We start from the raw sequence: 56,934 nt of genomic DNA, 5'->3' as shown, positions 1-56,934 counted from the left end.
ACGGATTTTGTGGGAACCGATGGTCAGAACGGCGGTCGTTTTGACACCGCCGATGATCTGGCCGCCCATATTCGCAAGCTGTGGCCCGACGCCCCTGGCCGCCCCTACGTGGTGTGTACCGGGGGAGAGCCCCTGTTGCAGCTGGACCGGGATCTGATTGCGGCCTTTCACCGTTCGGGCTTTGAGGTTGGCGTGGAAACCAATGGCACCCTGCCGGCGCCGGAGGGTATTGACTGGCTGTGTGTCAGTCCGAAGGCGGATGCCCCGGTGGTGATTGAACGCTGTGACGAGCTGAAGCTGGTTTTCCCCCAGCCCAAGGCCATGCCTGAAAGATTTATGAACATCCTGGCGAGCCATTATTTCCTGTCGCCGATGGCCTCTCCGTCGGCACCGGAAGGCGGAGCTGATTCGCTAAAGCAGAGCAATACCCGCAAGGCCACCGAGTATTGCCTGGCTCACCCGCAGTGGCGGCTGACGCTGCAAATGCACAAAATCATCGGTATCGACTGATCCCGGTCAGGTCTTCCGGTTCAGGCTGTCGCCCGCATGGACGACGGAGCCTGAGCCTTGACCGGCTGCAGCGCCTGAGCGCGGTAGTGACTCGGGCTGGTGCCGGTCCAGCGTTTGAATGCCCGGGTGAAGTTGGCGGCATCGGCATAGCCCAGCACATCCGCAATCTGGCTCAGATTCATGCCGGTGTTCTTCAACAAATCCCCTGCTCGCTCCAGGCGGACATGGTCCACCAGATTCTGGAAACTGGCGTTCTCCTCCTGCAGGCGCCGTTTCAGCGTGCGCTCGGATACGAACAGGGTGGCCGCCACCCTTGCCAGCTTGGGAGGAAACGGGTGGCTGGTCTCGATCACCCGCCGTACCCGGCAGGCAAAACCGGCGTCCTCGGTCAGTTGTTTCAGGGCTTCCTCACATTGCGCCCGCGAGGAGGCTGCCAGTTGGGCGTCGCTGAAACGCACCGGCATGCTCAGCTGTGCGCGGGGAATGACCAGGGCATCTTCCCGGGATTCGTAGCGTACCGGCACCGGAATATGCTGGCGGAAGCGCTGGAAGTAGCCGGGCTCCGCACCCCTGCGAAGGATGGCAGAGCCGGGAACGGCAGTGCCGGTCAGCTGAGCGCCCATGGACACACAGCCGAACAGCATGGCATCCATGATAAACCCGTGCAGAGGGCCCAGATCAACGCCACAGGACACGTTGAACAGTACGTTGTTGCCTTCCTGGCGACGGGACACCGTCAGATGGGGAGCTCTCAGGGTCAGATAGCGGGTCATCAATTCCAGGGCTTCGTCCAGTGAGCGGCTGCTCATGACGGCGGTACCCAGAGCGCCATGGAGCGGCAGCTTGAGCTCCCGGGCCAGCATGATGCCAAGGCCGGGTTCGCCGCTTTCGATGATGGCGCGGGTCACGAATTCACTGGCCTGGGCCTGGCTGACACGCAGGTCCGTTGATTTCAGGCGGGCCGGGTCGAGACCGACACGTAGTAGCAGGGCCCGCTCATCAACACCAATGGTGTTCAACAGCTCCGCTAGCAGGTGCAGGTATATGGCCGGCATGCCCAGATCCTGAACGGTCGATACTGAGGCGCGCATGGTTTTTCCTCGTTTTATGCTGTTTTTGTTATGTAAGGGAATGACATCCAGCCACGATTATGACCGTTACCCTGGCCCAGCCCCATGACTTCGCTGACGGGTCAAGAGGCCATACAGGCCAATCACTGCTGGTGGCGATCAATGAATGTGGCCAGGGTCGCAGCCGAACGTCCGGGGTTTTCCAGCATGGGAAGGTGACCAACACCGGGGAAGACATGAATGTCGGCTTCTGGCGTCGCGCTGCGGAACCAGTCCACGCAGCAGGTCGGGGTAATGACGTCGCGGTCACCCCACTGAACCTGCAACGGTGGCGTGTCTTTGCCCAGGTAGCGGGCCGGCGCCAGCGCGTCCGCCAGCATGTCGTTGAAAATATGCCGCAGGGCATCGCCCCGTTGCAGCAGATCCGGGCCCAGCAGACCGGTCATGGCAATGCCCATCATCGTGGGTTTGCCATTGCCGACGCTGTTGAACATGCGGTAGACGCCGGTCCAGTCCCTGGGTATCAGGATTTCGTCCCGGTCGGATTCGAACGGCGCGTCAATATCGACACCGGCGTGTTCCGGAATACCTGCGCTGTTCAGCAGGGTCACTGTGCGGGGCGCCGGCTCCATGCGGTGCGCCAGGATGGCGGCAATCGCCCCGCCCATGGAGCTGCCGGCAATATGAATGTTGCTGGTGGGGAAGGTGGCCAGCCAGTCCCTCAGTCTCAGGGCCTGGGCCTCGTAACGGTAACTGGCATCATTGCGGTACTCGCTTTCACCGAGCCCGGGAAGGTCGGGGGCCAGGATGTGCCAGTCCCGGGGCAGCTTCTGCAGCCAGAATGCCCAGTTCTCCTTCATCGCCGCGAAACCGTGGATCAGCAAGACCGTGGGTTTGTCGGCCGAGGGGGTTCCGCGCTCCAGATACACCATACGGTGACCGTCAACCATGGTTTCCCTGCGTTTGGCCTGAAGCATCCAGCGCTGGCCGGTGCGGGCCAGGGGCCAAAGATTCGGGGTAGGTACTTTCATTGTGTTGTTCCGATGCCAGGGTATGGAACCAGTGTACCGTTATGGCAAGGATGGACGATGGCCTTGCCGCCCGCGAGTGGCGGCAGCCGAGCAATTGCGGAACGGGTGTTCAGAGAGCGAGATCGGTGATGACCGGGTTGTGATCAGAGGATCGCCAGGGAAAGTCCTCCGGGGTTTGAGCGGCATTCCGGTAGCCCAGCGCCCTGGGCTCATCGGCATTGGCAGTCCAGCTCCAGGCGCCGGTCACCCTCGGCGCCAGCGCCGGTGAGGCCAGTGCGTAATCCAGGCTGCCATGACGCCCCCGATAGCGATAGGTGTGGTGCGGGCAGCCCGTGGCCGTACAGGGGTGAAAGTGGTGAACCATGCTGGTGTAGCCCGCCTGGTAGAGCACCTGCAGTGGTTCCTCCCGGGTGTAGCTGTTCAGGTCACCGGTGATCAGGGTGCCTGCCAGGCCCTGGGGTTGCGGCAGTTCGCTTGCCCAGCGCACCAGGGCACGGGCGGCGGTGGTGCGGCGGTGATTGTAACAACCCTGGCCATCACCCTGATCCCGGTTGCTGTCGCTGGCGCCGCGACAGGCTTTGGATTTCAGGTGCGGAACGATAATGCGGACACTGCGGCCATGTTCCAGTGGCCGGAACACCTGGGCCAGGGGGCGCCGCCCCAGTCGGTTGAAGGGACCGGTGACCAGTCGTTTCGCTGGCCCCACCGGTGCCACGCGATCGGCCCGGTACAGTAAGCCGGTCTGAATGGCATCGTTACCGGCGTCTTCATCCGATATGACATAACGCCAGTGGTCGCCCATTGCCTGCGCCAGCGTCGCCAGGGCGCTGTGTTTCCCGTGGCCATCATTCTCGAGCTCCGTGACAGCGATGACGTCGGGGTCGGGTAGCGTCAGGGCGGCGACCAGTCTGCGAGACTGTTTTGCAAACTGAGAGGATGTCTCCGCACCGCGTGGTGTGGGGAAGCCGCTGCCCTGACCGTCGCCGTTGAAGTAGTTCTCCAGGTTCAGAGCCACCAGGCGCAAACTGGTTTGCGGCGCTCGTTCAGGGGCTTCCGGACGACGATTGTCCTTGTGAAAGCGGGGGGCGGTGATGGGTTGGAGGCGCCAGGCGTCAAAGCGAAAATCGAGCACGCCATCCAGGGCGCTCACGGTATCGCCCGCACGCACGGTGTTGTTGGCTGATAGCGACGGAGTCGGCCAAGGTGTTGGATCGGGGTTGCGTACACCTTGATTGTCGTCCAGCAACAGCCGGTGCTTTTGCTGGTGCTGCCGTAGTTCGATGGCCTCCGGGCCGGGATCGAGAATGTCGGTCGGTATGCTTTGAGGCGCACTTGCCAGGGTCAATTCGCCGTAGCGGGCCAGTTGGTAGTTATCGATGACGGTGAGGGAGCCGGCCACGGCCACCCGCATGTTTTCCAGGTGTTCCGGCGGGTGATTACCGGGCCAGGGCAGCCGGACGGTGACCGGCTCCGGTAACCTGGCTTTGCCACAATCCAGCACCTGCCGGATATCGGTAAGCTCCGTCAATCCATGGAATTCCTTGACCTTGCCACTCACCCGCACACGGCGGCCTGCTTTGGCGGTTGTGCGGTTGGTGTAGACAAACAGGCCTTCGGAAGTGGCCGGGTTGTTATCCGTCTCCCCATCGGCCTGTTGCAGGTAAAAGCCGCGAAAGCCACCCCGGTGGCGGGAATCCAGGGTGATGATTCCCTCGACGGTGACCTTTTTGCCCGCCAGCGGGGAGCTTTCCTGATGGCCCTGGACCTGAGAGATAGCGGTTGCGGGAGAACCACAGCCAGCGGCGATGGCTCCGGCAGGAAGCCAGAGCATCAGGGCTGTGAATGCTGTGATAAGGCGATTGGTGGCGTGTAATGTCACCGGCCGATTCTAGCAAAGCCCCGCCACCGCTTTCACGGCTTTTTGCTGGGTGGTGCTTCCCAGGCTTACCTGCTCGGGATTGGCAAGTTCCAGTTGTTGCACCAGTGGGTCCGGATGCGGGGTGTCCAACGCCACGCCCAGGCGGGACAGCACATAGGGAGCCAGTGCCGCGCGGGTGTCCAGCTCAAGGCGATGGTTGGTCATGCCGTAGTCTGCGGCGATGATCTCCCGGCGCTCCTTGCTCAGCCGGCTGTCGGGAGTGAGCACCAGCGTCAGCTCGCGATTCCATTCATCGTCCTGGTGGGCGGTGTGGCGTGATTTCATCCGAGAGGCTTCCGGCTCGCCCCGGAAACGACTCAGGGCGAAATCGCTGAACGCCCCGGTGGTTTCGCACCAGGCTCGGAGGTGCCAGTTGTGGCCAACGCAGACCAGAGTATGGGGCTCCAGGAGACGCTGGGTGATGGCCGGTTGAGCGAGTGAGGCGTAACCGGCTTTCAACTGGCGCCCGTGACGGGTGGCGGTTACCACCGCACGCATGACGTCCGGTTGCACCACCCGGTGGGGGCCTTGCACAACGGTGCTGTCCGGAAGGCTGATGTTCAGGGTTTCAAAGGTGTCACTGAGATGCTCCTGGCGAGCCAGCAGATCCAGATATTCACTGGCCTGGCCACGGGTGACCACCGGGCGGAAGTCGGTCGCGGGCACATAGCCCTTCAGGTGCCGGTCGTAAACCAGGTTGTCGGGTGCCAGTTCCCGCAGATAGGTATTGATATCCTTGGAGGCCTGCTGCCGTCCGATGCCAAAGCTGTGGCAGATGTGGTTGGTCGTCAGCCGTCCTTCCCACAGGGCAATAATCTCAATCAGGCGGTAGCGAAGCAGCAGATCCCACCGGATGGGCCAGTCCGTTTTTTTCATAACAGGCGCTCACGGGTTTAGTGAATAGCTAGGGAGCCTCGGAATAACTCCTGAATAATGGTACCCGCTCCTTGCTGGCAGTTCTGTTACGTCACCTTAATGTAAAACAATGTCAAAGTCAGGCATGCCGCGGGCCCCAGCGAGTTGTTGTCGGAGTTTCCGCGCTGTGAGGCGGGCTTCGGGAAGTGCGTAGTGGTCACGCCGGGCTGCGCCTGCTCTAATTCGCCACCGGCAAAAACCGGCCCTTGCTGCTATGTTTTGTCACAATCCACCAGTGCAAGCCTGTAACGTCCGGAGCCTGTCAGATGACCCGAATGGTCACTTCCCTCTCTGCCCTGATTCTCAGCATCATTCTGCTGGTCAGCGGCAACGCGTTTCTGATGACGTTGCTGGGTATCCGCCTGAGCATTGAATCCATCGCACCGGACATTATCGGTTGGGTGCTGGTGTGTTATTCCATCGGGTTTGTCCTGGGCACTCTCTATGTCCAGAAGGTCATTGCCCGTGTCGGCCATATTCGGGCTTTTGCGGTATTCGCCGCTGTGGCTGCCGTCACATCACTGATGTACCCCATGGCCATTTCCATGATTTTCTGGGCGGTCCTGCGGGTATTGTCGGGGTTCAGCATGGCGGGCGTACTGGTGGTGATCGAGAGTTGGTTCAGCAGCCGTGCCACCAATGCCAACCGGGGGGCCCTGTTTGCGGTTTACCAGTTTGTTTTCTACCTGTCTGCCGCCGGTGGCCAGTTGGTGGTGAACATCGGTGATCCGGCGAACTTCATGCCGTTCTCGCTGGCAGCAATGTTGCTCGTGCTGGCGCTGGTTCCCTTGTCCCTGACGACAATGGAGGCTCCGGTCATTGAGCAGGCCGAGCGAATGTCGTTTTTCAAGCTTGGGCGGGAATCGTTCAGTGGTGTTGCCGGAGCCCTGATCTGCGGTGTGTTGATCGGCTCGTTCTACGCCCTCGGTCCGGTATACGCCACCATGGTGGGGCTGGATGTCGCCCGGACATCCACCTTCATGGCCAGCGCGATCATTGCGGCGATGCTGCTGGCGTGGCCCCTTGGTCGTGTGTGTGACCGCTTTGACCGGCGGCGGGTGATGTGCTGGGTGGCGTTGACTGCGGCCACAGCAGCGGGTCTGGTTGCTGTACTGGGTGCGGGCACAATATGGATACTGACGATACTGGTAGGCCTGTTTACCGGATTGTCGGCCATGGTTTACCCGATTGCGGTTGCGATCACCAATGACCGGATGGACAGTCATCGCATTGTGGCCGCCAGTGCGACTCTGTTGCTCAGCTATGGCATCGGCAGCGTGATCGGGCCGATCGTTATGGCGGAGTTGATCAGCGTGTTGGGGCCGAGGGGATTGTTCCTCGGGAATGCCGGCTTCCTGGTGTTGCTGGCGGTGGTGACCAGCTACCGTATTACCCATACCGACGATGTGGCGGTGGTGGACCAGGAACATTTCGTCCCGGCCATGCCGGAAACCTCTGCGGTCCTGACGGAAATCGATCCCCGCAACGAGGACTTCCACGAATCCCCGGAAAGCATGGAAATGCAGGAAGAAGAGCAACTTCGCCAGACCGGATGAATCTGCAATAGCCTGTCCAGGCGGGCTTTTTCCGCCCGCCTTTCGGTTTTCCCCAATATTGTTTCTGTATTAATATCTGTTTTCATTTCAATGGTTAGCTTACTATTGTTAGCTTTATGTGATTATTCAGTCCCTAATCGGAGTTCCCGACCATGAGAGATCAGTTTCCCTTTGCCGTTGCCCGGGTCACCCGCCGCTGGCGCAAACTGTTGGACGAGCGCCTGAAGGATCTGGGTGTGACGCAGGCACGCTGGACCACTATGGTCTATCTCAGGGAAGGGGGCGAAGGCCTGACCCAGCGTGAACTCGCCAGCCTGATGGCCATCGAGAATCCCACCCTTGTCCGTCTGCTGGACAGTCTGGAGCAGCAGGGCCTCATTGAACGCCGCCCGTGCCCCAATGACCGCCGCGCCCGACGTCTGCACCTGACGGATAACGGTCGTGCCTTTATGGAGGATCTGACCGAGCGTGCCTCCAAGCTGCGGGAGGAAATGCTGGACGGGATTTCCGACAAGGAAATCGACTGTGCCATCAAAGTTTTTCACAAGATTCTGGAAAACGCCGAAAAGCAGAAATAAAACGCACGAACCCGGCCTGGAGGAGCATTCGCTCTGAGTGATAATACGGTGGAGGGGCTGAAGGCCCGATACGGTGAACGCTGGCGCTGGCTGGCTGTTTTCACAGTGATGCTGGGTACCATGGCAACGGTGCTGAGTGCCACGGTGGTCAACGTGGCACTGCACGATATTATGCTGGAGTTCGGGATTCGTCAGGGCCAGGTTCACTGGCTGGCGACCGGTTTTATCGCCGCCATGACCACCACCATGCTGACCTCCAGTTGGCTGCTGGACCATTTCGGTCTCCGCAAGACTCTGGCAACAGCCATGGCCTTGTTCAGTCTGATTTCTCTGGCGGGTGGGTTTGCGTCATCCCCGGAACAATTGATCGCCGCCCGCATCGGTCAGGGTGCCATGGCCGGATTGATGCAACCCATGGGTATGTACCTGGTGTTCCGGATTTTCCCCCGGGAGCGTCGTGGTCAGGCGATGGGGATCTATGGCATGGGCGTCATCCTGGCGCCCGCACTGGGACCGGTTCTGGGCGGCTTTCTGGTCGATCAGCTGGACTGGCGCTATGTGATGTTTGCACCTGCGCCGGTCACCTTGCTGGGCGTATTCATGGCCTGGCGTTTTCTGCCGCTGCCGGTGTCGCGGCCAGCTCCCTATCGCTTTGACCTGCCCGGTCTGTTATTGCTGGGGTCCACCATCGCGGTGTCTCTGGACGCGCTGAATCGGCTGCAAAATGCTGCCGACAGTCGCTACTGGCTGGTGTTGGAAGGCCTGGTCGCGGTGACTACCCTGTTACTTTTCGTGTGGCGGGAGCGCAGAACCAGCCACCCATTGCTGAATCTCCGCCTGTTGCGCCAGCCGGTATTTCTCTATGCCAATCTTGGAGCCCTCGCCCTTGGCTTGGCGTTGTTTGGCTCCACGTATCTGGTGCCCCTGTTTGTCCAAACCGCCCTGAACTTCTCTGCCACCGAGGCGGGGCTGTTGATGCTGCCTGCGGGTATCGCCCTGGGCATGACCTTTCCCTTGGCGGGGCGGCTGGCTGACAAGCACAGCTCCCGCGCCCTGGTCGTTTTCGGCATGGTGCTGTTTGCAGCATCTGCGGCGTTGTTCGCGTTGTCCGATCTGGAGCTCGCGTTTGGCTGGCTGGCGTTGTGGACCATCCTCGGCCGGGTTGGCCTGGGGTTCATGTTGCCCGCATTGTCGACCGGCGCCCTGAATCCGCTTGAGCCCCAGGACCTGGGGGCGGGCTCCAGCACCATTAATTTTACCCGGCAGCTTGGCGGCGCCTACGGCGTCAACATCGTTGCCCTGACCATTGAGTTCGGGGACCACGCCGGGGGTATTCCCACCATCGACGCCTTTCATTCGGCATGGTGGCTGGTGGCGCTGTTCGTGGCGGTGGCAGCCATACCGGTATGGCGGATGCGAGCGTAATTGAACTGGAAATTGGCATCGGGTAGTATGCAGCTTCCTTCAGGGGAGTAGCCTCCGCCCGCTGTGAGCTCAGCGGACCGGATGGTAGTCAACATACTTGGGGCCCAATCCCCATGGCTATCGTGTCCCGCCCTAACCAGATAGTGGAATAGTGGCGAGATTGGCAAGACCTGAGGCAGACACCTCCAAAGGGCGGAAGGTGGCTGTCTCATGTCTGAAATTCCGCCCTGGGGCATTTCATGGACGCTTTTCTCTCTTCTACCCTCGCCGTTGCCATTGCTGAAATAGGTGACAAGACCCAGCTGCTTTCACTGTTCCTGGTAGCGCGTTACGCCCAGCGCTGGCCCATTATTCTTGGTATTTTTGTCGCAACGGTTCTGAATCATGCGCTTTCGGCCATGCTGGGGGCCTGGGTTGCCAAATGGATACCGGAAACCTGGCTGCCCTGGATCCTGGCCGTGAGCTTTGTCGCCATCGCACTGTGGTTGCTGATTCCTGACAAGGATGACAGCGACGACTCGAAGTTTCTGGGCATGGGCGCGTTCATGGCGACTACCGTGATGTTCTTTATCGCCGAGATCGGCGACAAGACCCAGGTGGCAACCGTGGTGCTGGCGGCACGATACACAGAGACCGTCTGGGTTATTATCGGTACAACCGTCGGGATGCTGTTGGCCAACATTCCGGTTATTATGGCGGGTAAGTGGTTAATGGACCGTTTGCCGTTGGCAACGGCCCGTATTGGTGCCAGTGTTCTTTTCGTTGTCCTGGCGATTGCAACGGTCTGGGCGGCCCTGGCTACGGCCTGAGTGCCCGCTCAAGGGGTTTTCTTTGTGGTGTGGAAAAGCTATGTGGTGTAAACGAATTCTGGCGTTGATGACGGTCGGCTTTGTTCTGTCCTGGACTGGCGCCTATGGCGCGGAACAGGACAAGACCCGGGTCATCGATGCTGCTGAAGCGCCGGATCGCAAACCGCGAGTGCCGGCGTTTGCCATCGACGGGGATCTCGCCGGGTCGCTGTCCGTGTTTACTACGAAGTATGAGGATACCTTCGCCGCCATTGGTAATGACCTGAGTCTGGGCTATCTGGAACTGGTGAAAGCCAACCCCGGTGTTGACCCCTGGCTGCCGGGGGATGGCACACGCATCACCCTGCCCCGTCAGTATGTCCTGCCCGATGTTGAGCGCAAGGGCATCGTCATCAACCTGGCGGAGTATCGTCTGTATTACTTCACCGACAAGGGTGTCCAGGTATACCCGGTCGGCGTGGGCACCGATGACAACCCGTCGCCGCTGACGGATGCCGAAGTCACCATGCCGCTGGAGTCGCCGGCCTGGTACCCGCCGGCCAGCATTCGTGCCGAATACGAGGCCTCGGGTGACTACCTGCCAAGAATGATCCCCCCTGGTCCCGGTAATCCGCTGGGCAGTCATGCCCTTATGCTCAGTGAGGAGGGCTACCTGATCCACGGCACCAACAAGCAGTTCGGGGTCGGTATGCAGGTCAGTCACGGTTGTTTCCGCATGTACAACGAGGACATTTCACGCTTTGTTTACCAGGTCAGCAAGGGCACGCCGGTACGGGTGATCAAGCAGCCGGTAAAGATTGGTCTGTCTGGCGGGGAAGTCTGGCTGGAAGTGCATCGTCCCCATGAGGAATACAGCGACCAGGACCGGGAGTGGTTGTGGCAGGAGGTGACGGAAGCGCTGGACAGCTTCCTTCAGCGCAGACCCGGCGTTGAAATCCAGCGTCGCGCCATAGAGCTCGCCGTCGATCAGGCGGATGGCCTTCCCACCATGGTGGGAGAACGGGTCCAGGTCCGCCAGCTGGCATCGGACGACAGTAACGCGGAAAAACCGGCTGATGTCGACCGCAACGAAACGGGGCCACAGCTCTGGTTCTGAGGCCGGTCCCTCTATCCATTCAAGAATAACAAGGACACCCCATGACGCGTACGATTCTGATCACCGGCGCCAGCTCCGGCCTTGGCGAAGGCATGGCCAGGGAATTTGCCGCTCGTGGAGACAATCTGGCGCTGTGTGCCCGTCGCACGGAACGGCTTGAAGCATTACGGGACGAGCTGCGGCGACAGTACCCGGCTATTCGTATCAGCCTCCAGGCACTGGATGTGAACGATCACGAACAGGTATTCGAGGTATTCCGGGGTTTCCAGTCGGAGTTTGGCACTCTGGACCGCATCATCGTCAACGCCGGTATTGGTAAGGGCCAACCCCTGGGGACCGGGCGCTTCCACGCCAACAAACAAACCGCCGAAACCAACTTCGTGTCGGCCCTGGCCCAGATCGAGGCCGCCATGGAGATATTCCGCGAGCAGACCCGGGGCCACCTGGTTGCCGTATCGTCGGTGACGGCAGTGCGCGGGATGCCAAAGAATGTCACGACCTATGCGGCCACCAAGGCCGGTCTGGCGGCCCTGATGGAAGGCTTGCGGGTGGAGCTGGTGAAACAAAAGTCTCCAATTCGGGTCACAACCTTGTATCCGGGCTATATTCGTACTGAGATTAATGAGAAAGTGAAAAACACGCCCTTCATCGTGGATGCGGAAACTGGCTGCAAGGCCATGGTTAAAGCGATCGAATCGGAGAAACCCGAGTGTTTCGTGCCTGGATGGCCATGGACACCACTGGGCTTCCTGATGAAGCGGCTGCCGGTATCGGTGTTGGCCAGAATGTTCTGATCCACTGTTTTGATCCGGGGAGGAGTACTGAAGATGAGCCGTCCCATGAGATCACCTTCTTCCAAGGGCCTGACCTGGTCACTGTTCGTATTGTTGCTGGGGAGCATGCTGGCACTGGGTTCCCTGGCCTATTCCGTGTACGCGCAGGAAAAAGCCTCTAATACCGCACTGGTACTGACTGTCGAGGGCGCCATTGGCCCGGCGACCATGGATTACGTGGTGCGTGGCATACAGCGTGCGGAATCGGAGGGCGCGGGGCTGGTCGTCATCCGGATGGACACTCCGGGGGGCTTGATGGAGTCCATGCGCGGAATCATCAAGGACATTCTCGCCTCATCCGTGCCGGTTGCCACCTACGTCTCCCCCGAGGGAGCCCGCGCGGCCAGTGCCGGCACCTACATCCTTTATGGCAGTCACATTGCCGCCATGGCGCCGGCCACCAACCTGGGCTCCGCAACCCCGGTGCAGATGGGTGGGGTTCCGGGCATGGATGATCCACCGGCCGAAGAGCCTGACGAGCAAGCCGAGGATGGCAAGGACGCCGAAACGGATAGTGATTCCGAAAAAGAAGCCAGTGAAAGCGACAGCAAACGCCGTGGCGGAACGGCGATGGAACGCAAGGTGCTGGAAGACGCTGTCAGTTATATCCGTGGTCTGGCGGAGCGTCACGGTCGCAATGCCGACTGGGCGGAAGAGGCCGTACGTGAAGCGGTTAACCTGGGCGCCACAGAAGCCCTGGAAAAGAACGTGGTGGACGTGGTCGCCAGTACCCTGCCCGACCTGCTGAGGCAGATAGACGGCCGCACCGTCAGGACGGCAGGCGGAGAGGTCACCCTGGCAACGGCCAACCTCGAACTGGTGCACGCAGCACCAGACTGGCGCACCCGCTTATTGTCGGTCATCACCAATCCCAACGTCGCTTATTTCCTGATGATCATCGGGTTCTACGGCATCATTTTCGAACTCTCCAACCCGGGTGCCATTTTCCCGGGTGTTATCGGAGCCATTTGTCTGATTCTGGCCCTGTTCGCCTTCCAGGTGCTATCAGTGAACTACGCTGGCCTGGCGTTGATCCTGCTGGGTCTGGCGTTCATCGTCGGGGAGGCCTTTATGCCCAGCTTTGGCATATTGGGTATAGGCGGGATTGTCGCCTTTATAACCGGCTCGGTGATTCTTATGGATGGCAGTCACCGGGATATTTCGCTGCCGATGGTGGGTGGAACCGCAGCGGTTGCCGCAGGCTTCATCCTTTGGACAGCGACGCGATTCATCGGTTTGCGCAAACGGCATCCGGTGAGCGGTCCGGAACAGATTTCCCATGAACGGGCCCGGGCCCTGGATGATTTCGAGTCCAGGGATGGCAGCTACCATGGGCATGTGCGTATGAGTGGTGAACGCTGGAACGCCACCAGCAGCTCCCCGGTCAAGACCGGTGATGAGCTGAATGTGACGGCAATAGAAGGGCTGACGGTGGTTGTGGAGCCGGGAGACACGATGACAAACCCAACGAAGGAGACGTTATGATGTTCGGTGATCTGATTCCCTATCTTGCACCCACGGTGGTGCTGCTTCTGATTATTGGGTCGGCGATCAAGATACTGCCTGAGTACGAGCGTGGCGTGGTCTTTTTCCTTGGCCGCTTCCAGGGCGTGAAGGGGCCGGGTCTGATCATTGTCATCCCCGGCATCCAACAGATTGTGAGGGTGGACCTGCGTGTGATCACCCTGGACGTACCGAGTCAGGATGTTATCTCCAAGGACAATGTCACCGTGCGGGTAAACGCCGTCCTGTATTTCCGCGTGGTGGATCCCGAACGTTCGATTATCCGGGTGGAGGATTACGCGGCGGCGACCAGCCAGCTGGCGCAGACAACACTGCGTTCGGTGCTGGGTAAACATGATCTGGACGAGATGCTGTCGGAGCGTGACAAGCTCAACGTTGATATTCAGGAGATCATCGATGCGCAGACCGAGGAGTGGGGCATCAAGGTGTCTAACGTGGAAATCAAGCATGTGGATCTGAATGAGAACATGATCCGTGCTATTGCGCGTCAGGCGGAAGCGGAGCGTGAGCGGCGAGCCAAGGTGATTCATGCCGAAGGCGAATTGCAGGCCTCAAAGAAGTTGGTGGAAGCGGCCGAGGTAATGTCCACCAATTCTGGCGCCATGCAGCTTCGCTATTTGCAGACCCTGGCGGATATGAGCAACAACAATTCGTCCACTATTGTGTTCCCGCTGCCCATGGATATGTTGAAGTCCTTCATGGAGAAACAGAAGCAGGGGCTTAACAAACCGAAGGATTCGGATTCCGGGGAATAATCACCAGATGACAGGCATGAAAAAGGCCGGACTATTCCGGCCTTTTTCATGACGTATCAGCCTTACTTCTGGCTGGCACGCTCGAGCATACGCTTGGCACGCTCGTTTGCTTCGTCAGCAGCCCGCTGGGCGGCTTGCGCAGCAGCCAGTGCTTCGTCTGCAGTCTGCTGGGCAGAACGTGCAGCGCTGGAAGCGCTATTGGCAGTGTTCAGGGCATTTTCAGCAGTCTGTTCAGCGGAGCTCGCGTTAGCATTTGCTTCGTCGATAGCTCCCTGGTCAGTGGTGGCACAACCTGCAGTCAGTGCGGTGGCCAGTGCAAACCCTGCGATCGTCAGTTTACGCATATCTTTTCCCCTTTATTGGTCGTTTTATTTCCTGTGATCCAGAAGCCATTAGATGACGTCCTGTCAAACCGGGCCCGATAGGCTTTGACTACCGGAGTCGTCAAACAGTGTAAAACACTCTGCGGGAAAATGTTAACTAAGGATACGTAAAAGTTCTGGCCTTATGACAACAACTTAATAAAAAAGAAAGCTGGTTGCCGTCATGCCAGGCGCTTCGGAGGTGTCAGGGCAGAATGCGGATGGGGGTGCCGTCAGCCACCAGGTTCCAGATTTCGTCCATTTCCTCGTTGGTCACGGCGATGCAGCCGTTGGTCCAGTCCAGGCCGGTGTAGGCAAACGCCATATCCCCGGCTTCGTTTGGCAGACCGTGGATCATGATGCTGCCGCCGGGATCCAGGCCCCAGGCCTGCGCGAGTTCCTGGTCCCGGTCATTGGGGTAGGAGATATGAATCGACTTGTAGAAATCGCTGTTGGCGTTGCGCCAGTCCAGTTGATAGTCCCCTTCGGGAGTGCGTTTGTCCCCCTCATACAGCTTGTGCCCCTCGGGACTCTCTCCCAGGGAAATCCGATAACTGCGGACCACTTCCTCGTCATCCATGAGGTATAACCTGCGTTCACTTTTGCGGACCAGTACTTTGTCGATCCCCCGGGGGTGATCGAGAGAAGGTTTTTCATCGGGTATCCGGGATTCCGCACGGGCCAGCAACTCGGTTGCCGAGGCAGACGATAGCGGCGCCAGGAGACTGGCGACAAACATGAACAAAAATAGAGGCATCCGGACAGTCATGGCCATAAGTTACTAATGATTAATATTGGTCTGGCACAGTTTATAGCATAGCCGACCGCAAGCATGTTAATGGGTTTTGTTAACTTTTTTGGTTATCTATTAACCGGACCGCCTGTTTTGTGAGCTGTCCATCTTCAGGCCGACCTTGGTGACGCGGTCGGCCTCGGTTGCCCGGGCCACCAGGGTGACCGGTCCCAGAATCACCTTGTCACCGACTACCGGGTGGCCCTTGGTGCGGCGTGCGAAGCATTCAGCCAGAGACAGCTCGGGGGGCAGTTCGTCAAACTCGATACCGTACACCTGTTCCACATCCCCCAACAACGCGTCGCCATTGAGGACAAAGTCACCGAAGAATGCGCGTTCGGCGAGATGTTTCGGCGCCTGACGACCACTGAGCGCCTTGCCCAGCTCGGACAGGTCGGATGGTGTGGCGAACATGGCGATGACATCACCGGTGGAGACTTCCATTTCGGGGCTGGGCTGGTAACAGATGCGTTTGCGAAACACGCCGGCAATGGCGGTGTTGGACGGCAAGCGCAGCTGGCCAAGGGGGCGGGGCGTTTTCCAGTTATCGCCCCGCAACGGGAACAACATCAGTTCATGGTCACCGGTCGCGGGCACATCGAGGGGCAGACGCCGGTAAGGATCTTCGCCGGCCGGGACTTCCAGACCGAGTTTGCGGGCCAGGGGCGCCATGGTGGTGCCCTGCACGATCAGCGACACCAGGACGATGAAGAAGGCAGCGTGAAACAGCAGTTGGGCATCGGGCAGGCCGGCGATAATCGGAAACAGCGCCAGTACAATCGGCACCGCCCCGCGCAGGCCGACCCAGCTGATAAAGCCCAGTTCCCGGCGATTGAAACCAAATGGCCATAGGGTGATCAGCACCGTCAGCGGACGAATCAGGAAAATAAGCGCCAGGGCCAGGATCAGGCCAGCGCCGGCCAGGCTCCACAGGTCGGATGGGGTCACCAGCAACCCGAGGATCAGGAACAGGCTGATCTGCGACAGCCAGGCGAGACCGTCATGGACCTGCAGGATCATGGGCATCATGCGTACCGGGCGGTTGCCGATCACCACGCCGGTGAGGTAGATGGCGAGGAAGCCGCTGCCGCCAATGGCATTGGTGCCGGAAAACACGGCAATGCCGGCCGCAGCCACCAGCAACGGATACAGCGACGGTGTGAGGCGGATGCGGTTGGCCAGTTGAACCACTACGTGGCCACCAAGAATGCCGGCAATACCGCCTATCCCGAACTGCTTGGCCAGCATCTGCAGGCCGCCCCAGTTGGCGCCCTGACTGTTATCCGCGATCATGGTGACCAGCATCAAGGTCAGGAAAATGGCCATCGGATCGTTGCTGCCGGACTCGATTTCCAGGGTGGCGCTGACCCGTTCATTGAGGTGCAGCCCGCGGCCCTGAAGCAGTGAAAACACTGCTGCTGCGTCGGTGGACGAGATGATGGCGCCGATCAGCAGCGCGGTCATCCAGTGCAGATCGAACACCCACCACGCCACCAGGCCTGAGCCTGCGGCGGTCAGGAAAACCCCGAACGTGGCCAGCATCAGTGCCGGCCGCAGACCAACCCGGAAAGTCTCCGCGCGGGTGCGCATACCACCGTCCAGCAGGATAACCCCGAGCGCCAGGTTGGCGATCACAAAGGCAAGCTCGAAATTGTCGAAATCGATGCCACCCGGACCGTCTTCCCCCATCATCATCCCGACAATCAGGAATATCAGCAGTACAGGCATACCGACCCGGCTTGAAAGCGGGCTCAGTACAATGCTGATGACCAGCATCAGGGCGCCAATCAGGGTGAACGTGGGGTCCATCGAATCTCCGTCAGTTACTGTGTGAGCATAGCAGGAGCGCTCCGGGGGCGGCGAAGGAAAATTGCCGGCCCGGGGCTTGCTGAGCCGTGGCAAGTCCGCTTATATTGCCGTAACGAGAGGCGTCTTGCGGGTGTAGTTCAATGGTAGAACGGCAGCTTCCCAAGCTGCATACGAGGGTTCGATTCCCTTCACCCGCTCCATTCCACGCTTTCCGCACTCACTTATCCTTCCATATTCGGTTTCTCTTGTAAAAACAAATAATTATAAGCTTTTGGCTTTATTGTAAGCTGTTGTCGTCCATTTTGTAACAAACCGTTTTGTGTGCCAGTCGGGCACCCGGCTGTGTTTGTGCAATCCGGAGGCTGTTGCTAGGTTTTACAGGAGGTGTTGGAAAAAACAGCCGTTGTCTGCCAGTTGAGAGGGAAGCACATGTTGGAAAACGTGGCGAATGGCATTGCCGAATACTGGGCCACGGGGTTTTTCATCGTAGCGGTGGCCGGTCTTTGCGCCTTTATGGTGGGTGTGTCGAGTGTTCTTGGCGGGCGCAGCCGCGGCATAAGCAAATCCATTCCGTTTGAGTCCGGTATTGTCGGTGCCGGCAGCGCGCGCCAGCGTTTTTCCGTCAAGTTCTATCTGGTTGCCATGCTGTTTGTGATCTTCGACATTGAGGCGGTATTCCTGTTTGCCTGGGCGATTGTTATCCGTGATGTCGGCTGGACCGGGTTCTGGGGTGCTGCCGTGTTCATCTTTATCTTGCTGGCCGGTCTCGTCTATGACAGCCGCACCGGTGCCCTGGACTGGGCCCCGCAAGCCGGGCCGGCAGACAAAACCGGCGATTAGCCACATATCCGCTGAAGCTCCTGGCCTTTTGGGTGCCAGGTCGTGAGGGCGGTGTGAACATCAATGGAGGTATCCATGGCCTATACCCTGACCCGGGCTGAGGATCCGACGGGAGGCGACACCCGTTACCCGGTTGATCGTCGGGAAAAAACCGAGGATCCGGTGAAACAGCAACTCGAGCGCAATGTGTTTACCGGCAAGCTCAGTGAGGTGCTCAACTCAGCGGTGAACTGGGGCCGGAAAAACTCTTTATGGCCCTACAACTTTGGGTTGTCCTGTTGCTACGTGGAGATGACCACCGCGTTTACTTCGCCCCACGATATTGCCCGGTTCGGCTCGGAGGTGATCCGGGCGTCGCCCAGGCAGGCGGACTTCATGGTGATTGCCGGCACCTGTTTCATCAAGATGGCTCCGGTTATCCAGCAGCTTTACGACCAGATGCTGGAGCCGAAATGGGTGATTTCCATGGGCTCATGCGCCAACTCCGGCGGTATGTATGACATCTACTCGGTGGTTCAGGGGGTGGACAAATTCCTGCCGGTGGATGTCTACGTGCCCGGATGCCCGCCACGCCCGGAGGCGTTTTTGCAGGGTCTCCAGCTGCTGCAGGACGCCATCCAGGAAGAACGGCGACCGCTTTCCTGGGTGGTGGGTGACCAGGGTGTATACCGGGCCGAGATGCCGTCGCAGCGGGAGAAATGGCGGGACCAGCGTATCCAGGCCACGGAATTGAGGAGCCCCGACAAGCTATAAAGCCGCTTGCCGTCGTTTACAACTGATGATCAGGAGTCAAGCCACGAGCATGAGCAATAGCGCAGAAAATGCCGACGGTGAGATAGTCGAAGCCCTGCAGCGGGACTTTGGCGAGGGTGTGCTGCACTGCCAGCAGACCCGCACCGGCATGCCTGTGCTCTGGGTTTTGCGGGCGGCCCTGACCGATATACTGGGCTATCTGAAGAGCCTGGATGCTCCCTTCGATCTGCTGTACGACCTGTCGGCGACCGACGAACGCCTGCGCGGCCACCGCCAGGGCCTGCCGGATTCGGATTTCACGGTGTTCTATCAGTTGATGTCGATAGCCCGGAACCGCGACATCATGCTCAAGGTGGCCCTGAACGAGGAGGACCTGAGTCTGCCCACCGCCACCGGGGTGTTTCCGTCCGCCAACTGGTACGAGCGGGAAGTGTGGGACATGTTCGGTATCAACTTTGCCGGCCATCCGCACCTTGAGCGCATCCTGATGCCGCCGACCTGGACCGGCCACCCGCTGCGCAAGGATTACCCCGCCCGGGCCACGGAGTTTGATCCCTACACATTGACGGTGGAAGGCCAGCAGACCGAGCAGGAAGCGCTCCAGTTCGTGCCCGAGGCCTGGGGCATGGCGCGGGAGAGGGACGGGGCCGAGTTCATGTTCCTGAACCTCGGGCCCAACCACCCGTCCGCCCACGGCGCCTTTCGCATCGTGCTGCAACTGGACGGCGAGGAAATCGTCGACTGCGTGCCGGACATCGGCTATCACCACCGGGGCGCGGAGAAAATGGCCGAGCGCCAGTCCTGGCACAGCTTCATTCCCTACACCGACCGAATCGATTACACCGGGGGAGTGATGAACAACCTGCCTTACGTGCTGGCGGTGGAAAAGCTGGCCGGCATCGAGGTACCGGACCGGGTGAAAACCATCCGGGTGATGATGGCGGAAATGTTCCGTATTACCAGCCATCTGCTGTTCCTCGGTACCTACCTGCAGGACCTCGGAGCCATGACGCCGGTGTTCTTCACTTTCAGCGACCGCCAGCGGGGCTACAAGGTGATCGAGGGCATCACCGGTTTTCGCATGCACCCGGCCTGGTATCGCATCGGCGGGGTGATGCAGGATTTGCCCCAGGGCTGGGAACAACTGGTCCAGGAGTTTCTGGACTGGATGCCGGCGCGCCTGCGGGAGTACGAGCGGGCCATGATGGAGAACGCCCTGGTCCGGGAAAGGACGCGGAACATAGCTGCTTTTGACACGGCCGAGGCCTTGGCCTGGGGGGTCACCGGCCCGAACCTTCGGGCCACAGGATGCAACTTCGATCTGCGCAAACAACGGCCCTATTCCGGTTACGACAACTTCGAGTTCGAGGTGCCGTTGGGGCACCGGGGCGACGTCTTTGACCGGGGGCAGCTGCGTATCGAAGAAATGCGACAGAGCTTGCGGATTATCCAGCAATGCGTGGACCACATGCCGTCGGGCGACTTCAAGGCGGACCATCCGCTCACCACACCGCCGCCCCGTGAGCGCATGCTGGAACATATTGAAACCCTGATCACCCACTTCCTGCAGGTGTCCTGGGGGCCAGTGCTCAAACCCCAGGAATCGATGCAGATGGTGGAGGCCACCAAGGGCATCAACAGTTACTACCTGACCAGTGATGGCAACACCATCAGTTACCGGACCCGGATACGAACGCCCAGTTTCCCGCACCTTCAGCAGATTCCCAGTGTGATGCGTGGCGGCTTCGTGCCGGACCTGATCGCCCACCTGGGTAGTATTGATTTCGTAATGGCCGACGTGGACCGCTGATGATGGAACCGACTCCGACCCCACAGACCATCACTACTGACGGCTTCCGGCTGCACCCGGAGGATGAGGCTGCCATGCGCGCCGAGGCCAGTCACTACGAGCAGCCCCAGGCGGCCTGCATTGAGGCGCTGAAGATAGTCCAGCGTCGCCATGGCTGGGTGCCGGATGACGCGATCCCGGCCATTGCCCGGGTATTGGGTGTGGGACCGGCCAGCGTTGAGGGCGTGGCCACCTTTTACAGCCTGATATTCCGGCAGCCGGTGGGACGCCATGTGATCCTGGTTTGCGACAGCAGTTCCTGTTTCCTGACCGGGGCTGACCAGCTCCGGCAGGGCCTGAGCGGCAGGCTCGGCATCGAATTGGGTGAAACCACGGCCGATGGCCGCTTCACCCTGCTTCCGGTGTGCTGTCTGGGTGCCTGCGATGGCGGGCCTGCCCTGATGATTGATGATGACGTCTACGGCCCGGTAAGTGCCGACGACCTTCCGGGTCTATTGGAGGGCTATCCGTGAACAGTCAGCGCCAGTCTCCGGTCTATCGCAGCCGCTTGCTCCAGCCTGCCTCGGAGCGCACGCCGGACAGCCACCCGCTGACCTGGCGGCTTCGGGACGACGGCCAGATGGTGGACCTGAAAGACTATGAATCGAAGCAAGGCTACGAGACCGTTCGGCTGGTACTGGATGCCGGGGATCCCCAGGCGGTCATTGCAGCCATAAAAGAGGCCAATGTCCGGGGCCGCGGTGGTGCCGGCTTTTCCGCCGGCCTGAAATGGAGCCTCACCATGCAGGGTGCCGGCATGCCCCGGGGGTATATCGTCTGCAATGCCGATGAGATGGAGCCGGGCACCTTCAAGGACCGCCTGCTCATGGAGCAGCAGCCGCATTTGTTGATTGAGGGCATGATTCTGGCGGCCTTCGCCAACAACGCCCGTTATGGCTACATCTTTCTGCGCGGGGAGTACGTGGAATCAGCCCGGGTTCTGACGGTGGCCCTGGCTGAGGCTCGTGAGGCCGGCTGGCTCGGTCCGGACATCGCCGGCAGTGGCTTTGATTTTGACATTGCCCTGCACACCGGTGCCGGGCGCTACATCTGCGGAGAGGAAACCGCCCTGCTCAACTCGCTGGAAGGCCATCGGGCCAATCCCAGGGCCAAGCCTCCGTTCCCCGGCCAGTCTGGCGCCTGGGGCAAACCAACGGTGGTTAACAATGTGGAAACCCTCTGCAACGTACCTGCGGTCATGTTGCGGGGTGCCGACTGGTACCAGGGGCTATCGGGGGATCGCACCGAGGATGGTGGCACCAAACTGTACGGCGCCTCGGGGCTGGTGTACCGGCCCGGTCTTTGGGAGTTGCCCATCGGCACCACCGGTCGGGAGATCCTGGAACTGGCCGGGGGGCTGCGGGACGACCGAAAACTCAAGGCCTGGCTGCCAGGCGGTGCCAGCACCGGGTTCCTGTTGCCGGAGCATCTGGACCTGCCGCTGGATTTCGGCACCGTGGGCAAGGAAGGCAGTCGCCTCGGTACCGGCCTGATCACCGTGGTGACCGAGGATCAGAGCATGGTGTCGCTGATGCGCAATCTGGAGGAGTTCTTTGCCCGGGAATCCTGTGGCTGGTGCACGCCCTGCCGCGAAGGCCTGCCGTGGGCGGTGAAGTTGTTGCTGGCTCTGGAGCGGGGCGAAGGCGAGGTCGGCGATGTGGAACTGCTGGACAAGCTGGCGGCGGACTGCGGCCCGGGGCTGACCTTTTGTGCTCACGCCCCGGGTGCGGCCATGCCCCTGCAGACCGCGCTCCGGCATTTCCGGCACGAATTCGAGCAGGGCGTTCGCTACCCGAAGGGCAAGGCCCATGCGGATCCAATACCGGTGGGGGAAGTATGAATCGATCGTTGATGGGCAACAGGGAGTAAACGGGCGCCATGGCAACCATTCACGTGGACGGCCAGAGCTACGAGGTTAACGGGGCAGACAACCTGCTCCAGGCCTGCCTGTCCCTGGGCCTCGACATTCCCTATTTCTGCTGGCACCCGGCCATGGGCAGTGTCGGCGCCTGCCGCCAGTGCGCCGTGCGCCAGTACAGGGACAGCGAGGACGACAAGGGCATGCTGGTGATGTCCTGTATGACCCAGGCGGCGGACGGCACCCGCATTGATATTGAGGATGGGGAAGCCCGGGCTTTCCGGGCCAGCGTGGTGGAATGGCTGATGATCAACCACCCCCACGACTGCCCGGTCTGCGAGGAAGGCGGCCACTGCCACCTGCAGGACATGACCGTGATGACCGGCCACGATCGCCGCCGATACCGGTTCCGAAAACGCACCCGTCGTAACCAGTATCTGGGGCCGTTCATCGCCCACGAGATGAACCGGTGTATCACCTGTTACCGCTGTGTGCGCTTTTACAACGACTACGCCGGCGCCACCGACCTGGGCGCGTTCGGAGCCAAGGACAACATCTATTTCGGTCGCTATGAAGAGGGCACTCTGGAAAGCCGGTTTGCCGGTAACCTGACAGAAGTCTGTCCCACCGGCGTGTTCACCGACCAGAGTCATTCCGACCATTACGCCCGCAAGTGGGACCTGCAATTCGCCCCGGGTATCTGTCACCAGTGCGCGGTGGGGTGCAACATCAGCCCGGGCGAACGCTATGGCGATATCCGGCGAATTGAAAACCGCTACCACGGTGAGGTGAACGGGTTTTTCCTGTGTGATCTCGGCCGCTTCGGCTACGGCTATGTGAACCGGCAGGACCGGCCCCGCATGCCGGAGTTCTGTTCCTCGCCGGGGCAGGAGCGGGAAACACTGGGGGTGGATTCGGCCCTGGCCCGGATTACGGAGGCCTTGCGCCACGCCGGTCGGATTATTGGTATTGGCTCGCCCCGGGCCAGCCTGGAAAGCAATCACCAGCTTCGGGAACTGGTCGGTGAGGCAAACTTTTCCACAGGCATCAGTACGGGTGAGCAGATCTGCCTCGGTCTGATGGAGGAACTGGGCCGAAGTTGCGGACTGCCTGCGCCCACATTGCGGGAGGTTGAAGGGCATGATGCCGTGCTCCTGCTCGGGGAAGACCCCATGGAGAGCGCGGCGCGGCTCGGCCTTGCCATCCGCCAGGCAATCACCGCGCCACAGGTGGAACACGCGGCAAAGCTGGGAATCCCCCAATGGAATGCCGAAGCCATGAAAACCCTGGCCCAAAACCATCGCCAGCCGTTGTTCATTGCCTATCCGGCCGAAACCGAGCTGGATCCCCTTGCCCGGAAACGGCTGGCGCTCGCGCCCGACGACATCGCCCGGCTCGGATTTGCGGTGGCCCACGTCATCGATCCGACGGCACCGGATGTTCCTGACCTGGAGCAGGCGCTGCGGTTGCGGGCCTCAGAGATTGCCAGCGCGCTGATGGCCGCTGAACGGCCGCTGGTGGTCAGCGGCGGTGCCCTGGGTTCTCCGGCCATTATCCGGGCCGCCGGCAACATTGCCCGGGCGCTCGCCCGGCGGACCAGGCAGGGCGGGCTGTTATTCGTTCGCCGGGAAGTGAACAGCACGGGCCTGTCCCTGTTGGGCGGACAGCCCCTGGAATGGGCGCTTGATCAGCTGGCAGACGGAAACGCCGATGCCGCAGTCATCCTGGAGAACGACCTTTATCAGCGCCTGCCGGAAGCCCGGGTCGACGCTGCCCTGGCCAACGTCCAGACGCTGGTGGTGCTGGACCATCAGCGCACCCGGACGCTGAACCGGGCAAGCTTCTCGCTGCCAGCGGCGAGCTTTGCCGAAGGTGATGGCACCCTGGTCAGCCTGGAAGGACGGGCTCAGCGCTTCTTCCAGGTGTTCGAGCCAGGCTATCTCCGCCCGGAAGCCCGGATTCACGAGAGCTGGCGCTGGCTGCACGGCCTCTCGGCCAAGTTGAACGGCGATACTCCGGGGGAGATTACCCTGGACCAGGTGACGTCTGCTTGCAGCCGGGCCTGTCCGGACCTGGCGATGATTACCGCTGCTGCTCCCGATGCCAGTTTCCGGATCGAGGGGCTACGGCTGGCCCGGGAGCCGCACCGTTACAGTGGCCGGACCTCCATGAGGGCAAACCGGAGTGTCAGTGAGCCCCGGGTGTCCCAGGATCCGGACACCGCACTTGCCTTTTCCATGGAGGGCTATAGCGGTTTCCGGCATCCGCATCAGCAGGTGCCGTTTGCCTGGGCGCCGGGCTGGAACTCGCCCCAGGCATGGAATAAGTTCACCGATGAAGTAGGCGGCCACCTGCGCGGGGGCGACCCGGGCATCCGGTTACTCGGCCCCCGGCCTGGCCACTATCACTACGAGTGTGACATTCCGGCTGCCTTTCAGCCGTCCGGCACGGATTGCCAGGCCATCGTTCTGCCCCGCCTGTTCGGCGGCGAGGAAACCTCTGCCCGGGCGGAACCCATTCGTCAGCGGATGGAGCCACCGGTGCTACTACTTTCGCAAGCCGATGCCAAAGCACTGGGTGTCGAGCTGGGCGGACTGGTCACGGTCACCGGCAAGCATGCTTGTGTGACGCTGCCGGCCGGTATGCCGGCGGACTGGCCCCGGGGGCTGGTTGGCCTGCCGGGGGGCAGCGTTCCGGCGGGCATCGGCGGTGGTCCGGTCACGCTGACCGCCGGCCCGGGTTCCATGCCGACAACCGGTGAGGAGGTGCGCCCGTGAGCTGGCTGACGCCGGAATGGCAGGTAATTCTCTGGGCCATGTTCCAGGCTTTGGTGATTCTCCTCGGTGCGGTTCTGCTGGGTGCCACCCTGACCATTGTTGAACGACGCCTGCTGGGGCTCTGGCAGGACCGGTACGGGCCCAACCGGGTCGGTCCGTTTGGCAGCTTTCAGCTGGTGGCCGACATGATCAAGATTTTCTTCAAGGAGGACTGGATTCCACCGTTTGCGGACCGGCCGCTGTTCGTGCTGGCACCTATGATTGCCTTTGCCTCCCTGCTGCTGTCGTTCATCGTTATACCGATAACGCCCGGATGGGGCATTGCGGACCTGCATATCGGGTTGCTGTTTTTCCTGGCAATGGCGGGAATCAACGTTTACGCGGTGCTGCTGGGGGGCTGGGCCAGTGGCAACAAGTACGCGTTGCTGGGCGCTTTGCGCTCGTCAGCCCAGACGATTTCCTACGAGGTGTTCATGGGCCTGTCGCTGATGGGGGTGGTGGCCCTGGCCGGTTCCTTCAACATGCGCGAGATTGTCGCTGCCCAGGAAGGGCTCTGGTTCGTCATTCCCCAGTTCTTTGGCTTCTGCACCTTCCTGATTGCCGGCATTGCCGTGACTCACCGCCACCCCTTTGACCAGCCCGAAGCCGAGCAGGAGCTGGCGGACGGGTATCACATTGAATACTCCGGCATGAAGTTCGGCCTGTTCTTTATCGGCGAGTATGTGGGCATGGTGCTGGTGTCTGCCCTCATCGTGACCCTGTTCTTTGGCGGCTGGCACGGCCCCTGGCTACCCCCGGTGCTCTGGTTTGCGATCAAAACCGGCTTCTTCCTGGTGCTGTTCATCCTGTTGCGGGCCTCACTGCCGCGGCCCCGCTATGACCGGGTGATGAGCTTTGGCTGGAAGGTTTGCCTGCCCCTGACCCTGATCAATCTGCTGGCAACCGGCGCGGTGGTGCTGCTGGTTGCACCCGAAGGCTGAGGAGGATTCCGTCATGGAGAAAGAAAAGGTCCCGTTCATCAAATCCGTGTTGTGGCTCGTACCGGCGACCTGGACCCAGCTGCGGACCCTGGGAATGGTGTTCATGCACAGCTTCCGCAAGCGGGAGACCGTGAACTATCCGGAAGAGGCGGTCTATCTGCCGCCCCGCTACCGGGGCCGGATCGTGCTGACCCGCGATCCCGACGGAGAGGAACGCTGCGTTGCCTGCAACCTGTGCGCGGTGGCCTGCCCGGTGGACTGCATTTCCCTGCAGAAGGGGGAGCAGGAGGACGGCCGCTGGTACCCGGAATTCTTCCGGATCAATTTCTCCCGCTGCATTTTCTGCGGCATGTGTGAGGAAGCCTGTCCCACCTCGGCGATCCAGCTGACCCCGGACTTCGAGATGGGCGAGTACGACCGGCAGGAACTGGTTTACGAGAAAGAAGACCTGCTGATCAACGGGCCGGGCAAGGATCACGATTACCACTTCTACAAGGTGGCGGGCATGGCCATCGGAGGCAAGGACAAGGGCCAGGCCCTGAATGAGGAGGAACCGGTGGACGTACGGTCTCTGTTGCCATAACCCGGGAGGCGAGAATCCATGGAACTGGCATTTTATCTGAGTGGGCTGGTGGCGGTACTGGCCACCGTGGGTGTGATTACCGGCAAGAACCCGGTGCATGCGGTGGTGTACCTGATTGTGTCGCTGATTGCCGTGGCGCTGGTGTTTTTTGCTCTGGGCGCGCCGTTTGCCGGCGCCCTGGAAATCATTGTCTATGCCGGCGCCATCATGGTCCTGTTCGTGTTTGTGGTGATGATGCTCAACCTGGGCCCGGACGAAGACAGCGACAGCGCGGGCTGGCGCCACCCGCGCCACTGGCTTGGCCCCTCAATACTGGCAGCCATCCTCCTGGCTGTGCTGGTGACCCTGCTGATACGGGGTGACATGGCACAGGTCATTGAGGGCGACCTGCTGACCGCACGGTCGGTGGCCCTGACCCTGTTCGGGCCCTGGCTCATGGTGGTTGAGCTGTCGGGGCTGCTGCTACTGGGGGCTCTGATTGTAGCCTCTCATGTCGGGCGTCGTTCGAATCCATTACGGAACAGGAGTGGTCACTGATGTCGGGCATCCCGGTGGAGCACGGCCTGATCCTGGCTGCCATTCTTTTTGTGCTGGGCCTGGCGGGGCTGATGCTGAGACGGAACATGCTGTTCGTACTGATGAGCCTGGAGGTCATGCTGAATGCGGCGGCCCTTGCCTTTGTCGTGGGTGCCACGGCCTGGAACCAGCCCGATGGCCAGGCCATGTTTCTGCTGGTGATTACCCTGGCGGCTGCTGAAGCAGCGGTGGGGCTGGCACTGATGATTCAGCTCTACCACCGGGTGCGATCCCTGAACCTGGATCTGGCCAGCAGGATGCGAGGATGATGGCGTTAGCCGTTACTCTGTCGTTTACGTTTCCCCTGATCGGTACCCTGTTGCTGGCGTTTTCCGGTGGTCGTCTGGGGCCCCGTCTGACCACCGTGATCGGTGTCGCCAGTATCGGACTGGCGGCGCTGGCAACGGCCTGGGCGATTGCCCTCCACGCAGGCGGCGACGACACTCTGCGCTTTACGCTCTGGACCTGGATCGAGGCGGGGGCGTTCAGGCCTACCATCGGTCTGGCGGTGGATGGCCTGGCCCTGGTGATGATGGCGGTCATTACCGGCGTCGGTTTTTTCATCCACCTGTTCGCCGCCTGGTACATGGCGGGGGATGCCGGGGTCACCCGCTTCTATGCCTGGATGAACCTGTTCGTCTTCAGCATGCTGATCCTGGTGCTGGGGGATAACCTGTTGCTGCTGTTCCTGGGCTGGGAAGGTGTGGGGCTATGCAGTTACCTGCTCATCGGCTACTACTATCAGGACCAAGCCAACGGCCGAGCTGCGTTCAAGGCGTTTGTGGTGACCCGGATCGGGGATGTGTTTCTGGCTCTGGGCCTGTTCCTGATCTTCCGGGATCTGGGCACCCTGAATATTCAGCAGGTGATGGTCCGGGCCTCCGAGGTCTGGTCGGCAGGAGATCCCACTGTCAGCCTGGTTGCGCTGCTGGTGCTCGGCGGGGCCCTGGGCAAATCGGCCCAGGTGCCGCTGCATACCTGGTTGCCGGACGCCATGGCGGGCCCGACCCCGGTTTCTGCGCTGATCCACGCGGCCACCATGGTGACCGCCGGGGTCTACCTGATTGCACGGCTGAATGGCATTTTCCTGCTGGCACCGGATGTGCTCTGGCTGGTCGGTGTGATCGGCGCTGTTTCGCTGCTGCTGGCCGCGTTTGCCGCTCTCGCCCAGACCGACATCAAGCGGATTCTGGCCTATTCCACCATGAGCCAGATCGGCTACATGTTTCTGGCGCTCGGGGTCGGGGCGTTTGACGCGGCCATTTTCCATCTGGTCACCCACGCCTTCTTCAAGGCGCTGTTGTTTCTGTCGGCCGGTGCCGTGATCACCAGTTGCCACCACGAGCAAGACATGGCCAGACTGGGCGGCCTGCGAAAGCGCCTGCCGGTCGCCTATGGTGGCTTTCTGGTGGGCGGCGCGGCCCTGGTGGCCCTGCCTCTGGTGACGGCTGGCTTCTACAGCAAGGATGAAATTCTTTGGCAGGCGCTGGCTTCCGGCCAGCAGGGGCTTTTGCTGGCGGGCCTTCTGGGCGCGTTTCTGACCTGTATTTACACGGTACGGTTGATTATTGGTACCTTCCATGGCGACTGTGGCAGCGACAACGCCCGTAACGCCGAACCGGGGACCAACCCGTTGACCCACCACCTGCCTCTACTGGTGCTGGCGCTGCTGTCCACTGTCCTGGGCGCCTGGCTTTATCCGCATCTCAGCGGCCTGTTCCCGGCGCCGCCCGGAGCCAGCGCCGAGGCCAGTCACACCCTGCTCCAGATACTGGCTATCAGCACCGTGATTGCGGGTCTGGCAACGGCGGGCTGGCTGTTTCTGGCCCAGCCCCAGTGGCTGCGGCGCCAGGCCGGTCAGGGGCTGGGCGCCCTGTTGTGGTCGCTGTGGCACCGGGCCTGGGGATTTGATGCCCTGTATGACCGGCTTCTGGTCAGGCCCTGGCAGCATCTGGTTCGGATGCTGAGGTACGACCTGGTGAACATGACACTCAACCTGCTGGCATTGTTGGCCAAACTCCTCAATGGTGGGCTGGTGCGGGCCCAGAACGGCCGGGTCCGGAGCTACGCGACAGCGATGATTCTGGGTGCCACGGTGATTCTGCTGGCGCTGGTACTGCTCCCGGGGGTTGTCGCATGATCCTGGTCTGGCTGATTCTGATTCCTTTTCTGGGCGGCCTCTTGTGCTGGCAGGCGGATCGCTGGGGCGAGCAGGCGCCACGGTGGATTGCCCTGGCGACCATGCTGTTTGTGCTGGTGATCAGCCTCTGGCTGTGGGTTACAGGGGACTTTGCTTTCCCCCAGGGGGCCCAGAACCAGTGGCTGCTGGAATGGCGAACGCCCTGGATTCCCCGCTTCGGCGTTGAGGTGCACCTCGCCATAGACGGCCTGTCGCTGATCCTGGTGGCCCTCACCGGTTTCCTCGGCGCGCTGGCCGTGCTGTGTTCCTGGCACGAGATCACCCATCGCATCGGTTTCTTTCACCTGAACCTGTTGTGGATCCTGGGCGGTGTCGTGGGGGTTTTCCTGGCGCTGGACCTGTTTCTGTTTTTCCTGTTCTGGGAAATGATGCTGGTGCCTATGTATTTCCTGATCGCGCTCTGGGGCCACAGCGGCTCGCCGGGGCATACCCGCATTCGTGCTGCCACCCGTTTCTTCATATACACCCAGGCCAGCGGGCTGTTGATGCTGGTGGCGATTCTGTCGCTGGTGTTTATCCACTTCAGTAACAGCGGCGAGTGGACGTTCAACTATAACGTTCTGCGCCAGGCGGACGTGCCCGAGGCGATGGCGCCCTGGCTGATGCTGGGCTTTTTTGTCGCATTTGCCGTCAAACTGCCGGTGGTACCCTTCCATGGCTGGCTGCCAGACGCCCATGCCCAGGCCCCGACCGCCGGCAGTGTCGATCTGGCGGGCATCCTGCTGAAAACCGCGGCTTACGGCATGCTTCGCTTTGGCCTGCCGTTGTTCCCGGAAGAATCCCGGGCCTTTGCGCCGGTGGCCATGACACTGGGCCTGATCGGTATCATCTATGGCGCGGTGCTGGCGTGCGGCCAGCAGGACATCAAGCGGCTGATTGCCTACACCAGTATTTCCCACATGGGTTTTGTGCTGATTGCCATCTACTCCGGCTCGGAACTGGCGATTCAGGGTGCGGTGGTGCTGATGGTCGCGCACGCCTTCTCATCGGCCGGTCTGTTTATCTTGAGCGGGCAGATATATGAACGCATCCATACCCGCGATATGCGCACCATGGGTGGCCTCTGGGGTCGGATGCCGGTCTTGCCGGGCTTTACCCTGTGCTTCGTCGCGGCCTCCCTGGGCATGCCGGTAACGGCCAACTTCGTGGGCGAATTCATGATCCTGTTCGGTACCTTTCCAACCGCCCCGGTGGTTGTGGTGATTGCCAGTGCCGGGCTGGTGCTTGCGGCTATCTATTCCCTGATCCTGATGCAGCGGGTGCATTTCGGCCCCGTGTACCGGCAGGGCGCGCTGGCGGGGCCGGATTGGCGGGAGTACTTCATGATGCTGACCCTGCTGGCGCTGATGATTCTGGTCGGGCTCTATCCCCAGCCCTTACTGGACGCCACCGCCGGTCTGTCCGGCGCCACTGCTGAGCTGTTTGCCGGAGAAAGCCTGGCCAAGGTTTCCGGGGAGGCGCGCTGATGCTGACGACCGCGCACCTTGTCACGGTACTGCCCCTGATCATTGTCGCTTCGACGGCGGTGATCGTCATGCTCGGGGTTGCCTGGCAGCGGAATCACGCGGTTACCGCCCTGGTCTCGGCGGCGGGCCTGGTTTTTGGCCTGTTGGCGCTGCCCCTGACGTTTCCGGCGACAAGCTCCCCGCCTCTGATGCAGGTGGATGGGTTGGCGGTCATGGCTGGCACGTTGATCCTGGTTTCCGCGCTGGTGACGGTGATCCTGAGCCATCATTACCTGACCGGCTACATCGGGCCGAAGGATGAGTTTTATCTGCTGCTGTTGTGCGCCACTGCCGGTGCCCTGGCGCTGGTGGCCAGCAACCACCTGGCGATGCTGTTTATCAGCCTGGAGCTTCTGTCCATGCCCTTGTACGGCATGCTGGCTTACAGCTTTCGCGCCGAGCGCTCTTTGGAGGCGGGTATCAAGTATCTGCTGTTGTCGGCTGCGGCAACGGCGTTCCTGCTGTTTGGTATGGCGCTGATCTATGCCCGCACAGGTTACCTGGATCTGGAGGGTGTGGCCGGAGCGCTGGTGCAGGCACCGGATGCCTGGATGCTCGCCGGCGCTGCACTGATGGTGGTGGGGCTGGGTTTCAAGCTGTCCGTGGTGCCCTTCCACCTGTGGACACCCGACGTTTATCAGGGTGGCCCGGCGCCCGCCACCATCTTCCTGGCCACCGTCAGCAAGCTGGCTGTGTTCGTCGTGCTGTTAAGGATAGTGCTGGCGGCACCGTTCTTCAGCAGTGAGTGGCTGCAGACCCTGTTTACGGTACTGGCCCTGCTGACCATGTTGGGGGGTAATCTTCTGGCCCTGTTCCAGGCCAATCTCAAGCGGCTGTTGGGCTATTCGTCCATCGCCCATTTCGGTTATCTGCTGGTGGCGATTGTCGCCAGCAATACCCTGGCCATGGAAACCACGGGGGTGTACCTGATCACCTATCTGGTCACCACCCTGGCGGCTTTCGGCGTGGTCACCCTGGTTTCAAGTCCGTTTGGCGGCGAAGATGCTGACGGATTACCGGTATATCGGGGTCTGTTCTGGCGCCGGCCTTACCTGGCGGCGGTGATGACGGTCAGTTTCCTGTCACTGGCGGGCATTCCGTTAACCGCGGGCTTTATCGGGAAGTTCTACGTGATTGCCCTGGGCGTTGCCGACAGCCGCTGGTGGCTGGTGGGCGGGGTTGTCGCAGGCAGTGCCATCGGCCTGTACTACTACCTGCGGGTGATGGTGACCCTGTACCTGCCGGAACCCGGTATGCGTCGCCGGGATGTCACCAACGATTGGGGCAGTCGCATTGGCGGCCTGACCCTGATGGCCCTGGCCGTGGTGATTCTCGTGCTTGGTATCTACCCCGCCCCGATGATTGACTGGGTTCAGCGGCTGAGCACCGGTTAGTGCAGTTTGAGCCGCGGCTGCATGGCGCGGCTGATCTTGTCCATCAGCCAGATAACGCCGGTCCTCAGGAATCCGTGCAGGGCGACCTGATGCATGCGGTACAGGGAAACGTAAAACAGGCGTGCGACCTTGCCCTCGATGTACATGCCACGACCGGACAGGTTACCCATCAGGTTGCCAACGGTGGTGTAGTGGCTGAAATTGATCAGTGAACCGTGATCATTGTAGACAAAGGGAATGGCCTCTTTGCTTTCCAGGCGATTACAGAGCGTCTTGAACAATACATCCGCTTGCTGATGGGCGGCCTGGGCCCTGGGGGGGACCGGCCTGTCGGAATCCGGTTGGGGGCAGGCGGCACAGTCGCCCAGGGCAAAAATACTGCTGTCACGGGTGGTTTGCAGGGTCTGCTCCACCACCAGCTGGTTGCCCCGGTTCACTTCGAGCCCGTCGAGCTCCGCGAGGAAGCCAGGCGCCTTGATGCCAGCGGCCCAGATGGTCATTTCCGAAGGCAGCTCGGTGCCGTCCTTCATCACAATGCTCTGCTTACGCACTTCGCTCACCGGTTGTCCGGTCATGACCTTGACACTTTGCCGCCCCAGTTCACGGGTCGCGGCGGCGGACAGGCGTTCGGGCAGTGCCGGCAGGATACGGTCCGCCGCTTCGATGACAGAAATCGATACATCCGATGCCTGCAGGCGGTTCATGCCAAATACCGGTAACTCCCGCGAGGCCAGGCGCAGTTCCGCCGCCAGTTCCACGCCGGTGGCTCCGGCACCGATGATGGTAATCGGCAGTTCGTGAGTCTGGCCCTGATTGGCGTCGTGGTTCTTGCGCAGGAAAGCATTGAGCAACAGGTTATGGAAACGGCGTGCCTGTGTCAGGCTGTCCAGGAACAGGCAGTGCTCCTGGGCGCCGGGGGTGCCGAAATCGTTGGCGGTACTGCCGACAGCCATCACCAACGTGTCATAGCTGATGCGACGCTCCGGAACCACTTCCACGCCTTCTTCATCATGAAACGGCGCGATCACCAGCTGTTTGGCGTCACGATCCAGTCCGCTCATGCAGCCAAGCTGGAACTCGTAATGGTGCTTTTGAGCGTGGGCGCGGTAGTTGATCTCGTTGGCACTGGCATCGAGTGATCCGGAGGCCACTTCATGGAGCAGGGGTTTCCAGACATGGGTCAGTCCGGCATCCACCAGGGTAATGCGCGCCCTGCGTTTTTTGCCAAGCTTGTTACCCAGGCTGGTGACGAGCTCAAGACCGCCGGCGCCACCGCCGACCACGACAATGTGATGAAGATTATCCATAACAGTCAGACCTTTAAGTGAAGAGAGCCAAGCGCTCTCAGGCCCAAAACGCTTGGCTGTCCTCACTGGGATTCTGTGAAAGGTAGGGTGCTAACGCAGCCGGATTAATACTAACGCGGAGAGGCCAGCAGGTACAATTGGACCTATGTCCCCCATCCCCTTACGTCACGTCTCCGGGGCTTGCTCAGTGGTGAGTACGGTATCCATCAAGGATGGCGGCCATGTCGTCCCCCAGGGCCTGTAACTGTGCCGCCGTCAGGCCCCTTTCGGCCATCGCACGCAGTGCCATGATCTGGGCCTGGAGCAACCTGGCCAGGCGACTGCAATCCGCGGTTGAGACCAACTCTCCCCGGCCTTTCGCCTGCTCCAGGGCGGCTTTCAGGGAATGTTCAATGGCAGAAAGAATGCGGTTGGCCTGGGCGGCCAGCGCACTGTGGGTGTTGCTGGACTCCAGCAGGGTTTTTACGATCATGCAGGCCCGTGAGGGCGCCTCTGTATCGGGGCCGCAGCTGGCGGCAATAGCGCGCAGGTAATCCTGAAGGCCGTCCACGATGGAATCGTACGGCTCAAGGTGCGCTGCCATTTCCCGACCGCCCTGTTCTGCGTAGGAGGCCAGCGCTTCCGAAAACAGCCCGTCCTTGCTGCCGAAGGTGGCGTAAATGCTGCCGGGGCGCATATCCAGGGCGTGCTCAATCTGTTTCATGGAGCTGCCGTGATAGCCCTTCTCCCAGAACAGGCCGACGGCCTTTTCCAGGGCAGTTTTTCTGTCATAGCGTGCATGTCTGGCCATAGCTGCAATCCGCGGGCATCTGTACTTGAATAGTCATTCAATGATAACCGGATTGGTGATTCAGTAACAAACTGGCAGGTTCAGCCCGCATCCGTGGCCAGTATATTGGCCTGCCTTTCGCGCTTCTTGTTCTGTACCCGCTTGTCCACGCATTGCTCCGCGTCCCGCAGAATAACCACACATTCCAGGCACTGGATACATTCATCGTAATCCACCCGACCATCCTTGCGGATGGCGTTAACGCCGCACTCGTTCTTGCAGTGCTGGCAGGGGTTGCCGCACAGCTCGACCCGATCCAGCCAGTTGAACAGCCGGAACCGGCCCAGCACCGCCAGACCGGCGCCCAGTGGGCACAGGTACCGACAATAGAACTTGTGGATGAACATGCCGATCACCAGCAGCCCCACCGCATACACCACAAACGGCCAGTAGCGGACAAAGAACAGGGTGATGCTGGTCTTGAAGGGCTCCACTTCCGCCAGTTGTTCCGCCAGGGTCAGTGAATGGAAGGCAGTGCCGACCAGCCCCAGGAGAATAGGGTACTTGATCAGAATCAGTCGGCGGTGCCAGTGCTCAGGCACCCTGACCTGTCTGAATTTCAGTTTCCCGCCCAGCCAGGCGGCCATTTCCTGCAGAGCTCCGAACGGACAAAGCCAGCCGCAGAACAGGCCCCGCCCCCAGATAAACAGGGTGATGAAGGTGTAGGTCCAGAGGATGAAAATCACCGGGTCCAGCAGGAATACGTCCAGTGAGAAGTCGTCCTGGACAGCCAGGAACAGCGTGTAGATATTCACCACCGAGAGCTGGCCCTGGGCATAAAAACCGATAAAGGACAGCGTGAAAAACAAGAAGCCCCAACGGAACCGGTGCACCAGCCGTGGGTGGCGGCTGAGGGACTTCTGTCTGGCGAAAAACACCGTGAGTACAGCAAGACCGGCCACCAGAAGTGAGATCTGCCACCAGCGTTCCTTCCACAGACCGATCCACACCGGTTCCCGTGAGTCTTCCGGAGACGCGGCAATGTCGACAGTCTCGAACATGTCGCCATTGAACCGGACGGGAATGTCCAGGGTCGTGCGATCGATCATCAAGTGATTGCGTGCCAGCTCGACATTGAGCTTCAGTTCGGCTTCCGCGCCCGGGTTGAAGCCTGTGCTGCCACCCACCCGGAACAGGTTGCTGGCGTCGAAGGACGGCATTCCGACGGCCTGAAACTCCAGGTTCCTGTCCAGAAGGTCGAGGTCCCGGATTTCTATGGCGAGGTTATTCTGGATCAGGCCCAGGCGGTCCGGTGGGCTTCCGGGTACGAAGTCTTCCGCAACGTGCAGGAACTTCCCCCGCGACAGGATGGCGAGAATCTGGACGCCGTCTTCCAACCTGGCCATCAATTGTCTGTAGCCATCGTCGCCCAGCAGGTTGCGACCGACAATGGGCGCGTTGATGTAACCAAAATACAGCTCGCTGAAGGGTTCCCCCTCTGGCCGCTCCAGATCCCCGGAGTAGTCCGACAGGGGACGACCGACCCGGTTTTCAATGGTGGCTGCGTTCACCCGCCAATGGCCGATGTAGCCCCGGTCAATCAGTTGCTGCCAGGACAGCGGCTCATAGACGTCCGGCTTTGCCCGTGTCGGAGTTGCCTGGGCGAAACCCTCCAGTTTTTTGCGTGCGACCTGCAATGCCGAAGACAGGACAGTATCGTTGAGAATCAGCACAGACACCGTAGCCTTGCTGACCCCGTCAAAGTGCACTACGTTGCCGCTGGTATCCCGACCCGAGCGGCGGGAATTGGAGGTGCTGACGATGATCTGCTCCCGCAGTGAACGGCCCTTATATTGCTCGGTGAACTCGAACAGTGGTTCCTCACCCAGGCCGTGGAGAAACACCGGCTCATGGTGATGCAATACCCGGACACCGGTGAACCGGCCCCGGGTGTCCAGCCCGATCAGCAGTCTGATCGGCTTGCCGGCAAAACCCTGCAAGCGGGTAAAGTCGGTGGACTCATAGGCATAGCCCAGCAGTTCCTGGAGCTGGTACACCGGGTATACGGGAAAGTCCGGCAACTGGTCCCGGATAACGGTTGCTGGGGGGAACAGCTCCTGGATCAGTGCCTCCCTGTCCCCGGAAAGCTCCGCATGGGCCGTGGTCATCAGGGACAGACAGACAACAAGGAACACGATGCGCCCGGCCATGGGGTACTCCTGCGGTTCTTGTTGTTTAAACTTCCATGCTAGAGTTTTCGGCGGTCGGCTCAATGCGACCTCGGAGCCACCTGACTGCTACTTTGTGAGGAGATTGGATGAAAATCGCGGTTTATTGCGGGTCCAGGACCGGAAATGACCCTGTATATGCCAACAAGGTCCGGGAGCTGGGCACTTTTTTCGGACGTAACGGCGCCGATGTGGTTTTTGGTGGCGGCCACGTCGGGCTGATGGGGATCGTCGCCGACTCGGTGCTGGAGTCCGGCGGCAAGGTCTATGGCGTGATTCCGGAGCATCTGCGTGACCGGGAGCTGGCCCACAGCGGCTTGACGGAACTGCATGTGGTCAGGGACATGCATGAGCGCAAGGCGAAAATGGCGGAGCTGGCGGATGGCTTTGTCGCCCTACCTGGCGGTATCGGCACCCTCGAGGAAATATTCGAGGCCTGGACCTGGGGGCAGCTGGGTTTTCACCACAAGCCTTGCGCGCTCTACAATGTGAATGGCTTCTACGATCCGTTGCTGTCCATGGCCGCTACCATGGAGCGGGCGGGGTTCCTGAAGCAGGATTACATCGACATGCTCATTACCGCAGATGATCCGGCCACCCTGCTGGACCAGATGAGACATTATCAACCGCCCCGGGAAAAATGGTCCTGACCCAGATCCGGTTACAGCCGGCTGACCCGGGTCATCAGCTTACGCCAATTGATGGGCAGGCGTTTTTCCAGCTCCGCCAGCAGCGGGTCCTTTGAGTGGAGGGCGTCGAAGGGGCGCTTGCTGGCGTAGATGACCGTGTTGTTGCTTTTGCTTCTGAACATCAGCAACACCGCAAAGTGTTTTTTCAGCTGGCGAAAATAGGGTCCTTCCGGATCCGGGGTGCGGTGGTAATTCAGTGCCAGCCAGCCGCTGTCGGTCAGGGCCCGGCTGCATTCATCCACAAAATGACGCTGGGCCTGGGCCGGGCTCATGCGGTCGGCGTTGTAGAGGTCCGCCAGGATCATATCGGTACCGGCGTCCGGCAGGGCGTCCAGGGCATTGCGTGCATCGGCAATGGTGATGGTCAGGCGATCGCTGTCGGGTAAACTGAAAAATTCCCGGGCCACGTCCACAACCGCCGGTCTCAGCTCGACGGCGTGAATCCGGCAATCCGGGTACAAGTGATGGAACGCATTCACCATGACCCCGCCACCGAGTCCCAGCACCGTGACATGCCGGGGTCTGGCAAACGCCGCCGGCAGCATCATGGCGCGGTTGTATTCGTGTACCGGGAGGTGGGGCTGGCGGCGATCAATCTTGCTTTGCTCAAACACCGAGTCAAAGGTCAGGACTCGGTGTTTGCGGTAGTCGATCACCAGGATGCCGCCCAGGGCATCCCGAGTATGGTGAATGATCTCGCCTTGGTGGAACATGCAGTATGACTGTCGCTCGGGCTGGTGTGACTGGCCGGGATTCCGGTTCTGTGTTCGCACTGGTGAGGTCTGTTAATCTGGACAGACGTACAACACCACTGTTAAAACCTTTTTATCACAGTACGGACGTATTCGGGACACAGTCACTGAGATAAAGGTCAACCATCAACAGGAGGCAACACCGTGAAACTAGAGGTTCGAGGCATAGAGGAAGGTCAGCCAATCCCTGAAAAATTCGCGTTTGGCGTCTACAGCCAGGAAGACCACATGAGTTTCGGCCCCAACCGGAATCCGGAAATCAGCTGGGAAGACGCACCGGAAGGTACCCGGAGCTTCGTGATCATGATGTTTGATCCTGACGTGCCGAGTGTGGCGGATGATGTGAACCAGGAGGGCAAGACGGTTTCAAAGGACATCCCGCGGGTGGACTTTTTCCACTGGTTGCTGGTGGACGTTCCCGCCGCCACAAACCGGATTCCCGAGGGTGAGGACAGCGATGGCGTCATTCCCAAGGGCAAGGCACCCGGCCCGGGCCCGATCGGTATCCGGGGGGTGAACAACTACACCCAGTTCCTGGCCGGAAACCCCGATATGGCTGGCACCTATGCCGGTTATGATGGACCCTGCCCGCCCTGGAACGATGAGATCCTTCACCATTACCACTACGAAGTCCATGCACTGGATATTGAGAGCCTGGGCCTGGATGGTGAATTCGATGGCAGCGATGTGCGTGAAGCCATGGCAGGCCATGTGCTGGCCAGCGCCAGGGTGACCGGGACCTACACCCTGAATCCGGATCTGCGTTAATCTGACCCGGGCTGGCGGCGTGCTCCGGATTGTGGGGCACGCTGTCCTCGGGCGTCTTGAAAACGTCGTCTCGCTGTCATGTTCCTGTCACCCACCTTTGTGACAGTAGCCCTATCCAGCATGGCTGAAGGGTGGGAGACGAAATGTGGAACTACCGGAGCGTGTTCATTTCCGATGTGCACCTGGGGACGGCGGATTGTCAGGCGGACTATCTGCTGGATTTCCTCAACAACGTCCGTTGCGAGACCCTCTATCTGGTCGGGGACATTGTTGACCTGATTGCCATGCAGCGGCGTGTACATTTTCCCGAGTCCCATCAGGCAATTATCCACAAACTTCTGGAGCTGGCCGCGACCGGTACCCGGGTGGTGTATGTGCCGGGCAATCACGATGAATTTGTCCGTCGCTTCTGTGGCCAGACCATTTCCGGTATCGACATCCGCTACAAAGCGGTCCACAACACAACCGATGGCCGGCGATTCCTGGTCTGCCACGGTGACCAGTTTGATCAGGTGGTGCGCTGCAGCCCGCTGATGCTATTGGTGGGGGACCGTGCCCACGGACTCCTGCTGCGGCTCAACCGCTGGTTTAACGCCTGGCGCCGGCTCAACGGCAAGCCCTACTGGTCGCTGGCGGCCTGGGTCAAAAGCCGTATCGGCAAGGCACGCACCTTCATCCGCCGTTTCGAACTGGCCGCCCTGACCGCTGCCGAGCGGGGCCACTATGACGGCTTTATCTGTGGTCACATTCACTCCGCCGGTTTCCTCAGAAGTGCCGAAGGCCTGTATTGCAACGACGGGGATTGGGTGGAGCACTGTACCGCGCTGGTGGAGCAGGCCGATGGCCAGCTGCAGCTGCTGCACTGGTCGGAGAATCCGTCCATCATCGCGACCGAACCGAACACCCCGGCTCCGGAAATGAGCGGCGACCAGCGCCCGGTGATTGATGTGCTGCCGGCGGCGTTCGTGGAGCAGGTGAACCGGGTGATGAACTAATCTGCTCGTTGCATTTCATAATGCGAATCGTTAGCATTTGCGTCTCATTAACCTGAGGTAATAATGCTTATGAATACTCCGGAGTCACGAGTCCTGCTTCTGGCCCTGACGATGGCTGTTCCCGGGACGGGGCTGGCGCAATCGCAGGCCGATAACTCCGCGGATGACAAGGCCGTCAGTCTGCCTGATCTGGTCATCACCGCGACCCGCAATAAAAGCACCGTTGGGGAAACGCCCCACAAAACCACCATCATCACCCGGGAACAGATTGAGCAGCAGCTGGCGATTTCCAATGATCCCGGAGAGGTTCTTGGCAACCTGATTCCCTCCTATTCACCGGGCCGGCAAAAACTCTCCAACGCCGGCGAGACCTTCCGGGGCAGATCACCGCTGTTTCTGGTAGACGGTGTACCCCAGAGCAATCCGCTGCGGGACAGTGCTCGCGACAGCTACACCATCGATCTGGAGTTGGTGGAGCGCATCGAGGTCATTCACGGGGCAAGTGCCGAGCACGGCCTCGGCGCTACTGGCGGTATCATCAACTTCGTGACCAAAAAGCCCGAGAGTGGTGCGATTAACCAATCGGTTTCCGCCAGTGTGACCACGGACGACGATGTGAAGTCCGATGGCCAGGGCTACAAGGTCGGTTATCGGGTCAGCGGTCAGCAGGACCGTTGGGACTATCTTGTCGGTGGCAGCTTCCAGGAACGCGGTGTGTTCTACGACGGCAAGGATCGTCTGGTGGGCGTGGCCTACCCGGGGGAAATCCAGAACTCCGAAAGTTATGACGTCCTCGCCAAGCTGGGTTACTGGCTGGATGATGACCAGAATATTGAGTTTTTCATCAACCGTTTCGAACTGGAAGGTAATGGCGACTATGAGCCGGTGCCCGGCGACCGTGCCAATGGTGTGCCCACCACGGCCCGCAAGGGCAATCCCGACGGAGATCCCGGTTATAACGAGGTAACCACGGCTCGTCTCTCATACTCCCACGGCAACTGGCTGGGCAATGAAGTTGACGCTCAGCTGTACAGCCAGACATTCCGGGCACAGTTTGCCACTACCCCGTTCTTTCCGTATCAGGACGCGGAGGGCAATGCCCGGTTTGACCAGACCCGTAACGAGTCCGACAAGCTTGGCGGTAAGTTCACCCTCACCCGGCGTGGTTTGCTGGATAACCGCCTGAACCTGACTGCGGGGCTGGACGTTCTCCAGGACGAAACCCAGCAGGATCTGGTGCACACCGGTCGCACCTACGTACCGGAATCCCGCTTCCGTAATTACGCTGTATTCCTGCAGGGTGATCTCGCGGTTACCGAGGATCTGACCCTGCATAGCGGTGTTCGTCATGAACAGGCTGAACTCAAGGTGGACACCTATAACACCATCGACCGCAGCAATGTTACCCAGGACAATGTCACGGTTCAGGGGGGTAACCCGGACTTTGAGGAAACCCTGTTCAATGCCGGTGTGGTCTATCAGTTGACCGACTGGGCCCAGGTGTTTGCCAATTACTCCGAAGGCTTTGGCATGCCGGATGTGGGACGGGTGCTCAGGGGGATCAGTGACCCGGGCCAGGACGTCGACAACCTGTTGCAGCTTCAGCCTATTGTGACCGACAACCGCGAGATCGGTACCCGATTCGACTGGGACCGTTATCACCTGGAAGTGAGCTACTATGAGTCGGACTCGGATTTCGGTGAGCGACTGACCGAGGAAAATGGCGTCTGGGTCGGCAACCGGGAAAAGACCGAGATCAAGGGTGTGGAAGTCACCGCCGACGCGGATCTGACCGCAGCGCACAACCTGGCATTTTCCTACTCCTACGCATCCGGCAAGTCCGACACCGATGGTGATGGCGACGTCGATACCAAGTTGAGCGGTATCAGTATCGCGCCGGAAACCCTGCGTCTGAGCTGGTCAGCGGCCTGGACCCAGGCATTTTCCAGCCACCTGCAGTTCAGCCAGTTCCTGGATCGCAATGTGGAAGGCGACGAGCTGGACTTCGACGGCTATGGCCTGCTGGATGGCACCGTGGCCTATAAAACCGGGGCGGGGAAAGTGTCCCTGGGCATTGAGAACCTGCTGGATAAAGACTACTTCACTTACTATTCCCAGGCCGCCCGGGTCAGTGACGAGTATTACTTCCAGGGGCGTGGCCGCACCATCACGCTGGGTTACCAGCTGGACTTCTGAAGACCTGCCACTCTCAATCCTGAAACGAACCCCGGGGTATCTGCTCCGGGGGTCGTTTCACATTCCCTGCATTGTCCTCAAGACCCACCGCGCCTGAGTCGATAGAGCAGATAAACGAAAAACGGCGCGCCGATACCGGCGACAAAAATACCAGCGGGCAGGTCCCTTGGTATAAAGGCAACCCGCCCGATCCAGTCCGCATAGAGAAGAATCAGCGCCCCGATCAGCGCCGCAACCGGTAACAGCCCCGTGTACCCGCTGGTGATCAGGCGACGTGCCATATGGGGGGCGATCAGGCCGATAAATCCGACGGCGCCGGCATAGGCGACGGCGGAACCCGCCATGACGACTGCCAGCACCAGGAACATCAGCCGATGACCCTGCAAGGCGCTGCCCAGTCCCTGGGCCGTGTCATCCCCCATGGATTGGGCATCCAGGTGTCTCAGCCGGACCAGTGCCAGCGGCCAGCACAGCACCAGCCACGGCGCCAGCGCCGTGACGTCATGCCATTGCGAGGCGTAGAGGCTGCCGGTCAGCCAGATGTAGGCGTCCATGGCAGTTGAGTCGGGGCTGAGCACCAGTAACAGGGTGGTGACGGCGGTCAGGGCTGCCGCAAGGCCGACACCGACCAGAACCAGCCTTGAGGGGCTGACACCTTTTTGCCAGGCCAGTAGGGTGATGCACAGGGCCACCGCGAATGCCCCGCCCATGGCGACGGGCGCCAGCAGCAGTGAGGTGCCGGTTACGCCACCGAGCCAGAGAAACAGGACAGCGGCCGCCGAAGCGCCACTGGTAATTCCGATGACGTCCGGGGAGGCGAGCGGGTTTCTCACCAGGCCCTGGAGAATCAGGCCGGCGGACCCAAGGGCGCCCCCCACCAGAATGGCCATGACAATCCTGGGTAAGCGGATCTCCAGAACGATCAGCCCGAGGTCGGACGTGCCGGGGGATACCAGTGCCTCCAGAACCTCGGCAAGGGACGCGGGATGGCTGCCCGAACTCAGCGCGAGGAGACTGCTGACGGCGAGCAGGGCCGCCAAAGCCAGGGTGACACCCAGTACCCGGACGTTCAGCTTTACCGACCAGCGGTCACCGGGTGTGCGGAGAACAACGGAACGGGTCATGATGACTTTCTCACCTGTCGTGCAAGGTGGAGGAATAACGGCGTGCCCAACAAGGCGGTCATCACCCCCACCGGGATTTCCTGTGGCGGAATTACCAGTCGCGCAACGGTATCCGCAGTGAGCAGCAGTGCGGCTCCGAGCAAGGCGGACGTTGGCAGTACCCAGCGATGGTCGGTTCCGAAAAGCCCCCGCGCCATGTGGGGCACTATCAGGCCAACAAACCCGATCAACCCAGCCATGGCTACCGAGGTTCCCGCCAGTACAATCACCACCAGACCGGTCAGCAACCGCACCTGGCCCACTCTCAGACCCAGGCCGCGAATGACCTCATCGTCCAGTCCCAGCAGGTTCAGCTGGGGGGACAGCAGCAGCGCAATAACCAGCGCGATGGCGAATACCGGCAGCAAGGGCAGCACCGCATCCAGTTCGCGCCCGGACACCGATCCGGCCAACCAGAACAGGATGCTCTCAAAACGGTCCTGGTTGAGAATCAGCAGGCCCTGAGCGAAGGATACAAACAGGGCCGTGACGGCGACACCGGCCAGAACCGTCCGCACCGGGGAAATGCCACTGGGCGCTTCCTGGCCCAGGAAATACACCAGCAGGGCGGCGATGGCGGCGCCGACAAAGGCGGCCCATACCAGTTCGGACGGGGACACCAGCGAGAACAGCGTAGCGCCGACCACGACGAAAAACATGGCCCCCGCATTAATGCCAAGAATACCGGGTGACGCCAGCGGGTTGCGGGTGAGCGTCTGCATCAGGGCACCGGCGATGGCCAGGCCGGCGCCGACAATCAGCGCAGTTACAGTGCGTGAGAATCGCTCGGTCCGAATGACCAGGTGCTCCAGTGAGCCGGGGTCATAATCCAGGAAGCTCCGCAGCAGCATGTCGAAGGACACCTGAATGTGCCCGAACAGCAGGCTCGACATGGCGGCCAGCAACAACAGGACCAGGCAGGCTAGCGTGCCGGAAGCCCTTGCGATCAGGGACGTCAGCATTGGGCACACTCCCTGTCGGCTGGCTGCTCAAGGCCATAGTGTTCGTACAGTTCATCCAGCATCCGGTTGGCGGCGATAATACCGGCGCCCATGTTCCAGGTCACGGGATCAACCCGGTAGACCTCGCCACGCTGGGCCGCGCGCAGGTTTTGCCACAGCGGGTGGCTGGTCCAGGCCTCATAGGTGCGCTGCACGGAGGGATCGTCGTCCATGAAGATAAACACCGCCTCGGCATCCATGGCCGGAATGCTTTCCTGACTGGTGAGTTTTATGCCCCAGCTCTCCTTGCGGTGATCCGGCGGCGCGACGAATCCCAGCTCATCAAGAACCGTGCGGGCGAAGCCGCCATAGTAGATGCGCGCGTGATCGGCGCGGAAGCTGAGGATCGCCACTTCCTGGGGCCAGCGGTCACCGAGTTTGCGACGGATCCGGGTCTGGAAGTCCTCTACCCGACTTTGCCAGTGATCCAGCAGTTGCTGCCCGCGCGTGGTCCGCCCGGTAGCGTTCGCCATCAGTTTTAACAACGCCTTGAAGTTGTAGAGGTCACGGGGAACGACGGTGGGCGCAATGCGGGTCAGCAGTGGGTAAATGGTCCGATGCCGGTTGCGGGCACCGATAATCAGATCCGGTGACAGCCAGGCGATACGCTCCAGATCCGGCTGGGTTTCGAGCCCTAGGAAGCGGACGTCTGGCAGGTCTTCCCGCAGATAGCGATACATGGGTTTTTCAGTCCAGGATTCCACCACCCCCACCGGTTCAATACCCAGTGCGACGGCGGTATCGGTAGCACCCTGGTAAAGGGAAACAATGCGCCCGGGCTTGCCCTCAATGATTGTCTTGCCAAGGGCGTGTTCCACGATGGTGACAGGGCCCGTAGCGCTTGCCGGGACTGGCCAGAGCCATCCCGTAGCGATCAGGAGCAGGCCGGCGTAACGGAGCATGATAAATCCGGTTGGTTAACGGTCAGCGATGGTTGACCGATTTGATAATGAGAATAGGAGATAATATCATTTGCGTATCCCGGAAAGCGACGCCAATATGCCCTTTGATCGACATTCTTCCAGCTCAACCCCTGCTGATTCGCACCGCTTATGTGGTGAGGCGTTGTCCGTTGGTTACAACGGCAGCCAGGTACTGACGGATGTGGATTTCACCCTTCAGGATGGCAGCGTCACCGTATTGCTTGGCCCCAACGGCAGTGGCAAGTCAACATTACTGAAAACCCTGGCGAGAACGCTTGAGCCCAATGCGGGCAAGGTTCTGCTGGACGGCGGGGATATTCACCGGCAATCTACCCGGTTGGTGGCGCAACGACTTGGCATCCTGCCGCAGAGCCCGTCCGCACCGGACGGATTGACGGTGCGGGAACTGGTCGGCCTGGGGCGCTTTCCCTACCAGAGCCTGATGCGCCAGTGGTCCCGGCGTGACGAAGCCGCGGTGGAAGAAGCCATGGCGGTTGCCGATGTTGCCCAGTTTGCCGATCGTCCGGTGGATGCCCTCAGTGGCGGGCAACGTCAACGTTGCTGGATCGCCATGGTGCTTGCCCAGGACACGGATCTGTTGTTGCTGGATGAGCCCACTACGTTTCTCGACCTGAAAGTTCAGGTCGACCTGCTGGAATTGCTGGTCTCACTGGCACACCATCGGGACCGGACACTGCTGGTGGTCCTGCACGACCTGAACCTGGCGGCGGCTTACGCAGACCGGCTGGTGATGATGAAAGCAGGCAAAATATTGCACAGTGGTGCTCCCGAGGAGGTGTTTACGGCCGCAAATCTGAAAGAGGTGTTTGATCTGGATGCGCAGGTTCTCCATGAGCCGGTTAGTGGTCGTCCGGTCTGTGTGCCCGTGAAAGGTTCGGTGGCTGCGCCACGGGGTGTCGGCGCTTCGGTAGCGACGGTATGAGCGCATCCGATCATCAGTTCTGCTCCGTCGAAAGTCTTCGGGCCGGTGACCCCCTCGCCGGGACAGGAACCCATGTCGCCAGCAACCTGCTCATCAGTTGGCCCCGTCCAAAATGGTCCCGCAGCCTCCGCCTTGCCATCGATATGGATGAGGACCTGACTCAGCGGATAGAGCGACTCGCCGCCAGTGGCCGGCGGGTGAACCTGATCGACCAGCGTGGCTGGCCAGCCCGCTGCCATCGGATCTATCAGTTGCCGGAAGGCCGGTATTTCGATGTCGACCGAAGCGACCTTGCTGATTTCCTGGCGGCGGTGGAATCCGGCAGTGATCTGGCCAGTTGGTCTGGTACGCCGATGACAGAATCGCTGGTGCTTTGTTGTACCCACGGCAAGAAAGACAAATGCTGCGCCAAATTCGGCTACGCGGCCTATCGTGAGCTTGCGGCCACGGTAAACGACCGGGATTTGCCCTTTGAAGTCTGGGAGAGCTCCCATCTGGGTGGTTGCCGGCTGTCGGCCAGCGTGATGGTGTTTCCCGCCATGCGCAAATACGGTCGGGTTGCACCGAACCATGTCTTGCCGCTGCTTGAGCATGAAGCTGAAGGGATCCCCTACCTGCCCTGTTATCGCGGGCATTCCCGGCTGAACCCACCCCAACAGTGCGCCGAGATTGCGGCATTGGAGTGGTTGTCGGAACGCAGGATTACCGCAAGCCTGACGCTCGGGACCGATTCAGATTCCGGCAAGGGAGAGGAAGAGACCGTGCGGGTGGACTGGACGGCGGCTAATACTTCGGGGGCGCTGATTGTCGAGTGCGGAACCACCGAGGTGATGCGGGTAGATACCTGTGCCGACCTTGATGAAGGCCCCACACCTTCACTTTGCTGGAAGGTAAACGACATCAGGCCGCTGTAGAAGCGGCCTGATGTCCTTGTCGCACAGGCGAGACCTGTGCATACGCTCTACTCTCTTACCAATCGATCCCATAGGTCAGCATGACCGTGCGGCCCGGGGCCTGGGTGTACTGGGTGTCGAAGTTGTAGATCTGTGAAATCACCGGGAAGTAATCTTCGTTCAACAGATTGTTGATCGCCAGGGTGATGTCACCGTTTCCGGTCCGCCAGCGGCTGGTCAGATCCAGTACCGTGTAGGATTCCACTTCACCTTGTCCGAATCCGCTGCCGCTGAAGCGGTCGCGGTCACCAACCACAAGAGCTTGCAGGCGATTGGTCCAGCGTGCGCTGGTATCATGCTCCACGTAGCCGGTCACCTTGAGCGGTGGGATCCTGTTGCCGAGCAGATAGGTGTCGTAGCTGCCGTTATCGTCGGAATCCACCTTGCCTTCCATCCAGCTAAAGGTACCGCCGGCACTCAGGTCACGGGTCGGGTAGGTGTTGAGTTCCGCCTCAAAACCGTAGATGCGCTCAGGGCTTCGGAGCACCGGGATGGGTTCGTTGGGACCGGCAGCAACAAGGCTGGTGCCCAGGTCAGACTCGCTGTAAAACAGGGTCAGGGCGAGATCGGCGCGATCCCATACGGCCTCGGTGCCAAGCTCGTAGTTGTCGACCACTTGTGGCTCCGGACGGATCTGCTCCAGAGAGGTTCCCTGCTGGGGCTGGCGCAGGGTGCGGCCGATTTCCGGTACGGTGAAGCCCTGGGAGAAGCTGGCCGTGGCGGCCCAGACATTGTTCACCTGGTACCGGACACCGGTATTGAACACGGTTTCGCTGTATTCCAGCTCCCCGCCTTCGACATCCGCACCAAAGACAGTGGTGTAGTCGTCCACTTCAAACCAGAATTTTTCGTAGCGAATGCCGGCGTTGACTGTCCATTTCGGATCCAATCGGAGTTCTGCCTGCAGGAATGGCGCCACGCTGTTCTGGTCCATTTCCGGCACGAAGGTCCGCCCGTCTTCCAGTGGCTGGGAGGTGGTTTCCAGCAGGGTATCCAGACCCCAGAGCACTTTGGCACCGGACATCAGATCAAACGGTGTCTCGAAATCGAGGCGTGAACCGATACGTTCGGACTCGGTGAGTGACTGGCCGCCACCGGGGTAAAATGTGGCGAAGTATCCGAAGCGGGTCATGAAATCGCGATAGTACAGTTGCGCACCGAATGAGGTATCGCCGAACAGCTGGCGGTCGCTGTAGGTCAGGTTCACATTCAGGTTTTCGGTGCCCTGGTCTTTGCCACCCGGGTCGCCTTTAACGGCACGGGTCTTCCGCTCTCCATGCACGCCGGCCTCAAGGACATAGTTGGTGTCCTGTTTGATGTCGTAGTAGCTGGTGGTCAGTTCGAGGCGTTTATCCGCATCCAGGTCAAAGCCGAGTTTGGCCAGAAGGTCGAACTCGCGGGAGTCGGCAATACCGCCCTGACCGTTCGGATCCGGCGGAATGCGGTCGGCATCGGCATCGAAGAACGAGGCGCGCTGCTCATAGGCACCGCGGAACTGGTAGTCAAAGTCGCCGGAGCCACCGGTCACGCTTTGTGACAGCCCAAATTGATCGCTGTCTTTGACGTGCTCGGTGGAGAATCCGCCATTCAGCTCGGTGCGGTAAAGCGGCGCCCCTTTTTCATTCTTGCGGGTAATGATGTTGATGATGCCACCGGTACCACCGAATCCGTAAACACCGGTGGAGCCACGGATAACCTCAATGCGCTCAATGGATGATGGGTCAATGGAATTCAACGAGTGCAAGCCGTCACGCAGACTGATGGTCTGGGGAATGCCGTCAATCAGAACGAACAGGTTGCGCCCCCTCAGCGTCTGGGCCACGGTGGTCAGACCGTGGGTAGAGGGCGACAGGCCCGGAACGGTCTTTGCGAGGATATCGCCAACATTGCCACCCAAAGAGGCCTGCTTATCAATATCGTCCCGATCGACAACCGTCACGGCACCGGGGTTCACGTTCAGTGAATCGAGGCCACGGGTAGCGGTTACCTCCAGTGTATCCAGGGATTGCGGGTTCTGATCGGCGCCTTCCTGGGCTGTAGCCGTTGAAGCGCATCCCAGCGCAAGAATCAGAGCGTAACGCAGCTTGTTGATCTGGGGAGACATCATGGACACCTTGATGGTTGCATCTATCAAAGGTGCGAAATCTAAACTAAATGTAATTGATTATCAATACAGAAGGGTGGGGTAAATACTTATTCGATATGACCGACCCATTTCACACTGGATTGGTGGCCAGGATCTTTTTCAGGAAATCCTTGGTACGGGGATCCTTCGGATTGTAGAAGATTTCGCTGGGTGGTCCCTGCTCGACAATGCGGCCACCGTCGATAAAGATCACCCGGTCGGCCACGTCCCGGGCGAAGGACATTTCGTGGGTGACCACCATCATGGTCTGGCGCTCTGACGCCAGCTGTTTCATCAGCCCCAGCACCTCTTCCACCCACTCGGGATCCAGGGACGACGTGGGCTCATCAAACAGGATGACTTCCGCGCCGGCGGCCATGGCGCGGCCAATACCGACCCGTTGTTGTTGGCCACCGGACATGGAGGCGGGGTAGGCATCCGCCTTGTCGGCCAGGCCGATCTGTTCGAGTATTTCCCGGGCCCGTTTGTAAGCCTTTTCCTTCGGCCACCGGTCCACCACCAGCAGACGCTCGGCGATGTTCTGTAGCGCGGTTTTGTTGGCAAACAGCGCGTAGTTCTGGAATACGAATGCGGTGCGCCGCCGCATGGAGAGGATATCCGCTCGACTGGCTCGCTTTACATCCACTGTAAGATCACCCACGGTCATGGTGCCGGCGGTGGGTTGTTCCAGGAAATTGATGCAGCGCAGCAGGGTGGATTTGCCGGTTCCCGAGGGACCAATGATCACGACGATTTCGCCTTTCTCAATCGTGAGGTCGATCCCGTTGAGGACCACCGTCTTGCCGAAATGTTTGCTCAGTGATTCCAGTTTGATCATCGGCTATAGGCCTTGTTCAGGCGGATCTCCAGGTAGTTCTGAAGCTTTGAAAGCAGTTCAACCACGATCCAGTAAATGATGGCGGCCACTATGAACGCCTCGAAGTACAGGAAGCTGCCGGAAGCCTCTTTCTGGGTGGCGCCCATCAGTTCCGTGACCCCCAGGGTAAAGGCCAGGGAGGTGGCCTTTATCATATCGATGAAGTAGTTCATCAGCGTGGGCAGCGCCACCCGTGTGGCCTGGGGCAGGACGATCCGCCGCATCATCTGGCCGTTGGTCATGCCGATCGACAGTGCCGCTTCGGTCTGGCTGCGGTCAACACCAACGATGGCGGCACGGATTGATTCGGCCATATAGGCCGAGAAGTGCATGGTCAGACCCATGATGGTTGCGGTAATGCCGTCTATCACGGTTAATGCACTGACCAGTTGTGGCAATCCGTAGTAGAACAGGAACAGTTGCACCAGCAGGGGTGTGCCCCTGAAGAATGAAATGAATACGATGGTCAGCTGGTTGAGCACCGGGATACTCAGCACCCGGACGACGGCAAACAGGCAGGCGAGAATCAGCGCCAGGACCATCCCGATACCCGCTAACTGCAGAGTGAGGGGCAGGTACCTGAGCAGAACAGGCACCAGCCCAAGCATGTACTCGACGTTCAACACGTCCATAGGAAATCAGGCCTCGGTGCGCCCCTCAGGGCTGTGTGATGTCCGTGCCGAACCACTTCTCTGAAATGGACGCCAGGGTTCCGTTGTCACGCAGGGTCGCCAGGGCTTTGTTGACCTCGTCCCGCAGGGCTCGCCCGGCCTCGGTATCCTGGAACGGGTAGGCGTTGGTGATCTGGGAGAACGTTGGGCCGGCAAGTGCGAGCGGCAGGGGCTTCTCCTTGATGATCTGACTGGCGCTGACCCTGTCCATCACGAAGGCATCAACACGGCCAAGAGCGGTATCCCGCTCCAGGTTGCTGTCATAGGTCTTGATGTTGATTTCATCGGCGTAGGGCAGCTCCCGCAGCAGGTCTTCGAAATTCGAGCCCAGATTCACCGCGACGGTCTTGCCCTTCAGGTCTTCCACGCCCTGGATCTCGGTGTTGCCTTCCTTGACCACCACCTGGGCGCCGTCATAGACGTAGGGATCGCTGAAAATATACGCTTTCTGGCGTTCCTCGGTGATGGTGATCTGGTTGGCGACGGTATCGATGCGCCCCGATTCCAGCATGCCAAACAGGCCCGAGAAGTTGGCGGTTTCGTACTTGATGTCTCGACCCATTTCCTTGGCTAGGGCGTTCATGATATCGACGTCAAAGCCTTTGAGTTCATCCTGCTCGACAAACGTAAACGGGAAATACTGGCCGGACATCCCGACTCTTAACGGGTTATCCTGCGCAAGCAAAGGTGCGCTTGCGAACAGGGAGATTATCATTAACGTAGTGACCAATAGCGTTTTCATAAAGCCTCCTTCCGGCGGGTATCGTACCTAAAGCATAGACTGAGGTTAAAATTGGGCAATGACACTAAGGAGTTATGCCGAGGCCTCCTGAACACGTGTCTATCATTTGACGACAAAGCGAGGAATACCATGGTCCATGATCAGGTGAAGGACTATTACGGGAAAGTGTTGCAAAAATCCGATGACCTGCAGACCAATGCCTGTTGCACCGATGAAGCCATGCCCGGTCATCTGAAGCCCATCATTGGCAAGATTCACGATGAAGTCCTGATCCGTTATTACGGCTGCGGGCTGGTGGCGCCGGAACAACTGGAAGGTATGCGGATTCTTGACCTGGGCAGCGGCTCCGGTCGGGATGTCTATGCGTTGTCGGCTCTGGTCGGGGAATCGGGGGAAGTGGTCGGCGTCGATATGACTGATGAACAGCTGGACGTGGCGCGGCGGCACGTGGATTTCCATGCAGAGACCTTTGGTTTTGCCAAACCCAATGTCCGGTTCCTCAAGGGCTATATCGAAAAGCTGGACGAGCTGGATCTGGAACCGGGTAGCTTCGACATCATTGTCTCCAACTGCGTGATCAATCTCTCTCCGGACAAGCCAGCGGTGCTGAGAGAGGCCTATCGTCTGTTGAAGCCCGGTGGTGAAATGTACTTTTCCGACGTCTATTCCGATCGGAGAATTCCCGAGTCTCTGGTTAATGATCCGGTGTTGTACGGCGAATGCCTCAGTGGCGCGCTGTACTGGAATGATTTTGAGAATATGGCAAAAGCCGCCGGATTTGCCGACCCGCGCCTGGTGAAAGACAGTCCCATCACCATCAACAGTGCCGCGCAAAAGGAAAAAACCGGCCCGATCCGCTTCTTCTCGGCCACCTACCGGCTGTTCAAACTGGAGGGCCTGGAGCCCGCCTGCGAGGATTACGGCCAGGCGGTGATCTATCGCGGCACCATTGCGCACCACCCGCATCAGTTTGATCTCGACAAACACCATGCCATTCCGGCGGGAAAAGTATTCCCTGTGTGCGGCAATACCTGGCACATGCTGAGAGACACCCGCTTTGCCGAGCATTTTGAATTCCTCGGCGATGGGGAGACTCATTTTGGAATTTTCAGGGATTGTGGGGTTGATATGCCCTTTACAGCCGGTGATAACGCGGGCGACGCATCATCTGGCCAGGGAGGATGCTGTTGACGGCCTGATTGCCATCAGCATCTGGTCCCGAGAACTATGGGTCCTCCCACTCGATGGCGCGGTAGTCGAAATCGCCCTCAATGGTGGGTTTGATAATCCGGAAATAGGGGGAGGCATCAAAGTCTCTCGGCGTGAACAGGGAGTGATGCCGGACTCGGAACCGCTCAATCTCGCAGTCTTCGCAGTCCGGATCATCCGCCGGAAGCGTTTTTACCACTGGCAGGATCGGATAGCGCAGCTGCTGGAACCCTTCGGCAATAAAGGTTGAACAGATGGCCCGGGTGGGATCACCGCTCCCGAATGCCAGCAGTTTGTGTCTGTGACGTGCTGGCACCGGGGGTGTTGGAAACAGATACCGTGCCAGATCAAACACGTTTTTCATGTCGTATTGCTGGCCCTGGCGGAGGATGGCGTATTCCGTCAACTGCTGAATGTCACTGGCACTGAGGCCGACCGGTCGACAGATGCGAGTGTGAGCATGACGGTAAAAAGACAGTGGTAGCGTGCGAATGCCTTCTTCAAGGTCAGCCTCAATGAGTACGTTAGGCTCCCCGCTGTCCGCAATTCCCAAACCGGCCTCCGGGCCGAGATACAGGGCTGCGTGAGACCAGGTGGACTGGGTCAGGTACTTGATCGCAACACTGACCCGCGTGTTCCCATCCACCAGCAGCACGTCTCCGGGCTGAATGACATTCACCAGTGCTTCCCAGGTTGATGTCCTGATGGAATGACGGGTGATCTGTTTGGAAAGGTAGGCGGCCAGTCGTCTGGAAAGCCAGTTCAGAAGCATGCATTACCCCGGTAGCGTCTATGTGGTTCTTGATAACATAGACAAACAATCGGGAACACCGTTACCCGGCAGTTCTGAACAACGTCTTCCGATACCGCAAAAAGTTCACGGTGAACCTCCGCCAACGTCGTGATCAATTTGTTAAAGAATTATGAGCGCAGGTTGACACATATTGTGCCGGGATTACGTACAACGGGGTATGGCAGCACGGCACTGCGACATCAATTTCGATTTTCTGTAACACTTTCGCCAATCGCGTGTCATAGCGGCATTGAGTGAGCGATAACAAGTACAGGCAACAAGGATTAATTCATGAGATCAAAGAAATGGATTCTGGTCGCGGTGATCGCGGCGGTGGTTATCGGCTTCATTGCCAGCGGCGGTGATGAACTGCTGACGCTGCAGAATCTCAAGGATAACCAGCTGCTTCTGGAAAGCTGGATTGAACGGAACCTGGTGGTGTCGGTGCTGGGCTTTTTCCTGATCTATGTGGTTGTTACCGCCCTGTCACTGCCTGGTGCGGCAATTATGTCACTGGCGGGTGGAGCTTTCTTTGGTCTTTCCATCGGTGTTGCGGTGGCGTCTGTTGCTTCAACGCTTGGGGCCACGCTGGCCTTTCTCATCGCGAGGTTTGTGCTCAGGGAGCCCCTCCGCCGCAAATATGCCGACATCATTGCCCGAATGGATCGTGGGGTTGAGAAAGACGGCGCGTTTTATCTGGCGACCATGCGGCTAATACCGCAGTTCCCGTTCTTTTTGATTAATATCGCCATGGGGCTCACTGCCATTAAGCTGAAAACCTACACCCTGGTGAGTTGGGTTGCCATGTTGCCAGCCACGTTTGTCTTCGTGCTTGCAGGCACCGAGCTGGGGAGTGTTCAGTCATTAGGCGATATTTTCTCAGTAGAAATCCTGTTGTCATTCGGGCTCTTGGCGACGTTTCCCCTGATCGCGAAATTCGTGGTGGGTTTCATCCGTCGTCGCCGGGTCTACGCGGGCTGGCAGAAGCCAGAATCCTTTGACTACAACCTGCTGGTGATTGGCGGCGGCTCCGCCGGTCTGGTCTCGGCCTATATTGCCGCCGCCGTGAAAGCGAAGGTGGCGCTGATCGAAAAGCACAAGATGGGTGGCGACTGCCTGAACACCGGGTGTGTGCCCTCCAAGGCGTTGATTCGCAGTGCCAAGGCGGCGGATACCATGCGCCATGGCAACCGCTACGGCCTGGAATCCGTGCCGGTGAAAGGCTCGTTCAAAAACATCATGAATCGCGTGCAGGAGGTGGTGGCCAAGGTGGAGCCCCACGACTCGCCCGAGCGCTACCGGAATCTGGGGGTGGATTGCATCTTTGGCGAGGCCAGCTTCGTATCTCCCTGGGAGCTGGAGGTAAAACACAGCGACGGTCGTACCGAACGGCTGACCGCCCGTAGTATCGTGATCGCCACCGGCGGCAAGCCGGCCATGCCACCGATCCCGGGCCTTAAGGATATGAACCCGCTGAACTCGGACAATCTCTGGCAGTTGCAGGATCAGCCCGAGCGCCTGCTGGTGCTGGGTGGCGGGCCCATCGGTGCGGAACTGGTTCATGCCTTTGCCCGCCTTGGCAGCAAAGTGACCCAGGTAGAAATGGGGGATCGACTGCTGCTGAAAGAAGACGCCGAGGTCTCCGAGGTGATCAGAAAGCAGTTTGAACAGGACGGCATCGACGTGAGGCTGGGTCATACCGCGAAAGAATTCGCCGTCGAAGACGGGGAGAAAGTGGTGTATTGCGAGCACCAGGGAGAGCGCATCCGGATACCTTTTGATGAGGTACTGGTGGCCGTGGGCCGTGCTGCCAACACCGAGGGCCTGGGTCTCAGTAACATCGGCGTTGAGCCCCTGCCCAATGGCACCGTGCCGGTGGCAAATGACATGAGTCTGCGCTTTCCGAACATCTTTGCCTGTGGTGATGTGGCCGGGCCGTACCAGTTTACCCATGCGGCGGCCCATCAGGCCTGGTATGCGGCGGTGAACGGCCTGTTCGGCCAGTTCAAACGCTTTAAGGTGGATTACCGCGTCATGCCCTGGGTGACCTTCACTTCACCGGAAGTGGCCCGGGTCGGCCTCAGCGAAGCTGAGGCAAAGGAAAAAGGGATAACCTACGAGGTCACCCGGTATGAGCTGGACGATCTGGACCGTGCCATTACCGAAAGCGAGGACTATGGCTTTATCAAGGTGCTGACACCCCCGGGCAAGGACAAGATCCTGGGCGCGGTGGTGGTCGGTTCCCACGCCGGGGAAATCCTTGCGGAATTCACCCTGGCGATGAAACACGGCCTGGGCCTGAACAAGATCCTGGGAACGATCCACCCCTACCCGACCTGGAACGAATCGGCCAAATACGCCGCCGGCGAGTGGAAACGTGCCCACGCCCCCCAGGGCATTCTGAAGCTGCTGGAAAAGCTGCACGGCTGGCGCCGTGGCAAAAACACGAAATCACCGAGGAGCACCTATGCCCCTGACCGAAACCCGACCGGCCCGCAGTAAACGCATTCCGGCCGTGGAAGTCCTCGAACCCAGGGCGTTCGACAGCTGGACCCACACCCGCAACGGTGACCCGCGCGGCTACATCGACGCGGATAAGCTGAAGGAGCTGTGGATCCACACCGGCACCGCCTGCAACCTGGCGTGCCCGTTCTGCCTGGAAGGCTCCCACCCCGGTGACGGTCGGATTCCGGGCATGAAGCTCAGCGATGTAAAACCGTTTATTCACGAAGCCATCGACATGGGCGTGGAACAGTTCTCTTTCACTGGCGGTGAGCCCTTCGTGATCCGGGATTTCGTCAACATTCTGAATTACGCCAGCCAGCATCGGCCCTGTTTCGTTCTGACCAACGCCACCGAGCCCCTGCTGAAGCGCCGCCACCAGGTGTTGCCGTTGCTGGATAACCCCTACGAGATCCACTTCCGGGTCAGCCTGGACTTCCCGGACCGGGCTCGCCACGACAAGGATCGCGGCGAAGGCAGTTTCGACCAGGCACTGGAGGGCATTCACTGGCTGATCGAGCAGGGCTTCAAAGTGTCCATTGCACGCCAGACCGATCCCGAAGAAATCCCGGCTGATGTTGAAGCCGCATTCCGGCAGATTTTCCGCGAGTGGCATATTCCCGAGAACCTGGCATTCACCGCCTTCCCGGATCTGGGCACGCCGGGTTCCGAAGATGGCAGCCCCGAGATCACCGAAACCTGCATGGAGAAGTACCCGACCAAGGAAAGCCGGGCCCACTTCATGTGTACCTATACGCGGATGCTGGTGAAAAAAGGCGATCAGGTTCGGGTCTATGCCTGCACGCTGGTGGACGATGATCCCCAGTACGACCTCGGCGGCACCCTGGCCGAAAGCATGGATGAGCGCATCATGTTGAGGCATCACCGGTGTTTTGCCTGTTATCGGTTTGGCGCCAGTTGTTCGGAGCCTGGCTGATTCGGGTTCCGGGGTTGTGTTCTATAGCCTGCGGGCTTTGAGTTGCGGCCTTCGGGGTTGGGGAGACCCTCCAAAACGAGAACCGTGGCTTC

General features: G+C 60.1%; 50 protein-coding genes and 1 tRNA gene (1 of these 51 only partly in view). 32 read left to right on the top strand and 19 right to left on the bottom strand.

Annotated features, from left to right (window positions below):
• Window positions 1–510, top strand: partial view of a 7-carboxy-7-deazaguanine synthase gene (queE, locus tag ACJO5Y_RS20405; RefSeq protein WP_406989732.1) — the 3' portion only. The gene continues 147 nt to the left of window position 1, outside the view; the window shows 510 of its 657 coding nt (coding positions 148–657); its start codon lies beyond the left edge, outside the window; the stop codon is at window positions 508–510.
• 20 nt (window positions 511–530) lie between these two features.
• On the opposite strand, the gene ACJO5Y_RS20400 is transcribed toward queE, so the two are convergent.
• The 4 genes from ACJO5Y_RS20400 to ACJO5Y_RS20385 form a co-directional block, all read right to left on the bottom strand.
• Window positions 531–1,601 carry an AraC family transcriptional regulator gene (locus ACJO5Y_RS20400; RefSeq protein WP_406989730.1) on the bottom strand — a complete coding sequence of 357 codons (1,071 nt, stop codon included), beginning with the start codon at window positions 1,599–1,601 and terminating at the stop codon, window positions 531–533.
• A 122-nt stretch (window positions 1,602–1,723) separates the two neighbouring features.
• Complete coding sequence (locus ACJO5Y_RS20395) at window positions 1,724–2,611, bottom strand: alpha/beta fold hydrolase (RefSeq protein ID WP_406989728.1); 888 nt, start codon at window positions 2,609–2,611, stop codon at window positions 1,724–1,726.
• 109 nt (window positions 2,612–2,720) lie between these two features.
• The gene (locus ACJO5Y_RS20390) at window positions 2,721–4,490 is read right to left on the bottom strand and encodes an ExeM/NucH family extracellular endonuclease (RefSeq protein ID WP_406989726.1); all 1,770 of its coding nucleotides are present in this window, start codon (window positions 4,488–4,490) and stop codon (window positions 2,721–2,723) included.
• A gap of 9 nt (window positions 4,491–4,499) precedes the next feature.
• Window positions 4,500–5,405 (bottom strand): helix-turn-helix transcriptional regulator, encoded by a 906-nt coding sequence (locus ACJO5Y_RS20385; RefSeq protein ID WP_406989724.1) that lies wholly within the window; start codon window positions 5,403–5,405, stop codon window positions 4,500–4,502.
• Window positions 5,406–5,710: 305 nt separating this feature from the next.
• Between ACJO5Y_RS20385 and ACJO5Y_RS20380 the strand changes: the two genes are divergently transcribed.
• From ACJO5Y_RS20380 to ACJO5Y_RS20345, 8 genes are all read left to right on the top strand, one after another.
• Window positions 5,711–7,000, top strand: a complete 1,290-nt coding sequence (locus tag ACJO5Y_RS20380) for an MFS transporter (RefSeq protein ID WP_406989722.1) — start codon at window positions 5,711–5,713, stop codon at window positions 6,998–7,000.
• Between the two features lie 152 nt (window positions 7,001–7,152).
• Window positions 7,153–7,578: a transcriptional regulator SlyA gene (gene slyA / locus ACJO5Y_RS20375; protein WP_406989721.1), complete on the top strand. Its 426-nt coding sequence runs from the start codon at window positions 7,153–7,155 to the stop codon at window positions 7,576–7,578.
• A gap of 33 nt (window positions 7,579–7,611) precedes the next feature.
• Window positions 7,612–9,003 (top strand): DHA2 family efflux MFS transporter permease subunit, encoded by a 1,392-nt coding sequence (locus ACJO5Y_RS20370; protein WP_406989758.1) that lies wholly within the window; start codon window positions 7,612–7,614, stop codon window positions 9,001–9,003.
• Between the two features lie 239 nt (window positions 9,004–9,242).
• Complete coding sequence (locus ACJO5Y_RS20365; RefSeq protein ID WP_406989719.1) at window positions 9,243–9,812, top strand: TMEM165/GDT1 family protein; 570 nt, start codon at window positions 9,243–9,245, stop codon at window positions 9,810–9,812.
• A 40-nt stretch (window positions 9,813–9,852) separates the two neighbouring features.
• Window positions 9,853–10,908, top strand: coding sequence for a L,D-transpeptidase family protein (locus ACJO5Y_RS20360; RefSeq protein ID WP_406989717.1), 1,056 nt, complete (start codon window positions 9,853–9,855; stop codon window positions 10,906–10,908).
• A gap of 41 nt (window positions 10,909–10,949) precedes the next feature.
• Complete coding sequence (locus ACJO5Y_RS20355) at window positions 10,950–11,702, top strand: SDR family oxidoreductase (protein ID WP_406989715.1); 753 nt, start codon at window positions 10,950–10,952, stop codon at window positions 11,700–11,702.
• 45 nt (window positions 11,703–11,747) lie between these two features.
• Window positions 11,748–13,226 (top strand): NfeD family protein, encoded by a 1,479-nt coding sequence (locus tag ACJO5Y_RS20350; RefSeq protein ID WP_406989714.1) that lies wholly within the window; start codon window positions 11,748–11,750, stop codon window positions 13,224–13,226.
• Window positions 13,226–14,020 (top strand): slipin family protein, encoded by a 795-nt coding sequence (locus tag ACJO5Y_RS20345; RefSeq protein ID WP_406989757.1) that lies wholly within the window; start codon window positions 13,226–13,228, stop codon window positions 14,018–14,020. The genes ACJO5Y_RS20350 and ACJO5Y_RS20345 overlap by 1 nt, the downstream gene beginning before the upstream one ends.
• 62 nt (window positions 14,021–14,082) lie before the next feature.
• Here ACJO5Y_RS20345 and ACJO5Y_RS20340 read toward each other — a convergent pair whose 3' ends face one another.
• The 3 genes from ACJO5Y_RS20340 to ACJO5Y_RS20330 all read right to left on the bottom strand — a co-directional run bounded on the left by ACJO5Y_RS20340 (window position 14,083) and on the right by ACJO5Y_RS20330 (window position 16,984).
• A complete protein-coding gene (locus ACJO5Y_RS20340) occupies window positions 14,083–14,364 on the bottom strand; it encodes an Lpp/OprI family alanine-zipper lipoprotein (RefSeq protein WP_406989712.1) in 282 nt (93 codons plus the stop codon).
• A gap of 223 nt (window positions 14,365–14,587) precedes the next feature.
• Complete coding sequence (locus ACJO5Y_RS20335) at window positions 14,588–15,139, bottom strand: L,D-transpeptidase family protein (protein WP_406989710.1); 552 nt, start codon at window positions 15,137–15,139, stop codon at window positions 14,588–14,590.
• Between the two features lie 111 nt (window positions 15,140–15,250).
• Window positions 15,251–16,984: a potassium/proton antiporter gene (locus tag ACJO5Y_RS20330; RefSeq protein ID WP_406989709.1), complete on the bottom strand. Its 1,734-nt coding sequence runs from the start codon at window positions 16,982–16,984 to the stop codon at window positions 15,251–15,253.
• 126 nt (window positions 16,985–17,110) lie between these two features.
• Here ACJO5Y_RS20330 and ACJO5Y_RS20325 point away from each other — a divergent pair.
• The 14 genes from ACJO5Y_RS20325 (at window position 17,111) to nuoN (ending at window position 32,299) form a co-directional block, all read left to right on the top strand.
• A tRNA-Gly gene (locus ACJO5Y_RS20325) sits at window positions 17,111–17,184 on the top strand.
• Window positions 17,185–17,413: 229 nt separating this feature from the next.
• A complete protein-coding gene (gene ndhC / locus ACJO5Y_RS20320) occupies window positions 17,414–17,824 on the top strand; it encodes an NADH-quinone oxidoreductase subunit A (protein WP_406989707.1) in 411 nt (136 codons plus the stop codon).
• Between the two features lie 75 nt (window positions 17,825–17,899).
• Complete coding sequence (locus ACJO5Y_RS20315) at window positions 17,900–18,577, top strand: NuoB/complex I 20 kDa subunit family protein (protein ID WP_406989705.1); 678 nt, start codon at window positions 17,900–17,902, stop codon at window positions 18,575–18,577.
• 49 nt (window positions 18,578–18,626) lie between these two features.
• Window positions 18,627–20,387, top strand: coding sequence for an NADH-quinone oxidoreductase subunit C/D (nuoC, locus tag ACJO5Y_RS20310; protein WP_406989704.1), 1,761 nt, complete (start codon window positions 18,627–18,629; stop codon window positions 20,385–20,387).
• Entirely contained in the window at window positions 20,387–20,899 is a 513-nt protein-coding gene (gene nuoE / locus ACJO5Y_RS20305) for an NADH-quinone oxidoreductase subunit NuoE (protein WP_406989702.1), read from the top strand. Before nuoC ends, nuoE begins: the two co-directional genes overlap by 1 nt.
• A complete protein-coding gene (nuoF, locus tag ACJO5Y_RS20300) occupies window positions 20,896–22,266 on the top strand; it encodes an NADH-quinone oxidoreductase subunit NuoF (RefSeq protein ID WP_406989700.1) in 1,371 nt (456 codons plus the stop codon). Before nuoE ends, nuoF begins: the two co-directional genes overlap by 4 nt.
• 38 nt (window positions 22,267–22,304) lie before the next feature.
• Window positions 22,305–25,061 (top strand): NADH-quinone oxidoreductase subunit NuoG, encoded by a 2,757-nt coding sequence (nuoG, locus tag ACJO5Y_RS20295; protein ID WP_406989699.1) that lies wholly within the window; start codon window positions 22,305–22,307, stop codon window positions 25,059–25,061.
• Window positions 25,058–26,041 carry an NADH-quinone oxidoreductase subunit NuoH gene (gene nuoH, locus ACJO5Y_RS20290; protein ID WP_406989697.1) on the top strand — a complete coding sequence of 328 codons (984 nt, stop codon included), beginning with the start codon at window positions 25,058–25,060 and terminating at the stop codon, window positions 26,039–26,041. The genes nuoG and nuoH overlap by 4 nt, the downstream gene beginning before the upstream one ends.
• Before the next feature lie 13 nt (window positions 26,042–26,054).
• Window positions 26,055–26,624 carry an NADH-quinone oxidoreductase subunit NuoI gene (nuoI, locus tag ACJO5Y_RS20285; protein ID WP_297797466.1) on the top strand — a complete coding sequence of 190 codons (570 nt, stop codon included), beginning with the start codon at window positions 26,055–26,057 and terminating at the stop codon, window positions 26,622–26,624.
• Window positions 26,625–26,642: 18 nt separating this feature from the next.
• Window positions 26,643–27,161: an NADH-quinone oxidoreductase subunit J gene (gene nuoJ, locus ACJO5Y_RS20280; RefSeq protein WP_406989695.1), complete on the top strand. Its 519-nt coding sequence runs from the start codon at window positions 26,643–26,645 to the stop codon at window positions 27,159–27,161.
• Window positions 27,161–27,469, top strand: coding sequence for an NADH-quinone oxidoreductase subunit NuoK (gene nuoK, locus ACJO5Y_RS20275; RefSeq protein ID WP_406989693.1), 309 nt, complete (start codon window positions 27,161–27,163; stop codon window positions 27,467–27,469). Before nuoJ ends, nuoK begins: the two co-directional genes overlap by 1 nt.
• Window positions 27,466–29,340, top strand: a complete 1,875-nt coding sequence (gene nuoL, locus ACJO5Y_RS20270) for an NADH-quinone oxidoreductase subunit L (protein ID WP_406989691.1) — start codon at window positions 27,466–27,468, stop codon at window positions 29,338–29,340. The genes nuoK and nuoL overlap by 4 nt, the downstream gene beginning before the upstream one ends.
• On the top strand, window positions 29,337–30,866 hold the full coding sequence (gene nuoM, locus ACJO5Y_RS20265; RefSeq protein ID WP_406989690.1) for an NADH-quinone oxidoreductase subunit M: 1,530 nt from the start codon (window positions 29,337–29,339) through the stop codon (window positions 30,864–30,866). The genes nuoL and nuoM overlap by 4 nt, the downstream gene beginning before the upstream one ends.
• Entirely contained in the window at window positions 30,863–32,299 is a 1,437-nt protein-coding gene (nuoN, locus tag ACJO5Y_RS20260; protein ID WP_406989756.1) for an NADH-quinone oxidoreductase subunit NuoN, read from the top strand. The genes nuoM and nuoN overlap by 4 nt, the downstream gene beginning before the upstream one ends.
• Here the strand turns inward: nuoN and ACJO5Y_RS20255 are convergent.
• From ACJO5Y_RS20255 to ACJO5Y_RS20245, 3 genes are all read right to left on the bottom strand, one after another.
• Window positions 32,296–33,606: an NAD(P)/FAD-dependent oxidoreductase gene (locus ACJO5Y_RS20255; protein WP_406989689.1), complete on the bottom strand. Its 1,311-nt coding sequence runs from the start codon at window positions 33,604–33,606 to the stop codon at window positions 32,296–32,298. The genes nuoN and ACJO5Y_RS20255 overlap by 4 nt on opposite strands.
• 184 nt (window positions 33,607–33,790) lie before the next feature.
• On the bottom strand, window positions 33,791–34,396 hold the full coding sequence (locus ACJO5Y_RS20250) for a TetR/AcrR family transcriptional regulator (protein WP_406989688.1): 606 nt from the start codon (window positions 34,394–34,396) through the stop codon (window positions 33,791–33,793).
• Window positions 34,397–34,476: 80 nt separating this feature from the next.
• Window positions 34,477–36,585 (bottom strand): 4Fe-4S binding protein, encoded by a 2,109-nt coding sequence (locus ACJO5Y_RS20245; protein ID WP_406989686.1) that lies wholly within the window; start codon window positions 36,583–36,585, stop codon window positions 34,477–34,479.
• Window positions 36,586–36,692: 107 nt separating this feature from the next.
• Between ACJO5Y_RS20245 and ACJO5Y_RS20240 the strand changes: the two genes are divergently transcribed.
• A complete protein-coding gene (locus ACJO5Y_RS20240) occupies window positions 36,693–37,253 on the top strand; it encodes an LOG family protein (RefSeq protein WP_406989685.1) in 561 nt (186 codons plus the stop codon).
• A gap of 11 nt (window positions 37,254–37,264) precedes the next feature.
• Here the strand turns inward: ACJO5Y_RS20240 and ACJO5Y_RS20235 are convergent, their stop codons facing one another.
• Window positions 37,265–38,005, bottom strand: coding sequence for a spermidine synthase (locus ACJO5Y_RS20235; RefSeq protein WP_406989755.1), 741 nt, complete (start codon window positions 38,003–38,005; stop codon window positions 37,265–37,267).
• Between the two features lie 183 nt (window positions 38,006–38,188).
• Here ACJO5Y_RS20235 and ACJO5Y_RS20230 point away from each other — a divergent pair, with 183 nt between their 5' ends.
• The 3 genes from ACJO5Y_RS20230 (at window position 38,189) to ACJO5Y_RS20220 (ending at window position 42,003) form a co-directional block, all read left to right on the top strand.
• Window positions 38,189–38,812 carry a YbhB/YbcL family Raf kinase inhibitor-like protein gene (locus ACJO5Y_RS20230; RefSeq protein ID WP_406989684.1) on the top strand — a complete coding sequence of 208 codons (624 nt, stop codon included), beginning with the start codon at window positions 38,189–38,191 and terminating at the stop codon, window positions 38,810–38,812.
• Window positions 38,813–38,955: 143 nt separating this feature from the next.
• A complete protein-coding gene (locus tag ACJO5Y_RS20225; protein ID WP_406989682.1) occupies window positions 38,956–39,807 on the top strand; it encodes a UDP-2,3-diacylglucosamine diphosphatase in 852 nt (283 codons plus the stop codon).
• Between the two features lie 63 nt (window positions 39,808–39,870).
• On the top strand, window positions 39,871–42,003 hold the full coding sequence (locus ACJO5Y_RS20220) for a TonB-dependent receptor (protein ID WP_406989680.1): 2,133 nt from the start codon (window positions 39,871–39,873) through the stop codon (window positions 42,001–42,003).
• 77 nt (window positions 42,004–42,080) lie between these two features.
• Here the strand turns inward: ACJO5Y_RS20220 and ACJO5Y_RS20215 are convergent, their stop codons facing one another.
• Genes ACJO5Y_RS20215 through ACJO5Y_RS20205 form a run of 3 tightly spaced genes read right to left on the bottom strand, consistent with a single transcriptional unit; the run spans window position 42,081 to window position 45,069 of the window.
• Entirely contained in the window at window positions 42,081–43,127 is a 1,047-nt protein-coding gene (locus ACJO5Y_RS20215; protein WP_406989678.1) for a FecCD family ABC transporter permease, read from the bottom strand.
• Window positions 43,124–44,128 (bottom strand): FecCD family ABC transporter permease, encoded by a 1,005-nt coding sequence (locus ACJO5Y_RS20210; protein WP_406989676.1) that lies wholly within the window; start codon window positions 44,126–44,128, stop codon window positions 43,124–43,126. The genes ACJO5Y_RS20215 and ACJO5Y_RS20210 overlap by 4 nt, the downstream gene beginning before the upstream one ends.
• Window positions 44,122–45,069 (bottom strand): ABC transporter substrate-binding protein, encoded by a 948-nt coding sequence (locus ACJO5Y_RS20205; RefSeq protein ID WP_406989675.1) that lies wholly within the window; start codon window positions 45,067–45,069, stop codon window positions 44,122–44,124. Before ACJO5Y_RS20205 ends, ACJO5Y_RS20210 begins: the two co-directional genes overlap by 7 nt.
• 97 nt (window positions 45,070–45,166) lie before the next feature.
• On the opposite strand from ACJO5Y_RS20205, the gene ACJO5Y_RS20200 reads away from it, so the two are divergent.
• Window positions 45,167–46,033: an ABC transporter ATP-binding protein gene (locus ACJO5Y_RS20200; RefSeq protein WP_406989754.1), complete on the top strand. Its 867-nt coding sequence runs from the start codon at window positions 45,167–45,169 to the stop codon at window positions 46,031–46,033.
• Window positions 46,030–46,947: a ferredoxin family protein gene (locus ACJO5Y_RS20195; protein ID WP_406989673.1), complete on the top strand. Its 918-nt coding sequence runs from the start codon at window positions 46,030–46,032 to the stop codon at window positions 46,945–46,947. The genes ACJO5Y_RS20200 and ACJO5Y_RS20195 overlap by 4 nt, the downstream gene beginning before the upstream one ends.
• A gap of 55 nt (window positions 46,948–47,002) precedes the next feature.
• On the opposite strand, the gene ACJO5Y_RS20190 is transcribed toward ACJO5Y_RS20195, so the two are convergent.
• From ACJO5Y_RS20190 to ACJO5Y_RS20175, 4 genes are all read right to left on the bottom strand, one after another.
• On the bottom strand, window positions 47,003–49,120 hold the full coding sequence (locus ACJO5Y_RS20190) for a TonB-dependent receptor (RefSeq protein WP_406989671.1): 2,118 nt from the start codon (window positions 49,118–49,120) through the stop codon (window positions 47,003–47,005).
• Window positions 49,121–49,202: 82 nt separating this feature from the next.
• On the bottom strand, window positions 49,203–49,949 hold the full coding sequence (locus tag ACJO5Y_RS20185) for an amino acid ABC transporter ATP-binding protein (RefSeq protein WP_406989669.1): 747 nt from the start codon (window positions 49,947–49,949) through the stop codon (window positions 49,203–49,205).
• Window positions 49,946–50,620, bottom strand: coding sequence for an amino acid ABC transporter permease (locus ACJO5Y_RS20180; RefSeq protein WP_406989667.1), 675 nt, complete (start codon window positions 50,618–50,620; stop codon window positions 49,946–49,948). The genes ACJO5Y_RS20185 and ACJO5Y_RS20180 overlap by 4 nt, the downstream gene beginning before the upstream one ends.
• Window positions 50,621–50,645: 25 nt before the next feature.
• Window positions 50,646–51,401 carry an amino acid ABC transporter substrate-binding protein gene (locus tag ACJO5Y_RS20175; protein ID WP_406989665.1) on the bottom strand — a complete coding sequence of 252 codons (756 nt, stop codon included), beginning with the start codon at window positions 51,399–51,401 and terminating at the stop codon, window positions 50,646–50,648.
• Between the two features lie 129 nt (window positions 51,402–51,530).
• On the opposite strand from ACJO5Y_RS20175, the gene ACJO5Y_RS20170 reads away from it, so the two are divergent.
• Complete coding sequence (locus ACJO5Y_RS20170) at window positions 51,531–52,592, top strand: methyltransferase domain-containing protein (protein ID WP_406989663.1); 1,062 nt, start codon at window positions 51,531–51,533, stop codon at window positions 52,590–52,592.
• 34 nt (window positions 52,593–52,626) lie between these two features.
• Here the strand turns inward: ACJO5Y_RS20170 and ACJO5Y_RS20165 are convergent, their stop codons facing one another.
• Complete coding sequence (locus ACJO5Y_RS20165) at window positions 52,627–53,382, bottom strand: YiiX/YebB-like N1pC/P60 family cysteine hydrolase (RefSeq protein ID WP_406989662.1); 756 nt, start codon at window positions 53,380–53,382, stop codon at window positions 52,627–52,629.
• A gap of 312 nt (window positions 53,383–53,694) precedes the next feature.
• Between ACJO5Y_RS20165 and ACJO5Y_RS20160 the strand changes: the two genes are divergently transcribed.
• Both ACJO5Y_RS20160 and ACJO5Y_RS20155 read left to right on the top strand, forming a co-directional pair.
• The gene (locus ACJO5Y_RS20160) at window positions 53,695–55,905 is read left to right on the top strand and encodes a dihydrolipoyl dehydrogenase family protein (protein ID WP_406989660.1); all 2,211 of its coding nucleotides are present in this window, start codon (window positions 53,695–53,697) and stop codon (window positions 55,903–55,905) included.
• Window positions 55,871–56,842, top strand: coding sequence for a radical SAM protein (locus tag ACJO5Y_RS20155; RefSeq protein WP_406989658.1), 972 nt, complete (start codon window positions 55,871–55,873; stop codon window positions 56,840–56,842). The genes ACJO5Y_RS20160 and ACJO5Y_RS20155 overlap by 35 nt, the downstream gene beginning before the upstream one ends.
• Window positions 56,843–56,934: the final 92 nt, after the last annotated feature.

Origin of the sequence: Marinobacter alkalisoli (genome assembly GCF_045449855.1) — a bacterium.
Classification (GTDB): Bacteria; Pseudomonadota; Gammaproteobacteria; order Pseudomonadales; family Oleiphilaceae; genus Marinobacter.
This window is presented reverse-complemented; position numbering and strand designations above follow the sequence as displayed.

What these genes read in the sequence shown, in the direction of transcription:
- ACJO5Y_RS20400 (WP_406989730.1), bottom strand. Translation starts at nt 1,601, where the DNA reads ATGCGCGCCTCAGTATCGACCGTTCAGGATCTGGGCATGCCGGCCATA.
- ACJO5Y_RS20395 (WP_406989728.1), bottom strand. Translation starts at nt 2,611, where the DNA reads ATGAAAGTACCTACCCCGAATCTTTGGCCCCTGGCCCGCACCGGCCAG.
- ACJO5Y_RS20385 (WP_406989724.1), bottom strand. Translation starts at nt 5,405, where the DNA reads ATGAAAAAAACGGACTGGCCCATCCGGTGGGATCTGCTGCTTCGCTAC.
- ACJO5Y_RS20380 (WP_406989722.1), top strand. Translation starts at nt 5,711, where the DNA reads ATGACCCGAATGGTCACTTCCCTCTCTGCCCTGATTCTCAGCATCATT.
- slyA (WP_406989721.1), top strand. Translation starts at nt 7,153, where the DNA reads ATGAGAGATCAGTTTCCCTTTGCCGTTGCCCGGGTCACCCGCCGCTGG.
- ACJO5Y_RS20365 (WP_406989719.1), top strand. Translation starts at nt 9,243, where the DNA reads ATGGACGCTTTTCTCTCTTCTACCCTCGCCGTTGCCATTGCTGAAATA.
- ACJO5Y_RS20360 (WP_406989717.1), top strand. Translation starts at nt 9,853, where the DNA reads ATGTGGTGTAAACGAATTCTGGCGTTGATGACGGTCGGCTTTGTTCTG.
- ACJO5Y_RS20355 (WP_406989715.1), top strand. Translation starts at nt 10,950, where the DNA reads ATGACGCGTACGATTCTGATCACCGGCGCCAGCTCCGGCCTTGGCGAA.
- ACJO5Y_RS20350 (WP_406989714.1), top strand. Translation starts at nt 11,748, where the DNA reads ATGAGATCACCTTCTTCCAAGGGCCTGACCTGGTCACTGTTCGTATTG.
- ACJO5Y_RS20345 (WP_406989757.1), top strand. Translation starts at nt 13,226, where the DNA reads ATGTTCGGTGATCTGATTCCCTATCTTGCACCCACGGTGGTGCTGCTT.
- ACJO5Y_RS20340 (WP_406989712.1), bottom strand. Translation starts at nt 14,364, where the DNA reads ATGCGTAAACTGACGATCGCAGGGTTTGCACTGGCCACCGCACTGACT.
- ACJO5Y_RS20335 (WP_406989710.1), bottom strand. Translation starts at nt 15,139, where the DNA reads ATGCCTCTATTTTTGTTCATGTTTGTCGCCAGTCTCCTGGCGCCGCTA.
- ACJO5Y_RS20330 (WP_406989709.1), bottom strand. Translation starts at nt 16,984, where the DNA reads ATGGACCCCACGTTCACCCTGATTGGCGCCCTGATGCTGGTCATCAGC.
- ndhC (WP_406989707.1), top strand. Translation starts at nt 17,414, where the DNA reads ATGTTGGAAAACGTGGCGAATGGCATTGCCGAATACTGGGCCACGGGG.
- ACJO5Y_RS20315 (WP_406989705.1), top strand. Translation starts at nt 17,900, where the DNA reads ATGGCCTATACCCTGACCCGGGCTGAGGATCCGACGGGAGGCGACACC.
- nuoC (WP_406989704.1), top strand. Translation starts at nt 18,627, where the DNA reads ATGAGCAATAGCGCAGAAAATGCCGACGGTGAGATAGTCGAAGCCCTG.
- nuoE (WP_406989702.1), top strand. Translation starts at nt 20,387, where the DNA reads ATGATGGAACCGACTCCGACCCCACAGACCATCACTACTGACGGCTTC.
- nuoG (WP_406989699.1), top strand. Translation starts at nt 22,305, where the DNA reads ATGGCAACCATTCACGTGGACGGCCAGAGCTACGAGGTTAACGGGGCA.
- nuoI (WP_297797466.1), top strand. Translation starts at nt 26,055, where the DNA reads ATGGAGAAAGAAAAGGTCCCGTTCATCAAATCCGTGTTGTGGCTCGTA.
- nuoJ (WP_406989695.1), top strand. Translation starts at nt 26,643, where the DNA reads ATGGAACTGGCATTTTATCTGAGTGGGCTGGTGGCGGTACTGGCCACC.
- nuoK (WP_406989693.1), top strand. Translation starts at nt 27,161, where the DNA reads ATGTCGGGCATCCCGGTGGAGCACGGCCTGATCCTGGCTGCCATTCTT.
- nuoL (WP_406989691.1), top strand. Translation starts at nt 27,466, where the DNA reads ATGATGGCGTTAGCCGTTACTCTGTCGTTTACGTTTCCCCTGATCGGT.
- nuoM (WP_406989690.1), top strand. Translation starts at nt 29,337, where the DNA reads ATGATCCTGGTCTGGCTGATTCTGATTCCTTTTCTGGGCGGCCTCTTG.
- ACJO5Y_RS20255 (WP_406989689.1), bottom strand. Translation starts at nt 33,606, where the DNA reads ATGGATAATCTTCATCACATTGTCGTGGTCGGCGGTGGCGCCGGCGGT.
- ACJO5Y_RS20250 (WP_406989688.1), bottom strand. Translation starts at nt 34,396, where the DNA reads ATGGCCAGACATGCACGCTATGACAGAAAAACTGCCCTGGAAAAGGCC.
- ACJO5Y_RS20245 (WP_406989686.1), bottom strand. Translation starts at nt 36,585, where the DNA reads ATGGCCGGGCGCATCGTGTTCCTTGTTGTCTGTCTGTCCCTGATGACC.
- ACJO5Y_RS20240 (WP_406989685.1), top strand. Translation starts at nt 36,693, where the DNA reads ATGAAAATCGCGGTTTATTGCGGGTCCAGGACCGGAAATGACCCTGTA.
- ACJO5Y_RS20235 (WP_406989755.1), bottom strand. Translation starts at nt 38,005, where the DNA reads ATGTTCCACCAAGGCGAGATCATTCACCATACTCGGGATGCCCTGGGC.
- ACJO5Y_RS20225 (WP_406989682.1), top strand. Translation starts at nt 38,956, where the DNA reads ATGTGGAACTACCGGAGCGTGTTCATTTCCGATGTGCACCTGGGGACG.
- ACJO5Y_RS20220 (WP_406989680.1), top strand. Translation starts at nt 39,871, where the DNA reads ATGCTTATGAATACTCCGGAGTCACGAGTCCTGCTTCTGGCCCTGACG.
- ACJO5Y_RS20215 (WP_406989678.1), bottom strand. Translation starts at nt 43,127, where the DNA reads ATGACCCGTTCCGTTGTTCTCCGCACACCCGGTGACCGCTGGTCGGTA.
- ACJO5Y_RS20210 (WP_406989676.1), bottom strand. Translation starts at nt 44,128, where the DNA reads ATGCTGACGTCCCTGATCGCAAGGGCTTCCGGCACGCTAGCCTGCCTG.
- ACJO5Y_RS20205 (WP_406989675.1), bottom strand. Translation starts at nt 45,069, where the DNA reads ATGCTCCGTTACGCCGGCCTGCTCCTGATCGCTACGGGATGGCTCTGG.
- ACJO5Y_RS20200 (WP_406989754.1), top strand. Translation starts at nt 45,167, where the DNA reads ATGCCCTTTGATCGACATTCTTCCAGCTCAACCCCTGCTGATTCGCAC.
- ACJO5Y_RS20195 (WP_406989673.1), top strand. Translation starts at nt 46,030, where the DNA reads ATGAGCGCATCCGATCATCAGTTCTGCTCCGTCGAAAGTCTTCGGGCC.
- ACJO5Y_RS20185 (WP_406989669.1), bottom strand. Translation starts at nt 49,949, where the DNA reads ATGATCAAACTGGAATCACTGAGCAAACATTTCGGCAAGACGGTGGTC.
- ACJO5Y_RS20180 (WP_406989667.1), bottom strand. Translation starts at nt 50,620, where the DNA reads ATGGACGTGTTGAACGTCGAGTACATGCTTGGGCTGGTGCCTGTTCTG.
- ACJO5Y_RS20175 (WP_406989665.1), bottom strand. Translation starts at nt 51,401, where the DNA reads ATGAAAACGCTATTGGTCACTACGTTAATGATAATCTCCCTGTTCGCA.
- ACJO5Y_RS20170 (WP_406989663.1), top strand. Translation starts at nt 51,531, where the DNA reads ATGGTCCATGATCAGGTGAAGGACTATTACGGGAAAGTGTTGCAAAAA.
- ACJO5Y_RS20165 (WP_406989662.1), bottom strand. Translation starts at nt 53,382, where the DNA reads ATGCTTCTGAACTGGCTTTCCAGACGACTGGCCGCCTACCTTTCCAAA.
- ACJO5Y_RS20160 (WP_406989660.1), top strand. Translation starts at nt 53,695, where the DNA reads ATGAGATCAAAGAAATGGATTCTGGTCGCGGTGATCGCGGCGGTGGTT.
- ACJO5Y_RS20155 (WP_406989658.1), top strand. Translation starts at nt 55,871, where the DNA reads ATGCCCCTGACCGAAACCCGACCGGCCCGCAGTAAACGCATTCCGGCC.